General features: G+C 47.7%; 45 protein-coding genes and 1 pseudogene. 40 read left to right on the forward strand and 6 right to left on the reverse strand.

Annotated elements, in window-relative coordinates; all coding sequences use genetic code 11:
- The coding region (locus tag ACFVVF_RS22720) for an immunoglobulin-like domain-containing protein (protein ID WP_387814548.1) at positions 1-1,995 on the forward strand (1,995 nt) is incomplete at its 5' end.
- 326 nt (positions 1,996-2,321) lie between these two features.
- Entirely contained in the window at positions 2,322-3,149 is an 828-nt protein-coding gene (locus ACFVVF_RS22725; protein ID WP_387814550.1) for a hypothetical protein, read from the forward strand.
- Between the two features lie 164 nt (positions 3,150-3,313).
- On the opposite strand, the gene ACFVVF_RS22730 is transcribed toward ACFVVF_RS22725, so the two are convergent.
- Positions 3,314-4,225: a DsbA family oxidoreductase gene (locus ACFVVF_RS22730; protein WP_387814552.1), complete on the reverse strand. Its 912-nt coding sequence runs from the start codon at positions 4,223-4,225 to the stop codon at positions 3,314-3,316.
- 226 nt (positions 4,226-4,451) lie between these two features.
- On the opposite strand from ACFVVF_RS22730, the gene ACFVVF_RS22735 reads away from it, so the two are divergent.
- The 24 genes and pseudogenes from ACFVVF_RS22735 (at position 4,452) to ACFVVF_RS22850 (ending at position 33,647) form a co-directional block, all read left to right on the forward strand.
- Entirely contained in the window at positions 4,452-4,805 is a 354-nt protein-coding gene (locus ACFVVF_RS22735) for a winged helix-turn-helix transcriptional regulator (protein WP_387814553.1), read from the forward strand.
- A 37-nt stretch (positions 4,806-4,842) separates the two neighbouring features.
- On the forward strand, positions 4,843-5,391 hold the full coding sequence (locus ACFVVF_RS22740; protein ID WP_387814555.1) for a hypothetical protein: 549 nt from the start codon (positions 4,843-4,845) through the stop codon (positions 5,389-5,391).
- Between the two features lie 437 nt (positions 5,392-5,828).
- The gene (locus ACFVVF_RS22745) at positions 5,829-6,710 is read left to right on the forward strand and encodes a class I SAM-dependent methyltransferase (RefSeq protein ID WP_387814557.1); all 882 of its coding nucleotides are present in this window, start codon (positions 5,829-5,831) and stop codon (positions 6,708-6,710) included.
- Between the two features lie 104 nt (positions 6,711-6,814).
- Positions 6,815-7,354, forward strand: a complete 540-nt coding sequence (locus ACFVVF_RS22750; protein WP_387814559.1) for a GNAT family N-acetyltransferase — start codon at positions 6,815-6,817, stop codon at positions 7,352-7,354.
- A 623-nt stretch (positions 7,355-7,977) separates the two neighbouring features.
- Positions 7,978-8,535 (forward strand): phage tail protein, encoded by a 558-nt coding sequence (locus tag ACFVVF_RS22755; protein WP_387814561.1) that lies wholly within the window; start codon positions 7,978-7,980, stop codon positions 8,533-8,535.
- 24 nt (positions 8,536-8,559) lie between these two features.
- A complete protein-coding gene (locus tag ACFVVF_RS22760) occupies positions 8,560-9,060 on the forward strand; it encodes a phage tail protein (RefSeq protein WP_387814563.1) in 501 nt (166 codons plus the stop codon).
- A gap of 10 nt (positions 9,061-9,070) precedes the next feature.
- A pseudogene (locus ACFVVF_RS22765) lies at positions 9,071-9,244 on the forward strand (phage tail protein); the annotation flags it as partial.
- 12 nt (positions 9,245-9,256) lie between these two features.
- Positions 9,257-9,589, forward strand: a complete 333-nt coding sequence (locus tag ACFVVF_RS22770; RefSeq protein WP_387814767.1) for a phage tail protein — start codon at positions 9,257-9,259, stop codon at positions 9,587-9,589.
- Between the two features lie 81 nt (positions 9,590-9,670).
- A complete protein-coding gene (locus ACFVVF_RS22775; RefSeq protein ID WP_387814565.1) occupies positions 9,671-14,440 on the forward strand; it encodes an S-layer homology domain-containing protein in 4,770 nt (1,589 codons plus the stop codon).
- A 363-nt stretch (positions 14,441-14,803) separates the two neighbouring features.
- Positions 14,804-15,379, forward strand: a complete 576-nt coding sequence (locus ACFVVF_RS22780; RefSeq protein WP_387814567.1) for a GNAT family N-acetyltransferase — start codon at positions 14,804-14,806, stop codon at positions 15,377-15,379.
- Between the two features lie 175 nt (positions 15,380-15,554).
- Entirely contained in the window at positions 15,555-16,262 is a 708-nt protein-coding gene (locus tag ACFVVF_RS22785) for a DNA alkylation repair protein (RefSeq protein WP_387814569.1), read from the forward strand.
- Between the two features lie 338 nt (positions 16,263-16,600).
- Positions 16,601-17,884 (forward strand): ABC transporter substrate-binding protein, encoded by a 1,284-nt coding sequence (locus ACFVVF_RS22790; protein WP_387814571.1) that lies wholly within the window; start codon positions 16,601-16,603, stop codon positions 17,882-17,884.
- A 109-nt stretch (positions 17,885-17,993) separates the two neighbouring features.
- Positions 17,994-18,881 carry a carbohydrate ABC transporter permease gene (locus ACFVVF_RS22795; RefSeq protein WP_387814573.1) on the forward strand — a complete coding sequence of 296 codons (888 nt, stop codon included), beginning with the start codon at positions 17,994-17,996 and terminating at the stop codon, positions 18,879-18,881.
- A gap of 5 nt (positions 18,882-18,886) precedes the next feature.
- Entirely contained in the window at positions 18,887-19,711 is an 825-nt protein-coding gene (locus tag ACFVVF_RS22800) for a carbohydrate ABC transporter permease (RefSeq protein ID WP_387814764.1), read from the forward strand.
- 37 nt (positions 19,712-19,748) lie between these two features.
- Complete coding sequence (locus ACFVVF_RS22805; protein WP_387814575.1) at positions 19,749-21,566, forward strand: sensor histidine kinase; 1,818 nt, start codon at positions 19,749-19,751, stop codon at positions 21,564-21,566.
- Positions 21,567-21,568: 2 nt separating this feature from the next.
- Entirely contained in the window at positions 21,569-22,342 is a 774-nt protein-coding gene (locus ACFVVF_RS22810) for a response regulator transcription factor (protein WP_387814577.1), read from the forward strand.
- A gap of 11 nt (positions 22,343-22,353) precedes the next feature.
- Positions 22,354-24,135 (forward strand): glycoside hydrolase family 35 protein, encoded by a 1,782-nt coding sequence (locus ACFVVF_RS22815; RefSeq protein WP_387814579.1) that lies wholly within the window; start codon positions 22,354-22,356, stop codon positions 24,133-24,135.
- A 28-nt stretch (positions 24,136-24,163) separates the two neighbouring features.
- Positions 24,164-25,312: a Gfo/Idh/MocA family protein gene (locus tag ACFVVF_RS22820; RefSeq protein WP_387814581.1), complete on the forward strand. Its 1,149-nt coding sequence runs from the start codon at positions 24,164-24,166 to the stop codon at positions 25,310-25,312.
- Positions 25,313-25,329: 17 nt separating this feature from the next.
- The gene (locus ACFVVF_RS22825; protein WP_387814583.1) at positions 25,330-26,487 is read left to right on the forward strand and encodes a trans-sulfuration enzyme family protein; all 1,158 of its coding nucleotides are present in this window, start codon (positions 25,330-25,332) and stop codon (positions 26,485-26,487) included.
- 14 nt (positions 26,488-26,501) lie between these two features.
- Positions 26,502-28,184 (forward strand): DUF4091 domain-containing protein, encoded by a 1,683-nt coding sequence (locus tag ACFVVF_RS22830; protein ID WP_387814584.1) that lies wholly within the window; start codon positions 26,502-26,504, stop codon positions 28,182-28,184.
- A 179-nt stretch (positions 28,185-28,363) separates the two neighbouring features.
- The gene (locus ACFVVF_RS22835) at positions 28,364-29,377 is read left to right on the forward strand and encodes an aldo/keto reductase (protein ID WP_387814586.1); all 1,014 of its coding nucleotides are present in this window, start codon (positions 28,364-28,366) and stop codon (positions 29,375-29,377) included.
- A gap of 133 nt (positions 29,378-29,510) precedes the next feature.
- Positions 29,511-29,924: a MerR family transcriptional regulator gene (locus ACFVVF_RS22840; RefSeq protein ID WP_387814588.1), complete on the forward strand. Its 414-nt coding sequence runs from the start codon at positions 29,511-29,513 to the stop codon at positions 29,922-29,924.
- Positions 29,925-29,959: 35 nt separating this feature from the next.
- The gene (locus ACFVVF_RS22845; RefSeq protein ID WP_387814590.1) at positions 29,960-30,361 is read left to right on the forward strand and encodes an RDD family protein; all 402 of its coding nucleotides are present in this window, start codon (positions 29,960-29,962) and stop codon (positions 30,359-30,361) included.
- Positions 30,362-30,608: 247 nt separating this feature from the next.
- A complete protein-coding gene (locus tag ACFVVF_RS22850; RefSeq protein ID WP_387814592.1) occupies positions 30,609-33,647 on the forward strand; it encodes an ATP-binding protein in 3,039 nt (1,012 codons plus the stop codon).
- A gap of 53 nt (positions 33,648-33,700) precedes the next feature.
- Here ACFVVF_RS22850 and ACFVVF_RS22855 read toward each other — a convergent pair whose 3' ends face one another.
- Positions 33,701-34,189 carry a DedA family protein gene (locus ACFVVF_RS22855; protein WP_387814593.1) on the reverse strand — a complete coding sequence of 163 codons (489 nt, stop codon included), beginning with the start codon at positions 34,187-34,189 and terminating at the stop codon, positions 33,701-33,703.
- 269 nt (positions 34,190-34,458) lie between these two features.
- On the opposite strand from ACFVVF_RS22855, the gene ACFVVF_RS22860 reads away from it, so the two are divergent.
- The 4 genes from ACFVVF_RS22860 to ACFVVF_RS22875 all read left to right on the forward strand — a co-directional run bounded on the left by ACFVVF_RS22860 (position 34,459) and on the right by ACFVVF_RS22875 (position 37,284).
- Positions 34,459-35,010, forward strand: a complete 552-nt coding sequence (locus tag ACFVVF_RS22860) for a hypothetical protein (RefSeq protein ID WP_387814595.1) — start codon at positions 34,459-34,461, stop codon at positions 35,008-35,010.
- A gap of 164 nt (positions 35,011-35,174) precedes the next feature.
- Positions 35,175-35,681, forward strand: a complete 507-nt coding sequence (locus ACFVVF_RS22865) for a hypothetical protein (protein WP_387814597.1) — start codon at positions 35,175-35,177, stop codon at positions 35,679-35,681.
- A gap of 16 nt (positions 35,682-35,697) precedes the next feature.
- Positions 35,698-36,225, forward strand: a complete 528-nt coding sequence (locus ACFVVF_RS22870; protein WP_387814599.1) for a hypothetical protein — start codon at positions 35,698-35,700, stop codon at positions 36,223-36,225.
- Between the two features lie 120 nt (positions 36,226-36,345).
- Positions 36,346-37,284: a phosphotransferase gene (locus tag ACFVVF_RS22875; protein WP_387814601.1), complete on the forward strand. Its 939-nt coding sequence runs from the start codon at positions 36,346-36,348 to the stop codon at positions 37,282-37,284.
- Between the two features lie 21 nt (positions 37,285-37,305).
- Here the strand turns inward: ACFVVF_RS22875 and ACFVVF_RS22880 are convergent, their stop codons facing one another.
- Positions 37,306-38,043, reverse strand: coding sequence for a GNAT family N-acetyltransferase (locus tag ACFVVF_RS22880; RefSeq protein WP_387814603.1), 738 nt, complete (start codon positions 38,041-38,043; stop codon positions 37,306-37,308).
- A gap of 220 nt (positions 38,044-38,263) precedes the next feature.
- Here ACFVVF_RS22880 and ACFVVF_RS22885 point away from each other — a divergent pair, with 220 nt between their 5' ends.
- From ACFVVF_RS22885 to ACFVVF_RS22920, 8 genes are all read left to right on the forward strand, one after another.
- Positions 38,264-40,231, forward strand: a complete 1,968-nt coding sequence (locus tag ACFVVF_RS22885; protein WP_387814605.1) for a serine hydrolase — start codon at positions 38,264-38,266, stop codon at positions 40,229-40,231.
- A gap of 54 nt (positions 40,232-40,285) precedes the next feature.
- Entirely contained in the window at positions 40,286-40,960 is a 675-nt protein-coding gene (locus tag ACFVVF_RS22890; protein WP_387814607.1) for a response regulator transcription factor, read from the forward strand.
- Entirely contained in the window at positions 40,957-42,309 is a 1,353-nt protein-coding gene (locus ACFVVF_RS22895) for a HAMP domain-containing sensor histidine kinase (protein WP_387814609.1), read from the forward strand. Before ACFVVF_RS22890 ends, ACFVVF_RS22895 begins: the two co-directional genes overlap by 4 nt.
- A gap of 216 nt (positions 42,310-42,525) precedes the next feature.
- Complete coding sequence (locus tag ACFVVF_RS22900; protein ID WP_387814611.1) at positions 42,526-43,203, forward strand: response regulator transcription factor; 678 nt, start codon at positions 42,526-42,528, stop codon at positions 43,201-43,203.
- The gene (locus ACFVVF_RS22905; protein ID WP_387814613.1) at positions 43,200-44,951 is read left to right on the forward strand and encodes a sensor histidine kinase; all 1,752 of its coding nucleotides are present in this window, start codon (positions 43,200-43,202) and stop codon (positions 44,949-44,951) included. Before ACFVVF_RS22900 ends, ACFVVF_RS22905 begins: the two co-directional genes overlap by 4 nt.
- Complete coding sequence (locus ACFVVF_RS22910) at positions 44,944-45,483, forward strand: hypothetical protein (RefSeq protein ID WP_387814615.1); 540 nt, start codon at positions 44,944-44,946, stop codon at positions 45,481-45,483. Before ACFVVF_RS22905 ends, ACFVVF_RS22910 begins: the two co-directional genes overlap by 8 nt.
- Positions 45,484-45,946: 463 nt before the next feature.
- Positions 45,947-46,342 carry an iron chaperone gene (locus ACFVVF_RS22915; protein ID WP_387814616.1) on the forward strand — a complete coding sequence of 132 codons (396 nt, stop codon included), beginning with the start codon at positions 45,947-45,949 and terminating at the stop codon, positions 46,340-46,342.
- A 171-nt stretch (positions 46,343-46,513) separates the two neighbouring features.
- Entirely contained in the window at positions 46,514-49,582 is a 3,069-nt protein-coding gene (locus ACFVVF_RS22920) for a discoidin domain-containing protein (protein ID WP_387814618.1), read from the forward strand.
- Between the two features lie 66 nt (positions 49,583-49,648).
- Here the strand turns inward: ACFVVF_RS22920 and ACFVVF_RS22925 are convergent, their stop codons facing one another.
- Both ACFVVF_RS22925 and ACFVVF_RS22930 read right to left on the reverse strand, forming a co-directional pair.
- The gene (locus ACFVVF_RS22925; protein ID WP_387814620.1) at positions 49,649-53,587 is read right to left on the reverse strand and encodes a glycosyl hydrolase family 18 protein; all 3,939 of its coding nucleotides are present in this window, start codon (positions 53,585-53,587) and stop codon (positions 49,649-49,651) included.
- A gap of 297 nt (positions 53,588-53,884) precedes the next feature.
- A complete protein-coding gene (locus ACFVVF_RS22930) occupies positions 53,885-54,856 on the reverse strand; it encodes a LysR family transcriptional regulator (protein WP_387814622.1) in 972 nt (323 codons plus the stop codon).
- Between the two features lie 209 nt (positions 54,857-55,065).
- On the opposite strand from ACFVVF_RS22930, the gene ACFVVF_RS22935 reads away from it, so the two are divergent.
- Together ACFVVF_RS22935 and pyrE are read left to right on the forward strand one after the other, a co-directional pair.
- Positions 55,066-56,301, forward strand: coding sequence for an APC family permease (locus tag ACFVVF_RS22935; RefSeq protein WP_387814623.1), 1,236 nt, complete (start codon positions 55,066-55,068; stop codon positions 56,299-56,301).
- A 73-nt stretch (positions 56,302-56,374) separates the two neighbouring features.
- Positions 56,375-56,902 (forward strand): orotate phosphoribosyltransferase, encoded by a 528-nt coding sequence (gene pyrE / locus ACFVVF_RS22940; RefSeq protein ID WP_387814625.1) that lies wholly within the window; start codon positions 56,375-56,377, stop codon positions 56,900-56,902.
- 133 nt (positions 56,903-57,035) lie between these two features.
- On the opposite strand, the gene ACFVVF_RS22945 is transcribed toward pyrE, so the two are convergent.
- The gene (locus ACFVVF_RS22945) at positions 57,036-57,323 is read right to left on the reverse strand and encodes a hypothetical protein (RefSeq protein WP_387814627.1); all 288 of its coding nucleotides are present in this window, start codon (positions 57,321-57,323) and stop codon (positions 57,036-57,038) included.
- Positions 57,324-57,671 lie beyond the last annotated feature (348 nt).

The following is a 57,671-nucleotide window of genomic DNA, read 5'->3' on the forward strand; positions in this document are numbered from 1 at the left end:
AAGGTGATCCGTCCATCCTACACGGCGGGAGATAAAGACGTAACGCTGACGGCAACGATTACGAAAGGCGGCGTAACGGAAACAAAAACGTTCACAGTAAAGGTAAAAGCAAGTTTGCCGACCGACGCGGAGGCTGTAGCCGATGATAAGGCTGCGCTGGAAGTAAGCTTTGGGAGCGGCGACAGTGCAACGAACGTGACGAAGGACCTGACGTTGCCTGCGGCGGGAGCAAGCGGCACGACGATTACTTGGTCTTCCAGCGATGCGACTGTTATAGATGAAGACGGTAAGGTGATCCGTCCATCCTACACGGCGGGAGATAAAGACGTAACGCTGACGGCAACGATTACGAAAGGCGGCGTAACGGAAACAAAAACGTTCACGGTAAAGGTAAAAGCAAGTTTGCCGACCGACGCGGAGGCTGTAGCCGATGATAAGGCTGCGCTGGAAGTAAGCTTTGGGAGCGGCGACAGTGCAACGAACGTGACGAAGGACCTGACGTTGCCTGCGGCGGGAGCAAGCGGCACGACGATTACTTGGTCTTCCAGCGATTCGAATGTCATCGCTACTGACGGTAAGGTGACCCGTCCATCCTACACGGCGGGAGATAAAGACGTAACGCTGACGGCAACGATTACGAAAGGCGGCGTAACGGAAACAAAGACGTTCAGGATCACGGTGAAAGCACAAACGGCACCTGCCAATGGTAGCGGTAACGCTGGATCAACGCCAAGTCCAAACGTTGATACGGTTATCGTATTGGTGAACGGCAAACAGGAAAGCGCGGGAACGGCTACAACCGGCAAGCGGAACGATCAAACCGTTCTAACGATTACCATTGACCAGAAGAAACTAGGGGAGAAGCTGGCTTCCGAAGGCCAGGGCGCCGTCATTACGATTCCGGTCAACACGAAGTTTGATGTAGTCGTTGGCGAACTGAACGGCCAAATGGTCAAAAACATGGAAAATCAAAAGGTCATTTTTGAAATCAAAACAGATCATGCGACTTACAAGGTTCCTGCGCAGCAAATGAATATTAATGCGATATCCGAACAAATCGGAAAGTCGGTGGACCTGCAGGACATCAAGGTACAAGTTGTAATCGCCGCGCCAACCAACGACTCGGTGAAAGTGGTGGAGAATGCGGCAGCGAAAGGAACGTTCACGCTTGTCGTTCCGCCGGTTGAATTTACTATTAGAGCTGCGTATGGAGAAAAGACAATCAACGTATCAAAATTCGATGTTTATGTCGAGCGGACGATCGCTATTCCGGACGGTGTCGATCCGAAAAAGATTACAACAGGCGTAGTGGTTGATCCCGATGGCGCAGTACGCCATGTACCGACTAAGATCGTACTGATCGATGGCAAGTATTATGCTGTTATTAACAGCTTGACCAACAGTATGTATACTATCGTATGGCATCCTGTTGAATTTAATGATGTTGCTGGCCATTGGGCGCAAAATGCCGTGAATGACATGGGATCGCGGATGATTATCGAAGGAACCGGAGGCGGCCAGTTCAGTCCGAATCGACACATCACCCGCGCCGAGTTTACGGCGATTATCGTTCGGGCACTGGGGCTGAAGCTGGAGAACGGTTCAATGCCCTTCTCGGACGTGAAGACAACTGCCTGGTTTAGCAGCGCAATTCAGACAGCGTATGCCTACGGTCTGATCGGCGGAGATAACGACGGGACATTCCGCCCGAACGACAAGATCACGCGTGAACAAGCGATGGTGATACTTTCCAAAGCGATGAAGATTTCCGGACTGAAAAGCAAGCTGTCCGCTCAACCAGGAGATGCAATACTTCGGTTGTTTACAGATGCCTCAGAAGTATCCGCATGGGCGCAAAGCAGCGTCGCGGATAACATTCAGGCGGGCATTGTATCGGGAAAAAGCGCAACTCAGCTTGCACCGAAGGATTACATGACCAGGGCAGAGGTTGCAACCATTATTCAAAGACTTTTGCAGAAATCAGACCTGATATAACCTACTACGTTATATATTTGAATAGAATTTTCTAGTGACTTTTAACTGAAAAGCAGATGTTCAAGAGAGTGTCCTTAGCTGGGCACTCTCCCTTTTTGTGTAGATCGAGGTATATTAGGAGTTTTCGCATCGAATACTGTTGAATGGAATGCATGAGCAAGGGGTACCTCCTAGACACGAAAATGTGAAGATCCAAATTAATCTTACTGGCAATTGCAATTTGTTAGATGCAATTGGCGCCTTAGAGAGCTAGGTGAAAAAGGCAACTGTCCTCGGAAAAGTCTAGGGACAGTTGCCTTTAATTAAGATATAATGTAACTATATTAATGGAAATTAGAGGAAGAAGGAAGATTCGTTTGTCCTCTCCAAGAAGAGTGTTCTTAAACCTTTCTTATATTTTATTGGGTTTGTGGCTATTAATAGTTGTTTTATCTAAATCTTATATTTTATTCGCAGTATTGCTGTCTCTACCTGATCTCTTATTAACGGTTTGTTTAATGGGAATGGGGATTTATTTACTGTTTGCTGCAAGAGGATGGAAATGGGAAGAACGCATTGTATCGATTATATTAGTCTTACCTTTTATTTGGTTATTCATCTGGCCAGTAGTTCATGATGAAATACAACTGTATAGAACTGTACCGACGGATGAAATTGTAAAAAAATTTGTTAGGAACAAGCACGCAGGAAGTGCAGAAGTGTTAGATACGTCGTTACTAATGGCTGATTATGATTCTGGAAGCAAGAACTTAAAACTATTTTTTAAGGTTCAGCCGGATATTTTCGTTCCAGACGAAGAACGATTCCATGGTTCATTTAAGGATGATCCGGTTCGCTCGGCAAAAATTTTCATGAATGTGTTATTTATTAATTTGATTAAGCAACCGAAAGAGTTGACGGAAGTCACTAAAGTTCCAAAAACGATTGAAGAGCATGGATATTGGGGAGATACTTTAATCCTCAAAGCGAACTACGAAAAGAGTGGGGGGGAATATAAACTGATTCCTCCTTATCCCGACGTAAGCTTAGTTAGCACAAACGGTATGTGGTATTTGAAGTACACAGTGGAAGGAAAGGAAGGGGAAATATACATCGCAGATGTTCCAGGCGTGGATATTAATAACAAACTGATATCTAATCCCGAATCTCCCTAGTTTTCTTCTCCGAGATTCAAGAGAACGTCCTGTGCAGGGCGTTCTTTTTGTTTTGCGGGCAATGGAGTTATTAAAATTACCAGAAGCAAATCGAAGGCGAAGAGTGTAACTAAATAGTCATGGCGCAGGTCAAGAAATTCGATTGCTACGCCATAACTAGTCGTTTATTTTTTCTTAATATACATTTCACCTAGAATCTCATGCCTATTATATTGATCTAGGTTAAGGGACTGCTCAACGAATGAGGATACTGATTCTTTAGATAGATCATACATGGTTTCAATTTCTTTGGAAAAAAAGCACCACGAATTTTTGTCCATCCAGTTTTGTAAAGTTGGAATTTCGGCAGGAATAGGAGTGTCATCAAGGACTTTGCTTAAAGCCGACACATAGGCTTCGAGTTTCTGTGCACCTACTACTTTGAGTCCCGTGTTATCCTCATTGACAATAATAACTGTAGGGAATCCGGTTGCGCCGAAGTTTCTTGCCAAATCAAAATCTTTCTCCATCAGATCATAAGCTCTATCTTCGTTGGCCGTTTTAACAATACTTTCTCCATCTAATCCAATTTGATTGACAATATCGATCAGAACCTGATTATCACTAACGTTTTTGTTGAATGCAAATACAGCCTCTCTCGTTTGTCGGAGAAAATCATGAGCCTTCGCGGGAGTTTGGTCCTGAATGACATGAAACACTCTTGTTGCCGGGTATGAAGATTGGATAGGATTATCATGCCAGAGAGTACCATCGATTGGCATGCGCGAATGAATCCCAACCTCTCTCCAATGTTCAGCTACATCAGCTGGTTTTTGAATACCGTTAGATCGGTCTGAAAAACCATCCCAGCCGGGGAGCAGCCCGCCCAAAACCGTTTTGAATTTGAAATAGTGGCCATATTGTATGAGAAAACGATTAAGTACGGGTTCAAGTGCCCAACAATGTGAACATATTGGATCCGTAAAATAATATAGCGTAACTTTTGTATTTTGGTTGTTAAAGTTGATTAGTTCGTTTGATGTTTCCTCGTTGACACCACAAATACCTGTTTCAAGGTTACAATTCATGTTGTTCATTTACACATACCTGCCTTTCTTTAATGAATAAGAATCGCGGATACACACTGCTTATCTGATTGTTTTTAATGCTTTTGACCACTGATACTCTGCTGGTATATCAACAATTTCGAACGCAGCTGTTATGGCCGGCCATGTAGACAATTATATTTAATTGTTTTAGAATAACAAGTACTATTATTATTCTTTCTTAGTATTAAAAACGTACTAAAGGAGCTCGTTTACAGTGGAAAATAAAAAAAGTATTCAAGATATCTGCCCTGCTACTTTTGCATTTGATATAATCGGTAATAAATGGAATCTGCCTATATTATCTGTTTTATGCAAGAATGGATCTGTGCGATACAACGAGTTGAAAAGACTGTTACCAGGTATAACCGGGACAATGCTAACTAATTGTCTTAAAGAGCTTACTGCGAATGGAATTGTGCATAGGGAACAGTTCTTTGAGATACCGCCCAGGGTTGAATATTCATTAACCAATTCAGGTGAAGAGTTAAGTCCCATCATCGAATCCATTGTAGTTTGGGGAAGAAGAAATATGGAGACGCTGCGGGGAAATGATACTTTATTGAGCTAAAAGCTAAACTGATCAAGCGAAAGGAAGGGATCTACATATGAAAGAACAATCCGAACAGCTTATTGAAATGCTAGGTCATCCGTATAATCCCAAGAGTGTTCAAGGCCTGCTGCAGTCATTCGGCGTCAAAAGAATGCCAAAGCCAAACAGTTATTTCAACGACGATATCATCTGGTCTCCTAAATCATCGATACGTATAGATATTTACCGCCCGCCGAAAATAAATGATTTGACTGGACTCCAATATACAAATCAGGATGAATGGATTGTTGGTGCTGTACATTTTCTTGCTCCGGGGTCGGATGATCGAATTAAAGCTCCGTTTTCCGGATACCTACCCCAGGGAATTACAATGAGCTCAACACCAGATGAAGCGATAGAGGCTTATGATCAGCCACAATTAGATGAACAATGCGAGTGGCCCGGATTTTCCGGCCGAATCTTAGCCTGGCGCAAGCCGGGTATAAATATTGCAATTGTATACGAGGACAGTGAAACTAGCAGCAGGATGATAAGCTTCCAAGCTTGTTTAATTGGCTGTATAGGCGCTTGGCGAAACGATAATCCGGAGGTTTTTGCTCCTTAATTTCCGCTTCCCTTCACTTCTGTCGTTGACGTATGAGCGAGCATGTTGCTCACCTTGCTATTCTAGTCGAGTGGAAAACAGGTATTGTACCTGCCTCCACTCGATTTTTTTTCAATGAGGAAATGAAAGGTTTGATCGATCTTGGGGGCAATCAAGTTTTTGTTGGAAGAGGTTGTCCCGGTTGCGGAATCGCCTGACAAGGTAATCTTGCTTGATAGTACGGTCAGACAGGGGGGGATGAAAGCAATAAAAAAGCCGCCACGTTCGTGACGACTCTGTTTTTGACATAGTTAAAGCAAGGGATTGTTTTCCAAACCCTTACAATAGTAGTATAAACGATAGGAAAACATAAGTTTATATTTTTCCAGAAAAAAACAGCATCCTTACATGGGCTGAGGATGTGCAGCATATCAATTCCAGATAGGGAGTGCAGTGTTATGGGAGAATATTATTGGGACACGCAAATTGAATATCTGCGTAATTCCAGAGATTTATTTTACAATGATGATTATATTGAATTCTTAGTAAGAATGGTTTGGAAAATCGAAGCTCCTGTACATCTGATTGATTTTGGTTGCGGATACGGCTATTTAGGGCTGAAGCTGCTGCCGCTATTGCCAGAGGGTTCCACCTATACAGGAGTCGACTTGGGCGGTAAGCTGCTTGAGGAAGCGCGAGAACTATTCGCCAAGCTCCCTTACAAGACGGAATTTCTGCAAGGTGATATACAGGAGATTGAGCTGGAAAGAAAATATGATCTAGCTATTTGCCATGCCTTTTTGCTTCATGTGCCGAATCCAATGGAAATACTCAAGAAGATGAAAGACTGCGTCTTTGATACAGGAAAAGTGATAACGTTCGAGCCTCACTGGATAGCGAACGCATCAAACTTTTACTTGCACGGGCATGAGCAATCGGAGTTTTATCAGTTAGGATTCCTCCAGAAGCTCTATGAACAAGATGCCGCCCGGAGCGGAAAAGACGGTAACATAGGTATGAAGATTCCTGTATATCTGAGCCAATTAGGTTTGAACAATATCGAATGCAGAGTATCGGACAAAGTAAATTTCCTTCATCCTCATATGGAGGCCGATAGCCAAAACAAGCTGTATACCCGTTTAGTTGAGAGCGGTTATGCAACGGCTCCTGGTGAGGAGAGGGATGTTTTTATAAGGGGACTTATCGAACGCGGAGCTTCTCAAGAAGAAGCTGCGATCCAGTACGAGAATGAGCTTTTGCTGTCGAAGGCATTTCATATGGAATCGTACCTTACGTATGCTTCTAATATGAAGATTACTTTTGGGACTGTGGTTAGATAATTTTCGGTTATTCGGTATAATAACGTTAGAAGATTTAATCTTTATCACATTATGTTGAAGGCATTGCAAGTTAGTTTACCTTCACAAAAAAATGGAGATAGCCTATGAATACATTCAATAACATTACAACAGACCGGTTGATTATCCGAACGCTTGAGATGATAGACCGGGATGCTTTTTATAAGTATCGTTCGATGCCTGAGGTTTATAAATATCAATCGTGGAAACCCGAGAATATTGGCGACAGTGAGGCGTTTATTCTTGCGAATATGGCTGTTGTGCCAAATACAAGCGATACATGGCTTCAGCTTGCAGTTTGTCTGAAGGATGGTCAGCTTATCGGAGATATCGGCATTCATTTTATGGATGACGGTTTTCAGACAGAAATAGGCTACACCTTCGCTCCTGATTTTCAAGGCAAAGGGTATGCTTCTGAGGGGGTTAGGGCAGTCATCGATTACTTGTTTGCCGGTCTTGGAAAGCATCGAATTACAGGCTCAGTGGATCCCGACAATATGAAGTCGATAAGACTGCTTGAAAATCTCGGCTTTAGACAAGAAGCTCATTTTATTAAAAGCTATCGGATGAATGATCAATGGTATGATGATTGCGTTTATGCTGTTTTGGCAGACGAGTGGAAGTGAGTTTGTTATTAAGAGTAAATGGGGCTATTTGCCTCTGAGTGGCCAAAAGGGGATGCGAGCGATTCGCATCCTCTTTTTTTTATAGTTAGTGGTTTGAGACACAGATATGATTCGGAAAACATGCTGATTTTCATGCTATTGCATAATAAATACCTCGTTAAAATATTAAAAATACTCCTTTCTAGGTATAGAGTAATCCTTGAAATTGCTTTATTTTAGGGATTAAACTGTCGTTTTTAATTTGCAGACAACGGGAGGATTAGGCGAGGAAGATATGGATCAGTGGAGCAATATGGAGACTGCGTTGTATTCATCTATTTTTACTGTTTTTATGGGGTTGGTTTTTTATTTTAAATTGTGGTGGGAAGGTCCTGGTGTAAGCTGGAGGGTTACCAAATGGTTTTTTGGCATTTTGGTTATCGTCGTATTGATTGTTGGAATACTGGTTTACTTTTTGATCTGAGGGATTAAGCTCAATCTATACATGTTATAAATCCTATCTCTGAATTATGGGAATCGACAAATTAATTTCTATTTTATAGCAAAAAACACTAGACAAGTATGAGTGCTCGTGTGACAATTTCTAATATATACTAATTTTCTCGAAGGTTCGACGCGTTTCGATGTTAGCTTTTCAAACAAAGAATGATTTTGACCATGATGAAGGGGTTGAAGCTATGAGTGAACGCTACTTAGGAGAGATTCGGATATTCAGCGGCAGCTACGCGCCGGTGGGCTGGGCTTTCTGTGACGGATCCATTATACCGATCGCAGAAAACGAGGCTTTATATGTATTGCTCGGAACAACGTATGGCGGAGATGGTTTTTCAACATTTGCTTTACCTGATCTGAGGGGAAAGCTGCCGATTCACGCGAGTCAAAATTACCCTCTTGGATCCATAGGAGGCAGCGAATCCGTGACTATTACGACATCGCAATTGCCGGCACATACCCACTTGGTGGCGGCAAACGCAAATGCAAGCAATTCGGGTGCGCCTCAGAATCAGTTCTTTGGAATCAGCAATGAAGGCAAATCTTACACAACCGACAGTCCGAATGGTCAAATGTTGCCGACTTCGGTAGCTCCTGCCGGTGGCAGTCAGCCGCACGACAATATGATGCCATATCTCGTAACCAATTATATTATTGCCACTTCAGGCATATTTCCCTCGCAATCTTAATTACGCTATTTAGGAGGAATATCGATGTCTGCCGAACCTTTTATTGGAGAAATTCAGGCTTTCCCTTACGGCTTTGCGCCTAGAGGATGGGCTGCTTGCAATGGTCAAATAATGAATATCAGCACTAATACAGCATTGTTTGCGGTGATTGGCGTTACATATGGAGGAAACGGTACGACCAATTTCAGGCTACCTGATTTAAGGGAACGAGTGCCGATTAGTGAGACTTCCCAATATCCGGCCGGTCAGGCCGGAGGAGAACAAAGCCATACACTGACCACACAAGAAATACCCGCTCATAACCATGCCTTATTAGCAAACAGCGAGCCTGCAACTGTGAGCAAGCCTGCAGGAGCGGTTTGGGGAAGCTCTTCTTTCAATATGTATGCCAGCAGCTCTGACTCCGTAATGAGCCCGAATGCGCTTGGCGTTGCGGGAGGCAGTGCTCCGCATTCCAATTTGCAGCCTTTTTTGACACTCAATTACTGTATTGCCCTAAACGGGATATACCCTTCAAGAGGATAGGAGGCTAACGATGGATGCGTATATTGGTGAAATAAGGATTTTTGCTGGAAAGTATGCTCCTTATAATTGGATGCTTTGCCAAGGCCAAGTGCTGAATATTTCTAGATACCCCACTCTGTATTCGATAATTGGCGTCCAATACGGAGGAGATGGCAGGACGACTTTCGCCCTTCCTGATTTCAGAGGGAGAGCACCAATGTCATTTGGTCAAGGCCGCGGCTTATCTAATCGTTCAATCGGCGAATTAGGAGGCAGTTCTTCTGTCACGCTAATTAACAATGAAATACCGTCTCATACCCATGTTCCGGGCAGTCAAACCTCGCAAGGGACTGCTGCTCCGGCTAACGGCTTGTGGACGTCAACTGCTGGATTACGGGGCCCGTCTGCATATGCGACAACGGGAAATGTCCAGATGAATCCAGCGGCGGTTCAATTAACGGGAGGCAGCCAGCCTCACAATAATATGCAGCCTTATCTTCCAATGAATTTCATTATTTGCATTGATGGAGAATTCCCGCAGCGACAATAGCGGTTATACCCGTTCGCTTCACGACCTGATGCCGCGAGGAGCTCAGGTCTTTTATCTGTGCATATTTAAAGGGGGCAGTTCATGTTGAAGGGGAAAAAACGACTTCTGTTTCTAATTGTGGCATTGTTCGCCGGTTTGTTGTCGCCGGCTGCCGGCAATTCATTGCAAGCGGCTGGAGGAACAACCACTCAAGCAATTAGTACAGAAGCTGATTTGGTGTGGGACAGCGTGTTTGGTGTCTTTGACAATGATACGCAAGGCCGAATTTATGTAGGCACAGGCCCTGCTCATGAGATGTATACAGGCCGAGGTGCTGTACGCTTCAATCTAGGAACTGGTCCTCTTCCTGGCAGGCCGATTAAGTATGAGCTTCAGCTTTATGTGAATTTCAAGGAGGGAAACAATCTTAACAGCTCCTATTTAGACGTATTCGGTTCAACGGATGACAGCATGACTAATGCCGATGGGTCCTTTTTTCCTTCATCAACAACGACGGAATCTGTACGAAAAACAAATGCTGAGATTCCTCCAAGCGGCAACATGATCTTTGACGTTACGTCAATCGTTGAAAGTATTACGAGTGCGGGGGACCGGCAAGCTACATTTGTTATTAAAGGAAATGAAGCAATATTAGACGCACGCGTTTTTTTTGCTTCGAAAGAGCATGCCTCTCCCTCGTATCAGCCTAAACTAATTGTCACTTATGCGCTTAATAACCCGCCTACCGGCTCAATTACCATTAATAGCGGTGCGGCATATACGAATTCAAGCAATGTAACGTTGAATTTAACAGCATCCGATTCCGATGCAGGCGACGTGCTCCAGATGAAGTTCTCCAATGACAACACGACATGGTCTTCATGGGAAAATGTTGCTTCCAGCAAATCCTGGACTCTGGCGGGAGGAGACGGGCTTAAGACGGTCTACTATCAGCTTACGGATGGCACGGATATTGTCACTTACTTTGTTGGAATCATACTCGACACTGTTAAGCCAATTGTATCCGGGGTGACGGACGGAGGACTTTATAATACGAACAAGACGGTTACTTTCAATGAAGGAACGGCTACCTTAAACGGAAGTGCCTTCACATCCGGCACCGTAGTGAGCGCTGAAGGTGTCTATACGCTTATTGTGACGGATGCGGCAGGCAACGTAACTAACGTAACTTTTACGATCGACAAAACTCCGCCGACTGTAAATGGAGTTGTGAATGGACAAAGTTACAATACGGACCGGACGATCACGTATAGCGACGGAACGGCTACCTTAGACGGTTCTTCGTTCACAAGCGGTTCCACCGTTACTGCAGAAGGCACACATACACTAATCGTCACCGATGCAGCAGGTAACAGCAGAACGATCACATTTACGATCGACAAAACCGCTCCGGTCGTATCCGGCGTTACCCATAACGGACTTTATAACTCAAATAAAACCGTTACTTTCAACGAAGGGACGGCTACCTTAAACGGAAGTGCCTTCACATCCGGTACCATCGTAAGTGCTGAGGGTACTTATGTTCTTGTCGTAACGGATGCGGCAGGCAACGTAACTAACGTAACCTTTACCATCGATAAAACTCCGCCAACCGTGAATGGAGTTGTGAATGGACAAAGTTATAATACAGACCGGACGATCACGTATAGCGACGGAACGGCTGTTTTAGACGGAGCTCCATTCACGAGTGGTTCGGTCGTTACTGCGGAAGGTACACATACACTGACCGTCACCGATGCAGCAGGCAATGTCGCGACGATCGTATTTACGATCGACAAAACCGCTCCTATCGTATCCGGCGTTACGAATAATGGGCTCTATAACACAAATCAAACGGTTACCTTCAATGAAGGAACAGCAACCTTGAACGGAAATGCTTTTACTTCCGGAACCGTAGTGAGCGCTGATGGCGTTTACGTTCTTGTCGTGACGGATACGGCAGGCAACGTAACAAATGTAACCTTTACGATTGATAAAACTCCGCCAACTGTAAATGGAGTGGTGAATGGACTTAGCTATAATACGGACCGGACGATTACGTATAGTGACGGAACGGCTGCCTTAGACGGAGCTCCATTCACAAGCGGTTCGGTTGTGTCTGAGGAAGGGGAGCATACGCTGATCGTAACCGATGCAGCGGGCAACGTGACAACGATCGTATTTACGATCGACAAAACCGCTCCAATCGTATCTGGCGTTACGAATAATGGACGTTACAACACAGATCGAACGATTTCCTTTAATGAAGGGACAGCTGCGTTGAATGGAACCCCATTCACAAGCGGTTCCATCGTTTCTGCGGAAGATGATTACACGCTGGTCGTCACCGACGCGGCGGGCAACGTGACGACTCTTGCTTTTACCATTGATAAAACAGTCCCTTCAGTTACAGGGGTAACAGATGGTGTAAGTTACAACACAGACAGAACGATCGCCTTTAACAAAGGAACGGCAACCTTGAATGGGGCGCCGTTCACGAGCGGCTCGACTGTTTCGGCAGAAGATGATTACACGCTGGTTGTAACGGATACGGCAAGTAATGTCACAACTGTTAATTTCACCATCGATAAAACAAAGCCAGAGGTTACAGGTGTTGCGGATGGGGCGAGGTACAACACAGATCGCACAATTTCCTTTAATGAGGGAACGGCAACCTTGAATGGAGCGCCGTTCACAAGCGGTTCAGTTGCTTCAGCCGAAGATGATTATACACTTGTCGTAACCGATGCGGCAGGCAATGTGACAACGATCGATTTCACGATCAATAAAACGGCTCCCTCGGTTACAGGTGTAACAGACGGCGAGAGCTACAACACGGACCGAACAATCACTTTTAACAAAGGAACGGCTGTCTTAAATGGGGCGCCGTTCACAAGCGGCTCGACAGTTTCCGCAGAAGATGATTACACACTGGTCGTCACCGATACGGCGGGCAATGCTACAACCGTCAATTTCACGATCGATAAAACAAAGCCAGCCGTTACAGGTGTAGCGGACGGAGCGATATACAACTCCGACAAGACGATTATCTTTGATGAAGGGACGGCAACGTTGAATGGATCGCCATTCACAAGCGGTTCGACTGCTTCAGCAGAAGGTGATTACACGCTGGTCGTGACTGACGCTGCGGGCAACGTGATAACTCTTGCTTTTACCATCGATAAAACGGCTCCTGTAGTTAGTGGTGTGACTAATGGCTCCAGCTATAATACGGATCAAACGATCACGTTTAATGAAGGAACAGCAGCTTTGAACGGCAATCCATTCGTGAGCGGCACGGTTGTCAGTGCAGAAGATGATTATACGCTTGCTGTGACCGATGCAGCAGGCAATGTAACAACCGTTTCCTTCACGATCGATAAAACAGCTCCGGTCATTACCGGCCTGACTTCTGGAACAAGCAGCTATACGAGCCCGTTAACGATTGGATTTAACGAGGGTACGGCTACCCTGAACGGCCAGCCTTTCCTGTCTGGAACGAGAATCGCTTCTTCCGGTGACTATACGCTGGTCGTTACCGATGCGGCAGGCAATCAGTCGACCGCTGCATTTACTTTGAATATCCCGACTCCGCCAGTCCAACCGCCTGTGCAGCCGCCGGTGCAACCCGGAACTGGACTAGAGATAGAGATCAATGGCGTTAAGCTGAATGATCTGGGGAAAGGAACAGCAGCCGTAATTAACGGAAATAAAGTGACGACGGTAACCTTCGACGAGACGAAATTGTTGCGTTATCTGGATGCCTTGCCGAAAAACCCGTCTATTGTAATTCCGGTTTACAATAATTCTGATCGCGTTCTTCTGCTCTTGAACGGTCAGCTTATCAAAGTATTAAATGATAAAAATGCTGCCATTCAGATTAAAACGGAGCTTGCCTCCTATACACTTGCTGCAAATCGTATCGACTGGAGTCTTGTTGCGAAGGGCTTTGGTTCTGAGGATGCGCTCCGCAATATGGCGATCCATATTGAGATTGCCAAAGTTCCGGATAGCGAGCTTGCATCTGCTGCAATTAAATTAGGAATCGTGTCACCGGCAATTGATTTTAAGATAACGGCAACACATAGCAACAAAACGATTGAAATTAACAAGTTCATCCGCTATGTTGAGCGGGCAATCGCTATCCCGGACTCGGCAAATTTAGCAGGTAAGATACTAACGGGCGTTACGATTGCGAAGGATGGCAAAATTGTGCCCGTACCTACTGTAATCGTGAAGGAGAATGGCAAATCCTTTGCGGTCATCAGCAGTCTGACGAACAGCGTGTATGCGGTTATCGCGAACGAAAAAACGTTTGCTGATATTCAGAAGCATTGGGCAAAGCATGATATTGAGCAAGCAGCAGCTAAGCTGATCGTTCAAGGCGTATCCGAAACAAGCTTCCAGCCTAATAAGCAAATTACCCGAGCAGAATTCACAGCGATGCTGATCCGGGCTCTCGGCTTGCATGTGTTCGAACAGCCTGCGAGCTATACGGATGTCAAGAGCGGTAGCTGGTATTATGAGACGGTCTCTATTGCGGAAAGCTATGGACTGGTATCGGCAAGCAAAGGCGGCCTATATAATCCTAATGAGAAGCTGAGCCGGGAAGAGGCCATGGTGCTGCTGGCCAAAGCTATGAAGCTTGCCGGCATGGAGACAACGATCACGGAGAGTGAAGTGACCAAGCAGCTTCAAACATTCAAGGATGTTAAGTCGCTGGATGTATCCGCAAGAGAAGCAGCGGCGCTGAATATCAAGTATGGGATCATCGTTGGCAATCAAGGCCAGCTCAAACCGGATGATGTCATAACACGCGCGGAGACGACGGTTATTTTACAACGTTTCCTTGAAGCGGCGAAGCTAAGCTAGAACAAATTCATATGCACAGATGTGAAAGGTAATGGCTTGTTGGCCATTACCTTTTCTTTTTAAGCGCCTGCTCAGCATGCTCGCATGGCACGGAATGAGAAACAAAATGCAAAAGTGCAGGCTGATGAGAGCAAAAAGGCTCGAAACAGCCATTAAAATGCAAAAGTGCATTTGAAATCGCTGGATTTGATGTTTGGAAGGCTTTCTAGAGCGATCAAAATGCACTTTTGCATTTTTATTCGTTGTTGGCTTGAATGACTAGTGGGCAGAACGTATGAACAGGAGCCATCTTTTGTTTTAGTAAAAAGATGGATGACCTTTCTGCTAGCGGTACCTATAATAAGAAACAGGAGGCGATAAAGAATGAACATTGAAGCTGTTTTTGAACAGTTTCCGATTCTCCAATCGGAGGAAATCCTGCTGAAAAAGATTGAGGCTCGTCACCTTGACGAAGTATTCGAAATCTATGACAATGACACCGTATTTGAATTTTGCGGCATTATTCCGAAGCATAATAAAGATACAGTTAAAAATATGATCGGCCATTTCGAGAGAGACTATAATAAAAGATCCAGAGTGAAGTGGGGGATATTTGCAGCTGCAGAGCCTGATCGGCTGCTGGGCATTATTGAAGCAATGGACTTTAATCAGAAGGTAAGTGCCGTAACGGTGGGCTACTTTTTAGCGGAAACGCATTGGGGAAAGGGTATCGCTACGGAAGCGGTAAAGGTATTGCTCCCGTTTTTGTTCAATGATGTCAACATCAATAGAATTCAGGCTGAAGTGATGCCTGGCAACGCCGCTTCCAAGAAGGTATTGCTTAAGAATGGCTTCATTAAAGAAGGAACATTAAGGCAATCAGCTCTATGGGCAGGTAAAGGGGTTGTCGATTTAGAAATATACAGTATTCTTAAGGAAGACTATCTAGGGCGTGTCTGAAAACCCGTTCAGTGGCACCTTTCACCGCCTTTCCGCCCCCTGCTTCGTTCCGTTTGCTTGATGTACCCCCGGGTACGCCTTCACAAACGCGCCTTGCATGGAACGAAAATTCGGCAAAATTTGCTGCCCTCAGAGTTCTCAGACACACCCTAAGAGGATAAGGATGTGCTTAGTGATGGATTTAGAAATGGTCATGCAGGAGCTTGAAGCGCTGGGCAAGGAACGAACCAAAAAGATGTATGTGTCTAATGGCGCGCATGAGCCGCTTTTCGGCGTGGCTACGGGCCAAATGAAGCCCATCTTTAGAAAAACAAAAATAAACCAGCCGCTGGCGGAGCAGCTTTACGCGACAGGCAATTATGACGCGATGTATTTTGCCGGGATCATTGCGGACCCGAATGGAATGACGGCGGCTGATTATGACCGCTGGATCGATGGAGCTTATTTTTATATGATATCCGATTTTGTCGTTGCAGTTACACTGGCAGAAGCAGATATTGCACAAGATGTAGCGGATAAATGGATTGCAAGCGGCGAAGAGCTGAAAATGTCGGCGGGCTGGAGCTGCTATTGCTGGCTGCTAGGAAATCGGAAGGATGACGAATTTTCGGAAAGCAAGCTTGCGGGTATGCTTGAAATGGTGAAAAATACGATTCATGATGCACCTGAACGGACGAAATATGCGATGAACAATTTTGTGTATACGGTAGGGGTATCCTATGTGAAGCTTCATGATCAGGCGATGCAGACGGCGAAGGAAATAGGCCCGGTAGAGGTTGACCGGGATAAGAAGAAAAGCAGTTTCTTGATCGCTTCCGAACGTATTCAAAAAGCGGTTGATAAAGGGGCTATTGGCTTCAAGCGCAAACATGTACGATGCTAAATTCCCAAAAATACTAACCTGATTGGGGGTTAGTATTTTTTTGTTTTCATCGGGGCATGTATGTTTACAAAGGTTACGCACACGATATTTGAAAGAGCGTTCACTATCATAACACAAATTTATATGTCAACTTAATTAACATATAAATAACGCACAATTCACTCATTTTTAAGATTGGGAAAATGTAAACGAAACCAATCTCAGAAAATGGGACTGGAAATTCTGAAAAACAAAATATAGCCAATAAAAACAAAACAAGACCATTTGAACGTTATGTAATTTAACATAATATTGGGTTAGGCAACAAGGCCGAATTGAAATGGGGAGGAAATAAAGAGATGAAGAAAACAGCAAAGATAACGCTTGTATTATCGATGTGCATGATGTTGTTGGCCGCTTGCGGCGGCAAAGGAAATGATACTAACGCCACGCCAACTGCTTCTCCTGCTTCAAACGAAACCGCTTCCACAGACGGAGAACTGAAAGGCACGATTACTTGGGCTACGCACCGTACCGAGCTGGTAGACACGGACTTGAAGAGATACGTGGAAAAGTTCGAAGCGAAATATCCGGGTACGACGGTCAAAATCGAAGGTTTGAAGGATTACGAGCAAACGATTCGTGTACGGATGGCCGGCAATGAATTGCCTGACGTATTGTCCTTGGTAGAAACAACGAAGGCTGATCTGCCTACCTTCTATGAGCCATTGGACGATCTGGGCCTGAACGACAACATTTACTTCAAGGACTATAACTCCTATGAAGGCAAGCTGTACGGCATTACACAGCAAACGGCGATCAACGGCCTCGTATACAACAAGAAGGCTTTTGAGAAAGCGGGAATTACCGCACCGCCAAAAACATTGGATGAGCTGTTCGCCGTTGCAGAGAAGCTGAAGGCGGCAGGCATCGTTCCAATGGCGACAGCCTTCAAAGACGGCTGGACGCTGCAATACTGGACGGATCCGGCAGAATTCATTTACGGCAGCACGAGCCTGCGCAACGATAAGATTAATACAGACACACCATTCACAGTAGACGGCCCTTATGGACAAGGCTTGGGCATCCTTAAGCAGCTCTATGATAAAGGCTATCTGGAGAAGGACATCTACTCCGCAAGCTGGGATCAGACACAGAAAGACATTGCAACGGGCAAAACCGCGATGATGTACATCGGCAACTGGTTTTTCTCGAACCTGATTGCTGCAGGCTTGCCGTCGGAGGATATCGGCTTTGCTCCGCTTCCTTTTGACAACAGCGGACAATTTAAAGGCATGATGCGTAATGACTGGGCATATGCAGTGAGCGCTCAGAGCAAGAACAAGCCGCTTGCCAAAGCTTTCGTGAAATTCATGCTGGAAGAGTCCGGAGACGAAGCGGATCATATGATCATTTCCCCGCTGAAAGACAAGAAACAGGATCTTCCGCAGCTGACGGAGTTCATGAGCTACGAGCCAACGATGCTGGAAGCTCAATCGGTAGATACGAAAGTAACAACGGCTGAGAACAAAATGCAATTCAATGTGTTCAAATTTATTCAAGAATCCACGGTAGGCAATCTTCAAACCGTGTTTGATGACTACAACAAGAAGTGGAAAGCAGCCAAAGAAGCAACGAAATAAAGCAGCGTTACACTAATAGTCTTGCTATGACCGACAAAATGGATGGCTGGTCTCCCCGGATTATCCATTTTGTCGTCCTTATTTTTATCGGCAGGAGAGGGGAGAGACAATGATCAACAAGCTAAGCTACAGCAAACAAAAGGGCATCCTGATCATTTCGTTTCTATTTGTTCCGTTATTATTGCTTTGCTTATTTTCACTATATCCGGCAGTTTATCTCGTCTATTTAAGCTTCATGAACTGGGACGGATACAGCCCGGTCAAAACCTTTGCGGGTTTTGCCAACTACAAGGATGTGTTTGCCAACAAAGAGATCTGGCAGGCCTTCTCGCATAACTTCGTCTATTTGGGCTGGGGGCTTCTGCAAAACGCAGGCGGCCTGGTATTCGCACTGATGCTCAACTCCAAGCTTCGCGGCCGTAACGGCTATCGGGTGATGCTGTTTATGCCTTATATTATGAACGGCGTTGCCGTCGCTTATATGTTCAACTATGTGTTCAACTCGGAGTATGGCTCGCTGAATACGTTATTGCATAGTGTAGGACTTGATTCGCTAGCGATCAGCTGGTTTGGATCTCCCAAAATCGTCAACCATGTTCTAGGCTTCATTACGCTGTGGAAGTTCCTCGGACTTAATATGGTCATTTATTTAGCGGCTCTTCAATCGGTGCCTTCGGATATTATTGAAGCAGCCCGTATTGACGGCGCATCGCGGATGCAGACGATATTCCACGTCATTCTTCCGAATATGGTAAGAGTCATCGAACTGAATCTGTTCCTGACGATTATCGGTACGCTGGAAATCTTTGATCTGCCGTTCTTGTTAACGAAAGGCGGACCGCTGGGCGCAAGTGATACATTCCTGACGAAGACGGTCGAGATGGCGTTCAAATTCAATAATTTCGGCATGGCTTCCGCAATGAGCCTTACCTTGATCGCCGCCGTTATTGTCATTCTAAGCGTGCAAAGATTGGTTACCCGGAGGTGGTCAGATTGAATACGATGCGATTCCAGCCGCTATCATTCGTTAAGCATATTTTTATATGGATAGCCATTGCTGTGATCATTTTCCCGCCTTATGTTCTCGTAATGAATGCATTCAAGGACAAGCAGGAATTTACACAGACGAGCGTTTTCAAGCTGCCGAACAGCTTTTTGAATTTCGACAACTTCATTGATGTCCTGCAGCGGGCTCATCTGGATAAAGCGTATCTAAACACGATTACGATCATCGTTATCGCGGTTGTCGGCAATATTTTGCTCGGAACTATGGTCGCTTTCGTTCTAGGGCGTTTCGATTTCAAGTTGAAAAAAGCGGTCATGGGCGCTTATATCGCAGTGTCTTTTGTTCCGACGATTACGACTCAAGTTGCTACCTTTACGGTGATTAATAATCTGCATCTCTACAACACGATATGGGCGTCCATTGTGCTGCATTTCGGAACGAACGTTTTGCAGATATTCATCTACCTGCAGTTCATTCGCAACATTCCGAAGGAGCTGGACGAGGCGGCAATGATGGAAGGCGCATCGTTGTTCAAAATCTACCGGACGATCATCTTCCCGCTGCTGGCGCCGGCAACGGCGACTATCGCCATTATTAAGACGATCGATATTTACAATGATATGTTCATCCCTTACCTGTACATGCCGTCCCGGAGCTTGGTCGTAGTCTCTACGAGCTTGATGAACTTCTCTTCGGAGCGCAGCACGGAGTGGGAGCTGATGTCAGCGGCGATTCTGATGATTATGGTTCCGATCGTCATTCTTTATTTATTCTTCCAGAAGTACGTGTTTGCCGGAATTGTAAGCGGTGCTGTAAAATAGCTGTACTTGCAATCTCGGACAACTAGGGGGAACGGGCATGAGAAAAGGGATTAACGGAAGCGTATTCCAAAGGCTGGCTGAACGGTCGTGGATCATCTTCGCCAACCTGAATATGCAGCAGAAGCTGCTGATCGTTTTCCTGTTTCTTGTCTGTCTTCCTGTTGTGATGGTCAGCTATGCGTCATCTTATTATTATTCGCGGTCGATTAAGGACAATACGATCGCTTATGCGACGGAATCGACGACCAAAATGCTGCTGAAGCTTGATGATTATGTGACGGATCTTTACAATATGTCAGCTATGCCTCTCTACAATAAAGAGTTTCTGGAAATGCTGGCAGACCCCAACATCGAGCTTCAGAAAAGCAAATCGATCTATACCTATATCGAGAACTTGAACAAAATAAAGCCGGAGACGATGTCGGTATACGTATTCGACAATTACGGCCGGGTCTATTACAATATCAAATCCCTGTCTACCCGCAATAATCTGGACGAGATCAAAGGGGCATGGGCAGAGATTGCTGCGCGGGGCAGCGGCCGGCCTCAGCTTGTCAGTACAAAGGAAATTTCAACGTACAAAGACTCCTACTATGCGTTCTCTGTCATTAGGCAGTTGAAGCAGACAACGGATATGAGTCCCATCGGCTATATTGTGTTCGATACAAATATTACTGCGATTAACCGGCAGATGCAGGACTTCGATGCGGTTACGAAAGGGAAGACGATTCTCGTTGATGAGAGCAATATGGTTGTTTTCGATAGCGAGGGCAAGCTTGCCACTAAAAACCTGTCGAATGATGAATCCCTTCGGCTCGCTGCAGCGGACAGAGGCTCCTTCCCTATTGAGGTAGAAGGCAAATCTTATATTTGTACGTATGCGAAGTCTTCTCTGACCAATTGGAAAATGTTCGTCTATATTCCCGTTGAAGAAGCGACGCGTCAGGCAGCGGTAACGCGCAATATTACGCTCATTACGACGGGTGTGTTTGTTACGATTGCACTGCTGTTCGCAATCGCTATTTCTTATGCGCTTACCCGGCCGCTTATTAAGATTAAGACGCTGATGCAAGAAGTGCAGACGGGCAATCTGGAGGTCAGCTTCAACCAGAAATACCGGGATGAAGTCGGGATGCTTGGCAGACATTTCAACATTATGGTCAATCGGGTCAGGGAGCTGCTTGAAGAGGTTAGGTGGACGCAGAACCGTAAGAAGGAAGCTGAGTACGCGGCATTGCAGAGTCAGATCAACCCGCATTTTATCTATAACACACTAGAGACGATCCGGATGAAAGCGGAAATGAATGACGATGAGGAAGTCGCGGATATGACGTTTACGTTAGGGAAGCTGCTTCGTTACGGGGTTAATCATGAGGAACAGCGTGTAACGGTCGGCCAAGAGCTGGCCCATCTGAACAATTATATGCTGCTGCAAAATATGCGGTTTGCGAATAAATTTCAGCTCATCAATGAAATTCCTCAAGCGGATTATAGCATCCCTTGCATTAAGCTGATGTTCCAGCCGATTGTGGAGAACGCTGTTCATTACGCTTTTAAAAACAGGCTTGGTGAAGGTTTGATCCGTATCTCCATTGTGCATGAGGGCGAGGATGTTGTCTTTATCGTTGAAGACGACGGAAGCGGGATGGATGCCCAGCGGCTCAAGGCGATAAGAGAGCACATGGCGGGAACCCGTGAGCTTCCTTCGGGCAAGGGCATTGGGCTTCGCAACGTAAATGATCGCATTAAGCTGCAATACGGGGAATTGTATGGCCTGCATGTAGAGAGTGGAGAGAACAAGGGAACCCGGGTTACGATCAGGCTGCCAGACAAGCGGCTGCGGGAGGAGGGCTAGTTATGCTTAAGGTGATGGTGGTCGATGATGAGGAACATATCCGTCAAGGCATTGTGAAGATTCTATCCCGGTATCAAGGGGAGCTGGAAATAGCGGGCCAGCATGCGAATGGTCTTGAAGCGCTGTTTCAAATCTCAAGCATGGAAGCCGGCGATCTGGATCTGATTCTAACCGATATCGAGATGCCGATGATGAATGGGCTCGATTTCATTGCGCAAGCCAAAAGCAAGCTGCCCGATCTGTGTGTCATTATGCTTAGCGGCTACAATGACTTCGAATATGCCCGCCGGGCGATGCGAGCAGGAGCGACAGATTACTTGCTGAAGCCCATGGACAAAGTGGAAGTGTTCCGGTTGCTCGCCCAGTGCGAGGAGAAGAAGCTTGCCGCTCTCCAGCGTAATCAGACGAAAGAAGTTACGCTGCCAGCCGCAGCGGCCCCTGCAACTGAGAAGACGATCGTGGAACGCATTCGCAAGCTGCTTGGGAAAGAGTACGGCAGAGATATTGATCTGAAATATATATCCGGCGAGATCGGTCTGAGTTCAAGTTATATCAGCAAAGTGTTCAGCCGGGAGACGGGGGAGACGATTACCGATTGCCTGAATGGCATCCGGATTGCAAAAGCGAAGCAGTTTTTGCGGGATCATCCAAACCTGAAGGTTTATGAAATTGCCCATAGCGTCGGTTATGGCGACAAAATTTATTTTCAGAAGCTGTTTAAACGAATGGTTGGCGTAACTCCGCTGGAGTACCGCGGGGGTGCGCTGGAGAGTTAGGGGAGAGAAGGATGGCTTCTTTTGAAATTCAAGAAAACGGGTTTGTGTATGATGGCAAGCCTTTGCGTATCATTAGCGGCGCGATGCATTATTTCCGGATCGTTCCCGAATACTGGGAGGATCGGCTAAGAAAGCTGAAGGCATGCGGTTTTAACACGGTAGAGACCTACGTGGCATGGAATCTGCATGAGCCGAAGGAAGGTCAATTTCATTTCGAAGGGATCGCCGATCTCGAACGCTTCATACGTCTAGCGGATGAGCTGGGGCTGTTCGTTATCGTTCGCCCGAGTCCTTACATCTGTGCGGAATGGGAGTTTGGCGGACTTCCGTCCTGGCTGCTTGCCGATTCTAATATGAGATTGCGCTGCAGTCACCAGCCCTTTCTGGATAAAGTAGATGCTTACTATGATGTGCTTCTGCCGAAGCTGAAGCCGCTCTTGTGCACCTCCGGCGGTCCGATTATCGCGCTGCAGGTTGAGAACGAATATGGCAGCTACGGCAATGACAAGCGCTATTTGGAATATTTGCGGCAAGGAATGATTGACCGGGGGATGGATGTGCTGCTATTCACCTCAGACGGCTCAGAGGATTATATGCTGCAAGGGGGGACGCTTCCCGGCACGTTGGCTACACTGAATTTCGGCTCCAAGCCTGAGCAGGCATTCGAGAAGCTGCTGCAGGTTCAGCCGGACAAACCGCTTGTCTGTATGGAGTACTGGAATGGCTGGTTTGATCATTGGGGAGATGAGCATCATGTCCGGGGATACGATGATGTGAAGGATGTGCTGGACCGGATTTTGCGAATGGGCGCTTCCGTCAATTTTTATATGTTCCACGGGGGAACGAACTTTGGCTTCTACAACGGGGCCAACCATATTGATTTCTATGAACCGACGGTAACGAGCTACGATTACAATGCGCTATTGTCCGAGTCAGGGGATATTACCGACAAGTACTTGGCAATCCGCGAGGTTATCGCGCAATACACGGATCTCTCTGATGAGCCGTTGCCGCCGCCTTCGGTGAAGAAGGCTTATGGGGAAGTTCAGCTCACAGAACGCGCGCTGCTGTTCCCTTCCTTCGATCAGTTAAGCTCGCCGATTCAAAGCGTCTATCCGGAAACGATGGAGCGGCTTGGCCAGGACTACGGTTTTATCTGGTATGAGACCGATCTGTCCGGTCCGCAAACGAACTGCGAAATTATGCTGCAGGACGTGCATGACCGCGCACTCATTTATATCGATGGAATCTATCAGGGTGTAGTAGAGCGCTGGCGTGAGGGAGAAGCTATTACAGTGGATGTTCCGCCTTCTGGAGCAAAGCTGGGTATTCTTGTAGAGAACATGGGCCGGATTAATTACGGCGCACGGATGAGAGATGTGAAAGGGATCACCGAAGGCGTGAAGGCGGGAACCCGTCAATATAATCAATTTCTATTTAACTGGACGATTCGTTGCTTGCCCTTGGACGATCTTTCGGGTATTCGGTATGAGCAAACTTCGGCCGGATCAGGTGATGCATTGCTGGAAGCAGGCGGCTCGCCGGCATTTTACAAAGGGACGTTCCATGTGAATGAAGCAGCCGACACCTTTCTGAAGCTGGACGGCTGGGTTAAGGGATCAGTATTCGTCAATGGATTTAATCTGGGTCGTTATTGGGAGAAGGGGCCGCAGAAGACGCTGTATGTGCCAGGTCCGCTGCTGCGCGAAGGTGCTAATGAGATTGTAATCTTTGAATTGCAAGGAACGAAGAAACCAGTTGTCAGCCTGCAAGATTATCCGGAATTAGGTTAACCGTCCGAGGCAAGGGAGAGATACTTTTATGAAAATCGGAATTATCGGATACGGAACGCGGATGAATTATTTTCTCGATCGCCTTCTTGAGCTTGAGCGCGGAGTTGCTGTCGCGGCGGTTGCGGATATCGATCCGGAGAAAGCGAAAGCGCTGCTGCTGACCAAAGGAATCGAAGGAGATGCTGTTCGCTTCTATACGGATGCAGATGAGATGCTGGAGCGGGAGGCGCTGGACGGGGTTATGATTGGAACCCGCTGTACGCTTCACGCTGAGATGGCGGCAAAGGTTATGAAGCGTAATTTGCCGTTGTTTTTAGAAAAACCCGTTGGTGTCACAGCATCAGATTTGGCTCAGCTTCAGCAAGCGGAATTGGAATCCTCATCTCAGGTAGTCGTCTCATTCCCGCTAAGGAGCACGCCGCTCGCTCAATTGGCCAAAGAAATTATCGATTCAGGGCGGCTGGGCTCCATCGAGCATGTGCAGGCGGTCAATAACGTCCCTTACGGGAGCGTTTATTATCATAGCTGGTACAGAGACGAGACAGAAGCGCACGGATTGTTCCTGCAGAAGGCGACCCATGACCTTGATTGCATGAACTACTTGATTGGTCTTCGCCCGATTACGGTCGCGGCTATGGAGTCCAAACGAGTGTTCACAGGCGATAAGCCCGCGCAGCTTCGCTGCGGCGATTGCGGGGAGTTTCATACCTGTCCCGAAAGCCCGTACGTGCTGCAGAAGTTTAGCCAAGAAGAGGTTACAGGTGATCTGTGCGCCTTCGGCGTAGACACGGGCAACCATGATTCCGGTAGCGTACTTGTCCGATATGAGACCGGGATGCATGCTGTGTATTCGCAAAACTTCTACACTAGAAAATCTGCTGCCCTAAGGGGAGCCAGATTAATTGGATATAAGGGAACGCTGGAATTCGACTGGTACCAGGATGAAGTGAAGGTTCATATGCATCATACGCCAAGGGTGGATCGCTATAAGCTGGAGGCAGCCAAGCTGCCGCACTTTGGGGGCGATGCAGCTCTGGCGTTGAATTTCATCGGTGTGATTCAGGGCACAGAGAAGTCGCGCACGACTCTATCTACAGGGATCTCCAGTGCGCTCATGTGCTTGAAGGCGGAAGCGGCAGCGAAGTCCGATAGCTATCAGACTATAGATCTGACATAAGGAAGGGGTCATGCCAAGTGGGTGAACGACGGATACAGCATTCGCTTGTGACACATGATGAGCACGATGACAGGCATTACGGAGCGGTTCATGTCCCTGTCTATGACAGCAGTCTTTTTACGTTCCCTTCCGTTGCCAAGATGGATCGTGCAGATGAGGAAGGCAGCTACACGTATTCCCGTGGCAACAACCCTACGGTTAATGAATTAGAGCGCAAGCTGGCCCTGCTGGAAGGCGGGGAGCGGGCGAGATGCTTCGCTACAGGGATGGGGGCGATATCGGCGGCCGTTCTTTCGGTGGTACGTGCCGGGGACCATATCGTATGCGTGAATCAAGTCTATGGGCCTGCAAAGAGATTGATGGGTGAATATTTGCACCGTTATGGAGTGGAGACCGATTTTGTCGACGGCTCGGATCTGATGGCTATTGAGGCGGCTATTCGTCCGAATACGAAGCTGCTCTACTTGGAAAGTCCTTCGAGCCTCCTGTTCGAGCTGCAAAATCTTAAGGCTTGTGCACAATTGGCTCGCAGACAGGGTATTCGGACCATCATCGACAATACGTGGGCTACTCCATGCTATCAGAATCCGTTAAAATACGGCATTGATATGGTCGTCCATTCGCTTACCAAATATGCAGGCGGCCATAGCGATGCGATGGGCGGTGCCGTCATAGGCAGCGAACCTTTAATCGGAGAGCTGGACCGCAACGAACTGGTGCTGCTCGGAGCAGTTATGCAGCCGCAGGTTGCTGCTTTGGTCATAAGGGGACTAAGAACGCTGCCGCTGCGGATGGAGCGGCATCAGAGCGGAGCAATGGCTGTAGCGGCTTATTTGGCTTCACTGCCTTTTCTAGATCGCGTTCGTTATCCGGGACTTCCTTCTCATCCGCAGCATCAGCTGGCGGAGGAGCAAATGTCCGGTTATGGCGGCCTCCTCTCCTTCGAGGCAGGCTTAGACCGAGAGAAGCTTATGCGATTTATTGATCAGCTAACCTATTTCCGAATCGGCTTTAGCTGGGGCGGTTATGAGAGCCTCGTATCGCTGCAGGAAAGAATGGCTGATCCTCCCGGACGCAATATTCCTGTAGTCAGATTATATATCGGGTTAGAAGCCCCCGAAGATTTAATACAAGATTTAGCGGCAGCGTTTCAAAGCGCCGGATTTCATAATTAAAGGGAGCGAAGCGAATGGCTTCTGAACATAATCTGTTCGAATTCCAATGTCTGAGTTCATTGGCGAAGGTGTTCCCCGATGAAGAGCTGCAGGAGCCGCGCTGCGGGGAAGGAACTGCCTTGCTGGGCGAAGTCTATTCCTTTCAAGTAGCTTACCGCAGTTTGAAGCCCTCCAGACCGTTCCCTGTAGGGGTGAGGGTAACTTCTCCCGAACTTGGCGGGCTTATAGCGTTGCGCAGAGTGGGCTTGGCACCATCGGAGCTTCCGGGATATGCCGATGCGGATGAGCATGTGCTGCGAATGAGTCCGGGGTTATATCCGGACCCCTTGTATCCGCTTGAACCGGATAATAGCGTTCAGGTGTTTCCGAATCAATGGCGCTCGCTATGGATCGAAATTACACTGAATACAAAGGTGAGGCCAGGGGGGCATTCCATCGACATTCAGTTTATCAATCAAGATGGCGAAGCTGTTGGAAGCGAGAGCTTCAGCTTGCATGTTATTCCTGTTGTCTTGCCGGAGCAGGAGCTTATTCATACGGAATGGTTTTATGCCGATTGCCTTGCGGTTCAATACGGAACGGAAGTGTTCAGTGAGCCGCATTGGCAATTGATGGAGTCTTATGTGGCTTCGGCTTCCCGTCACGGAGTGAACATGCTGTTGACCCCCTTGTTCACCCCGCCTCTCGATACGAAGATCGGAGGAGAGCGGCTGACCGTGCAGCTTGTCGATGTGAGCCGTGCGAACGGGACTTATTCGTTCGGCTTCGATCGGCTAGAGCGATGGATCGAGATGTGCGACAGGAACGGCATTCGCTATATTGAATTCTCGCACCTGTTCACGCAATGGGGCGCCAAGCATGCTCCAAAAATTATCGTGTCGGAGGACGGCAGCGAGACGCCTTTATTCGGCTGGCACACGGATGCGACGGGAGAGGAATACGGGCAGTTTCTGGACGCGTTCCTGCCTGCGTTAATTGCGTTTATTCATTCACACGGGCTTGAGCAGCGTTGCTTCTTCCATGTATCGGACGAGCCTACTGAGGAGCATCTGGAGTCATACCGTTCGGCTAGCGAGAAGGTACGCAAACATACCGAAGGCTTCCCGGTCATTGATGCGTTGTCGAATTTCGAATTTTATGAGAAGGGGATGGTCAGCCACCCGATTCCCTCCAACGATCATATTGAGGCTTTCCTGGACGCCGGAGTTTCTGAATTATGGACTTATTATTGCTGCGTGCAATATAAGGAAGTAGCCAACCGCTTCTTCCATATGCCTTCTGCTAGAAACCGGATACTGGGTGCCCAATTGTATAAATTCGATATGAAGGGCTTCCTGCATTGGGGCTTTAATTTTTGGAATTCGCAATACTCGCTCAGAGCAGTTAACCCTTACGAGGTAACGGATGCGGATGGGGCTTTCCCTTCGGGAGATGCATTCCTTGTATACCCGGGCGCAAGCGGGCCGGTCGAATCCATCCGGTTAAAAGTTATGTTCGAGGCTTTGCAGGATTTGCGTGCGCTGAAGCTGCTTGAAGAGCTCGCCGGGAAAGAAGAAACGCTGCGGATGCTGGAAGAAGGACTGGATGCAGCGTTAACCTTTAAGACTTATCCGAGGCAGGCACAATGGCTGCTCGCCAAGCGAGAGCAAATTAACAAGGCGATTTATGAGAAAACAATCACTCGGGCAACTGGTTAGCTACACAAATAAGCATCGGCTCGCAGCTGTGTCTCAGTCCGCGGGCGCGGTGCTTTCTTGCGTTTTTTGAACGGTATTTTGTTTAGGCGGGCCTATCTCGAAATCACCTGCTTGACGTGGAGTCAACTCCACGTATTAGGCTATGGAAGCAAGGACAACTGATAAGGGAGGCAGCAACAATGAAATATCGGATTCTAGGATCGACAGGCATATCGGTTAGCGAGATTACGCTTGGGGCAATGATGCTGGGCGCTATGGGGAATACTGATCATGACGATTCGATACGAATCATTCATAAAGCGTTAGATGAAGGCATCAACTTTATCGACACAGCCGACGTTTACTCCATGGGCGAATCGGAGGAAATCGTTGGTAAGGCACTTAAGGGCCGCCGGGAGCAAGTCATTCTTGCTACGAAATTCGGGTTGCCAATGGGGACAGACCGGAATCAGCAAGGTGGATCCGCGCGATGGGTGAAGCGTGCCGTAGAGGATAGTCTGCGCCGGTTGAACACGGATTACATTGATTTGTACCAGATTCATCGCCCGGATTATAATACAGATATCAGTGAGACGCTGTCAGCTCTGTCTGATTTAATCCATGAGGGCAAGGTAAGGGCAATCGGTTCATCGACATTCCCTGCGGAGGCGATCGTTGATGCCCAGTGGGCAGCGCAGCAGGGAGGCCATCACCGGTTTCTGACGGAGCAGCCGATGTATTCGATCTTTACGAGAAAGCTGGAAGGCGCCGTACTGCCAACTGCACAGCGTTACGGGATGGGCGTGCTCACCTACAGTCCGCTGAACGGCGGATGGCTGTCCGGCCGTACCGATCCTCATGCAAGCCACAGGGCTGCTGGCAGACCGTCGATGTATGACACGACCAATCCCGCTCTGCAGCCTAAAGTAGATGCGCTTAGAAAAATTGCTGCACTCGCAGAAGAAGCGGGCATTTCACTGCCGCATCTGGCACTTGCCTTTGTTCGCTCGCATCCGGCTGTTACCTCGGTCATCATCGGCCCCCGCAAGATGGAGCAGTTGGAAAGTCTGTTGAGCGGAGCAGATCTTGAACTGAGTGAAGATATACTTGACCGCATTGATGAGATTGTCCCTCCGGGTACGGACATCAATCCGGCCGACAACTATAATGCCGATCATCCGGCGATAGCAAATAAGCGGCTTCGCCGCAGATAATGGCAAGCTAAACAGTAAGAGCTTTAAGATGAGCGTGCTGTACCTCCATTGCGAATGAGTTTAACAGTGGGGTGCAGCTCTTTTGACGATTTGGAGATAAAATATAAAATAGAGGACGGAGAGGTCGTGAAAGATGCCAAACATCGGAATCGCTGAAGTTTCTAAAAAATCGGGACTCAGCTATGACACCATACGATACTATGAGAAAATCGGATTGATTCCGCGGGTAATCCGCAAGGAGAACGGCCAGTTAGAGTTCGATGAGCATATTTTCGACCGGCTCTTTTTTATTAACAGCCTGAAGCGTACGGGCATGCCTCTTAAGGAAATCCAGCGTTATATGAATTCGGTAAAGGTGCAGGATACAGACAGCTGTTACGCGATTCTCAAAGAGCATAAATGTAATATCGAGCTGCAGGTGGCCGAAATTAACGAAACGCTGAAAGTGATAAATTTTAAACTGGACAATTTCGAGCGCTTGAAAAACTCTAAACAGACAGCTGCAATTGCACATGCCAGCGATACCGGTCAGGATGCTATACATTGATTAAGGGCTCGGGGAGAAGTGATGGAGGGTTAAATTTGTTTAGAAGATTAGCAGCTATTTTAATAGATAGTATTATCATACTTTTGCCTGTAACCCCGATCTTTATATATTTTGTAGTTATACATAATCACATGGATGATTTGTTGGGGATGAATGACATACTTCGGATCCTAATTTTTATTAGTCCTATAATTATCTATCAGATATTATGTGAATTGCTGTTCAAGCGTTCCTTTGGAAAAATGATCATGGGATTACGTATAGTAAGTTTAGACGGCGGGGAAATAAAGCTTTGGCAAATGCTATTGAGGAATGTGATGAGGATTTTGGATCATGGTTTGTTCCCTGGCATTTTTCTGATTTTAATAACGAAAAAGAGACAAAGATTAGGTGATCTACTAGCTGGAACCGTCGTCGTATCAGATGACAATAAATAGCAAATACAATGCCGCAGAGTCTATGCCCTGGGGCTTTTTCATTTTGCCAGATGGACAAGAAGGCTAATCATACAACGACATGAATCCGATAACTTAAGGTAGAGTTGTATTTCCATATATTTATAGTTTTTGATGGAGAAAGTAGAGCTAAGGAGTCCATACATTGTCCAGTAACCTTAATAGAATGGAAAAAGGGAGAATCTTTTTCATAGTAAGTCTGTTTGTGATGGTCCTGATCGGGGCACGAATGGTTTGGATTTACGCGTTTCAAGCGACGGATCAATTGCCAGCTGTGAACGGGCAGCTGAATTTGCGGCACTGGGATGCGTCTAAAGGAGGAACGGTCAGACTGGACGGGGAATGGACGTTTTATCCTCATGCTTGGCTGATCGGGAAAGAACATGATTCGAAATCAGTGGCGGAAGCATCCTCCGAAACCGCGATTATTCATGTGCCAGGGGAGTGGAACAACTCCATACAACCGGAGAATCCGACTCCCTATGGCTTTGGTACATACCGTCTGCAAATTCTGGTTGACCCCGCCAAGGATATAACATACAGCATTCGGGTTCCAAGTGTTCGCAGCTCATCAGAGCTTTATGTAAATGGACGTCTGCTAAATCAGATGGGGAAGCCTGCTTCTAATAAGGATGCTTATAAAGCATGGAATATACCGTTTACGGCTTCTTTTACGGCAAATGATCGTGGAGTAATTGATGTGATCATCCAGGCTGCCAACTATGAGGACCCGCGAGGGAGCGGCATTATCCGGTCTATAAAGTTCGGCACAGAGCCAGCGGTTGCCAAGGAGACACAGTTGTCCGTATTAATGCAGGAACTGGTTGCTATGGTGTTCCTCATGCATGGTGTTTATGCGCTTATTTTATTTCTGGTAGGAACCCGGGACCGGAGATTGTTGTACTTCTCTCTGCTGGTCGTTAGTGCGATGCTCATGACGCTGCTGGGCAGTGATGAGAAGATTCTGCATTATTGGATTCCGCTTAATTATGATTGGGGCTTTAAGCTTGTTCATCTATTAATGATTACCGGGGCTTTCGCTTTGCTTCAAAGTGTCATGCACCAGTTGCCTAAACGTTTGAGAAAAGCGTATCCGCTTTGTATCGTGTTGTTCATAGCAGCGATATTATGGGCGGTATTGATGCCGGTTCACTATGTCGTCATGCTGCAGTCCTTGTATGTGTCAGCCTTTGCTGCTGCGGTTCTGGTTACCCTTGTGTCCATGATTCTCACCTCCGTTAGGGAAATTAAAGGCAATCTCCTCTTGCTTCTGGCGCTTTTGGCGTTCACGAGCAACTTTGTATGGTGGGTATTTTTTCTCGTGACTGGCATTAAGGTGGCTTATTATCCGTTCGATTTGATCGTGTCGACAACCTGTTTGTCGTCCGTCTGGTTCAGGCACTATTTCTTGGTACACTCGGAGACTCGAAAGCTTGCCGCAAAGCTTCAAGAAACGGACAAAGTGAAGGACCGGTTTCTGGCCAACACTTCTCATGAACTGAGAAATCCGCTTCACGGCATAATCAACATTTCACAAGCTGTTCTGGAAAGGGAGCAGCACTCGCTGCAGGACAAAAGCATCAAAGATTTAGGTACCGTCCTATCTGTGGGGCGACGGATGTCGATCGTGTTAAATGATCTTCTGGATGTGATGCGGCTCAAAGAAAGCACGCCACGGCTGCAACTGCGAAGCTTCTCGATTCATACGATTGCAGACGGCGTAATTGAGATGCTTCAATATATGACGGAAGGCAAGCAGGTTCGGCTAGTGAATCAAATTCCGGAACAGTTCCCGCAAGTCTATGCCGATGAGAATCGGGTTATCCAAATTGTATTTAATTTGCTGCATAATGCAATTAAGTACACGAATGAAGGCGAAGTATCGGTTCGCAGTCACGTCAGGCATGGAAGGGCTCACATTACCGTTGCCGATACAGGCATTGGCATGAACGAGGGCATGATCAGACGGGTATTTGATCCATACGAGCAAGTTCACTCCGATAAGACGATGATTGAAGGCGGATTTGGGCTGGGACTAAGCATAAGCAAGCAGCTTGTTGAGCTGCATGGCGGTTCAATGAAGGTGCGTTCTGTTCCCGGCGAAGGCTCGGAATTCTCTTTTACTTTAGAGGTATCCAGGCAGACTGCAGGCGAGCCGGTAAATTCCGGAGATGTCTCCGCAGCTATAGCGGAGTTAGCCGCAGCCAATGCCCCTGCAGCAGCTTCAACTCCGCAAGATGCAGACCACGAGCAGCATGCTCTATATGGCGATAGGCCGAGAATAATCGTTGTCGATGATGATCCGCTTAATCTGAAAGTCATAGAAGCGATTCTGTCGGGCGAACGCTACGATATCATGCCAGTAACGAGCGGTAAGCAGGTATTAGCTCTGCTGGATGCGAAAGAATGGGATTTAGTCATTTCGGACGTCATGATGCCGCAAATGTCAGGCCATGAGCTGGCACGTGCCATACGCAAACGTTTTTCAATAACGGAGCTGCCGATTCTTTTCCTGACGGCAAGGAGTCAGGCGGAGGATATTGCAAATGCTTTTCTGGCGGGCGGGAATGATTATGTGACGAAGCCGGTTGAGGCGCTGGAATTGAGATCCCGGGTGAAGGCCCTGACCGAAATACGGCAATCGGTACGTGAGAGGCTGCGAATGGAGGCGGCATGGCTTCAAGCGCAAATTCAGCCGCATTTCCTGTTCAATACATTGAATGCGGTAGCGGCGCTAAGCGAGATTGATACGGAGCGGATGCGCGATCTGATCGAAGCGTTCAGCAGCCATTTGAGAGATAAATTTAAGCTTGAGCATATGGACGAGCTTGCTCCGATAGAGGATGAATTGAGCATTGTCCGTTCCTATTTATACATTGAAAAGGAGAGATTTGAGGAGAAGCTGAATGTAACCTGGGAAATTGATGAGATTGAGGGGCTAAAAATTCCGATGCTTACGATCCAGCCGCTTGTTGAGAATGCAATTAGACACGGTATTATGAAGCGATCGCGTGGAGGCCATATTCATATCCGTGTGCGAGACTGCGATACCTATGCGGAAATTGCAGTCACCGATGACGGTGCAGGTATGGATGAACAAACGCTGCGGCACTTACTCGTCAAACAATCCGATCCAGCCTCAGGTATCGGCCTGTTGAATACGGATCTGCGATTAAAGCGGCAGTACGGCAGAGGGCTTCAAATTACAAGCAAGTCGGGTCAGGGGACGTCGGTTTCTTTTATAGCGGTTAAAGGTGATGGCATATAGGGGAAAAAGGCGGGCTGCTCACATTTTGTTATGAGCAGCCCTTTTCAACTTTTTTAAAAAACAGCCCGGTGACCGAAATACCCCACACTAATAAAGATGCAGCACCAGATGAAAGCGCCTATCGCTGCAATCACTACATAATGACGGAATTTGATGCCGATTACCCCTGCCATGTAGCAGGTCAAATGCCGAACGCCTGGGATATAGTAGCCGAATACGATGGTCCAAGGCCCGTATTTCTTAAACCACTTTTCCACCTTCTCTAATCTCTGGGGTGTCAGTCGAATCCACTTCCCATATTTCAGCAATAAAGGCTTGCCCACTTTATTTCCTAAGAAGAAGGAGAATAACATCCCTGTCATCGTTCCTAGAAATGCTACCACTATGGAATCACAAAGGCTCAACACGTGGGTTGATGAAAGATAGCCAATTAGAATCATCAACATTTCATCGGGAACTGGGAGTCCAATAATTCCTAAAGTGAGTAAGCCGTAAATCGCGTAGTAGCCGTACTGTGCGATAATTAATTCTAGATTGTCCATGCCTTGCCTCCGTTGCATTAGCGACTATGTATGGTGCGGAAAGTGAATCCTTTTGCAGATATCTTATAGTATAAAGTATTTTGTTAATATTGGCATTACGGCTAGTTTAAATCCAGTTTAATTTTAACGTTTTTTTTATTCCATACATTTAAAAAGCTTTTGCTCGGATATGTGGTGAATCAGAATTTTCTTATTTGTCTTCAAAATCCCTTCAGATAATCCGATAAATGTTAATGAATTGAAATTGAGATAAAAGGGAGAATCTTACTTTGAGTAAACGCAGTAAAAATTTAGTTTTGATTGGATTGGCTGTTGTAATGTTGTTGGTTTTTTCCGGGTGTGCTAGCAAGAAAACAGATGAAGAAAAACTTGCTGACGCTATTCAAGAAGCGCTTAAAGACTCCACTAAGAATGATAATGCCTCAAAAAAACCTGACACGCTGGAGTCCCATTTAAAAGAAATCAGCCATTTTCTTACTTCGGATATTTGGAACGATGGTTTTGTAAATATTAGCTGGTTTATCGGAAGCGGGACAAATAGCACAGGTGATAAAATGGATATTGATTTTACAATTGAACGCCTGGGCAAAGCGATGGAGAAAAAAGCCGAATATGATACTTATATTCAGGGATTGGATGCGAGTAACGATGGTCTAAAGCAAGTATGGACCAAGCTCTCGAATGAAATCGATGTTCTCTATAACAAGCTTAAGGAAAAGACTCCTGTAGCTGAAGATTCGAGTTACGAATTTGATACTGGATTGTTTGAGCAGTATAGAGATGCATTTAAGAAAGATATAGAAGCCTTGACGTCTAACTAGTTATATGAACTCCCGCAGCAGGGAGTAATGTGACATGCAAACCACCGCTTACACGAAGTACTGTAGGCGGTGGTTTGTTTTAGAATGGAACGTTAAATAACAGATTGAAGAATATTCCAAAACATTTAAGATAGACATAGTGTTATTAATGTGGAGGGACATTGATGAAAAGCAATTTCAATAATGACTCAAAGCGACATCGTGTGATATCCAATTTTAAAATTGAGAAACTGGTTATCACTTGTTTTGTTATTAGTGTAATGGTGTCTATATGTATCAGTGCATTCCTTGCTTTAAGTGAGGAAAGTGAATTAGTACTATCTTTTATATTTTATTTATTGTATTCATTTCCTACGGTCTTTCTGTTAGGTGGGCCCTCTTCATTCCTCATAGAACATAAACTTAGAATACCGCTGATGTTTAAACGAAATAGGATACTAAAATATATTTATAAATTATTTCTGTACATGCTAGCGGGTTCTATAGGTATAAATATATTTTGGACATTCATAACTCTTCAAATACCGAGCTTTACAACACTGAAAGAGTTTTTTCTTTTAAATGATCTAGGTATCGTTGGCGGGTTAATATACTATCATTTCTTATTGTTGCTCCAAGTCATTGGCGGCGTTATTGAAAAGAAAAATGGCGTAAAGAAATTAATGCGTTAATACAGGGGGAACATAATTGAAGCAATTTTTAAAAACCTCTTTAATAGTCATTCTTGTTCTGATTGCTTGTATTTCCGCTCCTTGGCTCCTGTTATATCTAGGTCTTTCAGCGGGAGAGGACCCGCCAAAACCAGCATATTCTTATGGAGAGTTCCCTTTTTACTTGGAGTACGAAATCAATGGTCAAAGAATAATTGTAGATGATAAAGTCATAGTTAAGTATGCTGGGATTGGTCTTAGCGAAGGTACGGGCAAATATATAAAGTGGAAGCAAACCCTGGGGAGCGGGAATAAGGAAGTTATATTATTTGAGGACGGAGAGTCAGAGACATTGATTTTTACAATTAGAGATAGAGACTATCACTTAGAGGAGAATGAAGAGGGAAATAAGTATGATTCACGTCCTGATGTCTATAGAAAAGCGAGAAAAGAAAACATGAGATCTGTTGAAGTCATGACGGAGAGAGAATTATTGAAATACTATAAGATAAAATTGATAAAATTCGAATATGGTGAGCCTTTGAAAAAAAGACTTGCGGAATAGACGAACACAAATGTCTTCAAGGGTTGATTAGGTCAGAAAAATAAAATAGTAAACTTTATATGTTTCGCGGCGCTTAATACATCGTATTTGTTGGGAATTTAATATGTTCGGAGGGAAACTATGAATGCTCAAAATAATGAATTATCCGATTTAATACAAGCAACGGTAAAGAAATTCATCTCTGCATCGGCTGCTGTCTTGGAGATTGAGAGCGCTCCGCTGCATCTCGGCTTCCAAGCGGTTGATCTATCCCGGCATCAAGTGATGCTCGAAGATGAAGGAACAAGGAGAAGCGTCTCATTGATTACCAAGATGGCGCGGCGTACGGAACGTCTCGCCCTTCACCGGTTGTTTTCGCAGTCAGCCAACGTTCCCTTCAGCCATACGAATGATATGGACTCCGAGCATCGGAAGCTTCTATGTATTCAGAATGTGGACGAGCACACAGACTATCAGAACTTGAATATCGAATGGCTTCAAAAGAAAGAAGCGGCCGCTTTAGCCTATATCCATCAGTCGAATCTAGGGTATAAGGAACAGCTGTCATGGCTTCCAGCGGCAACTCGTGATCATGCTGAACAAATGCTGCATACACGGTGGAGACCGTCTTGGGAAAAGACCATACAAAACGAAGCCTTCATCGAAGCATTCGGCGCCTATATTCCAGAGGTTGAAGCAATTGCTGCCCATGTAACTGCTGATCTTGAAGCTGTCCTGAACGACGAGAGCTCGCATACGTTAATACATAATGACCTTAATCCCGGAAATGTTCTTGTACATAATAATGATGACGTATACTTCATCGATTGGGAGGAAGCCAGATACGGCTCCCTTTATCTCGATGTTCCGTTAAGGCTGGATTTAGACCAGGCAAGAGACTATCTTGAAGTGTTGTCTTCGTATGGAGTAGAGCTTCCAAGCGCTAAATTCGAGTCACAGTATAGAATTTCAGCACGCTATCTCGGTCTCCGTTTTATGGCATGGAACCTGGGAGCGTGGACTGACGATGTAAGAGCCAAAGAAGGATTAATCAAGTATTTGAAAATGGCGACTTCATAAGCCGCTCACCTTCATCTTCACCTATACCTTAACCCGGTACCAATACCGGTACATTTCGGCATATCCGATTTTCGAATACAGCCGCAGGGCAGGCTCATTGTTTGCAATGACTTGCAAATGACTGTAGACTGCCCCTTTTTCTTTACCCCACTTCAACAGATGCAGAATCATCTGCTCGCCAAAACCCCGGTTGCGAAACTGCGCGTCCGTTATAATATCGAATAACCCGATATAATCGCGCTCAATAACGCCAAGTCCGCATGCGACAACCTGCCCCTCATGATATAACGATATGAATCCCTTAGTCGTATTTATGTTGGACAGCATCCTCTCCATTACGCTCTTGTAGCTTTGAGAAGTTTGGCTAAGCCTGAAAAAATGGTCGAGCCATTCTGCGGTCAACGTTTCATCGATCCGGACTTGATGCTGATCAGGCGCTTTAACCCCATCCAGCCTAACGGCCTTAACGATTGAATGATCAAACGTCTTATATCCCTTTTCCTCCAGCGCTTGATCCAAGTGTACGGGATGGACAAAGGGCGAGATTCTGTAAATCGCCGGAAGAGAATGGGCCGCATACATTTGCTCGCATTGCTCGATTTTTTCCTCCAGCTCAAAGGTAGAATAATGAATAGGGTTAATGGAGTTGGCCCGTTTCGTGTAGCCATGGGCAAAGCGCAGCACCCAGCCGTCATAGAGCAAAGTGGACAGGGGCTGCCAGTTGTTCAGACATAATTCTTCAATCGTTTTACCGTCCATCGCAAAGTCTCCTTATGAGCATTTTGAATAATAATACTTTATAATGAATAAATATACAATCCTTGTGTACAGATGTTTACCACCCCATTCCTCAACAATATTCAATTTTTTCGCGAAAACAGTGCATAATTCATTCTGCGTTCACATGTTTGTGATAAGCTCTCCCTTGTAAGTAAGGAGTTCAATATTCACAAAATATACTGAATGCTGGAGGCTTATCATGTCATCACCGATGAGGAAAATGTATGCTAAAACAATTTTGCTGGCGCTGCTAATCACAGTGCTGGGCACGAGCTTGCTAGGAAGTCAGACGCCAGCGTCTGCTGCAGAACAAACTGCAACAACGGCAATAACGTCGGAGCTGGAGGGCGCGGCTGACATTAACGACAGCACGAAGCTGGCTGCTTTCATTGACGGCATTATGAATGTGCAAATGGAAAACTATAAAATACCCGGAGCGGTCATCGCGATCGTTAAAGACGGCAAAACGGTACTTGCAAAAGGTTATGGGCATGCCGATATTGAAAAAGGTACACCGATTGATCCAAAGACCAGCCTGTTTCGCATCGCTTCAACAACGAAGCTGTTTACTTGGACGGCTGTCATGCAGCTGGTTGAGCAAGGCAAGATTGATCTCGATGCCGACATTAACTCCTATCTGAAATCGATGAAAGTCCCTGACACGTATTCGCAGCCGATTACGATGCGCCATCTGATGACGCATACAGCAGGCTTTGAAGAAGGCGGCGTCGGCTACCAGATTACGACTGATCCGGCCAAGCTGCCGGGCTCGATTTCGGAGACGCTGACCAAGCATAGGCTGGCACGGGTAAACCCTCCGGGCGAGATGATGTCCTATTCCAACTATGGTACGGCACTTGCCGGACTTATCGTCGAAGAAGTGAGCGGAATGTCTTATAATGACTATATACAGAAAAATATTTTCGACACGCTCGATATGAAATACGCTTCCGTCCAGGAGCCTGTTCCGGCTGCACTTAAGCCGCATGAGGTAATCGGCTATGCAAGAGACGGCGGCAGCTACATCACTCAGCCTCCTACGTTCGAAGGCGGCTTCCGCCCCGCGGGCTCGGGTTCCGTATCGGCACTCGATATGACTCATTTCATGATTGCCCATCTTCAGAACGGACGTTATGGAGACAAGCAAATCCTAAAGCCGGAAACGGCTGAGCTGATGCATTCGCCTGCTTTTGTGTTCCATAAGGGCATGCCGGCGATGGACCTTGGTTTCTATGAGCTGAAAATAAATGGGCTGCGCATCATTTCGCACGGCGGTGCTGATCCGTTGTTCACGACGGAATTGCACCTCATTCCTGAGAAGCAATTTGGTATTTTCTTATCCTATAGCGGGGGCGAAGGGTCGCTTGCTGCAATGGGCTTGACGAAAGCGCTGCTGGACCGTTACTATCCGGCTCCGGAAGTGAACCTGCCTCCTGCAAGCTCGACAACGGATGAGTCCCTGCAAAAGTACGCGGGCTCGTACCAATTCGTACGCCGCAATCATACGGCAATTGATAAGTTCTACAGCTTTTTGGCGAAAATGAGCATTGGCGTATCCGGCAACAGGTTGACGATCGGCAGCGGGGCCGAGCAGCAAACCTACGCTCCGATAGGCGATGATTTGTTTCAAAGTGAGGAAGGCAATCTAATCGCTTTCCGTACAGATGAATCCGGGAAAGTTACGCATTTATTTATCGATTTCCTGTCATCCGAGCCGCTGGAGCGGGCACCGCTGATCAATCAGACGAAGCTCTGGTTCCCATTACTGGGCTTGTCGCTAGCTCTGTTCGTCACCGTATTGCTAAGCTCCATCTATCGCCGCCGCGATATCAAAGCGATGCCGGTTATGCAAAAGTGGGCAGTCCGCCTGTCAGCTATTACTGCCGGCTGGGCAATCGCAACAAGTCTCGGAACATTTGTCATCGTATTGAACATGGGGCTTATAGATCGGCTGAGCCGTATTACGTCTTCATTAAATATCTTTTTGTTCATGCCGATCATACTCGTCGTATTAACAGTGGTGCTTCTTGCGTTTAGTGTATTGGCATGGAAGAACAGCTACTGGACGTTGCTTAAACGTGTGCATTATACATTGATTGCGCTGGCTGCGGTCGCAATGTGCGCGTTCTTCTATTACTGGAATCTGTTAGGCTGGCAGTTTGGATAAATCAACAAGCCTCCACTCAGGAGGAATTTAACTCATAGTGGAGGCGTAATTCCGATGGCAAAAATTCTGATCGCGGATGATGATGCGCGGATTCGCGAGCTGATCGCTTTATTTTTACGAAATGAAGGCTATGAGCTGGTGGAGGCGAAGGACGGTGCGGAAGCGCTGGCGATTGTGGAGAACGACGGGGTGGATATGGTCATTCTCGACATTATGATGCCCCATCTGGACGGCTGGGAGCTGTGCCGGGAAATCCGGAGCATCGATTCCAACATTCCGCTTCTGATGGTCACGGCCAAAGGGGAATCCGCGCATAAGGTAAAAGGCTTCCAGCTTGGAACGGACGACTATTTAACGAAGCCGTTTGATCCGATGGAGCTGGTGATGCGGGTGAAGGCGCTGCTCAAGCGCTACCAGATCGTCTCGTCCCAGACCGTGCAGCTTGGCGGAATCGTGCTGAATCGTCTCAACTATCAGGTGATCCGCGGGGAAGAGACGTTTACGCTGCCGCTCAAGGAATTTGAATTGCTGTTCAAGCTGGCGAACCATCCCGGGCAGATTTTTACGCGGGAGCAGCTCATTACCCACATTTGGGGCAAAAATTACGAGGGCGACGACCGGACCGTCGATGTCCATATTAAGCGGCTGCGGGAGAGGTTCGCGGGCGATACGCATCATTTTCAGATTGAGACGGCCCGCAGCTTGGGCTACAGGCTCGTTATTGCATGATCAAAACGTTGTACGTCCGCATCGTTTTCACCTTTCTGGCCGTTATTTTATTCAGTCTGCTGACCTCTTTTCTTGCGGGAATGTTTCTATTTCAGAAGGAAATCAACCATGCCGGTCAGAACGACATGCTCGCCGCCGGCAGGGAGATGATTGAGCTGTACGAGCAGACAAAGCCTGCTGATCGCGGCCGGTTCATCGCAAGAATGGCCAAGGTGTCCGCTTACCGGATTCATTTGTATGACATGTCCGGCAAAGTGACGATCTATGGTCCTAGCCATTCCGAGAATGCCGTCATTACGCAGGAGGCTATCGATCAGGTGCTGCAAGGGAAGGTCTACCGCTCCCCAGTGGAACAGGGGCTGACGTTTGTTGGCCTCCCATTCCCGTTCGACGGGGAACAGCATGCCATGTTTATGCAATTTACCTCGCAGAATGAGAATGTATTCAACCGGATGATGCTGCTCATCTTGCTGTTAGGACTGTTGATTGGCAGTCTATGCATCATCATCGCGGCACGTTATTTGGTGAAGCCGCTCCAGACGCTGACGCAAGCGACGAAGCGGCTCGCCAAGGGCGACTTCGATGTCGAGATCAAGACGAAACGGGCGGACGAGGTTGGCGTCTTGACGCAGGGCTTCAACGAGATGGCAAGCGAGCTGAAGCAGCTGGAGCAGATGCGGCAGGACTTCGTCTCCAACGTCTCTCATGAGATTCAAACGCCGCTGACGTCGATTACCGGCTTTGCGATGGCGATGAAGAACAGCAGCCTTGTGGCGGAGAGCGACCGGAATTATTATTTGGACATCATAATTTCCGAGAGCGGACGGCTGTCCCGGCTTAGCGACAACTTGCTGAAGCTGGCTTCGCTGGACTCGGAGCATCATCCGTTCGAAGCGGTGACGTACAACCTTGTGGAGCAGATCAAGCAGGTTGTCGTTACCTGTGAGCCGCAATGGTCGGCCAAGAGCATCCGGGTCGATCTGGATATGGAGGATTCGGTCAAAATAACGGCGGATCGCGATCAGCTCAACCAGGTATGGATGAACTTGCTCGGCAACGGCATCAAGTTCACGCCAGAAGGCGGACATATCGATATTGAAATTAAGCGGTTTGAGAATGAGATTTTCTTCTCCATCTCGGATACGGGAATCGGGGTTCCGCCGGAGCAGCTTGAAATGGTATTCGAGCGGTTCTATAAGACCGATCCTGCAAGAAACCGGAGTGTTGGCGGCAACGGACTTGGCCTGGCCATTGCGAAGAAAATTATCGCGCTGCATCATGGCAGCATCGAAATGAAAAGCCGGGTTGGCGAAGGTACAATAGTCGAGGTGCGGCTGCCGGTCCGGTAGAAAGCAGCAGGAAGCTCAAGCGTGGAATAGGCGCTTGGGCTTTTTTTTGTTTCTTGTGCATAAGGAATACACACGAAGGACACAGGAGAACTTTATACTAAGTCTTGTTCCTGCGGGCGGAGCGATTGCTGAATTTCGAACCTGTTGTGGTAACATGAAGGAAATATCGGCGGGTGCCGAACCTATGACAGGCTGGATGCGGGGTGTGTGGCTGTAATGCGAAAAATATTGCTGGTTGAAGACGATACGCTGATGCGTGAATTTATAACCGATTATTTCCGGAAGGAACAATGGGAAGTATATGAAGCTGAGAATGGAAAAATCGCACTGGAGCTGTTCGAGCAAGTATCTGTCGACCTTATCGTTCTCGATATTATGATGCCCGAAATGGATGGCTGGTCGGTATGCCGGCGCATTCGCGAGAAATCGGCGGTGCCGATCATTATGATCACTGCCAGAGCGGAGGATGACGACCAAGTGATGGGCTTCGAACTGGGGGCCGACGAGTATGTGACCAAGCCGCTAAGTCCGCGGGTTTTGGTTGCTCGAGCCACCGCTTTGATGAAAAGGACGGAAGGGACGATTGGCCGTGACGGCGAACGCCTCGTTTATGGCGAGCTATCTGTAAACAGAGCGGCGCATACGGTCTCGGTTGCCGGTACTGCGATTCTTTTGTCCCCTAAAGAATATGATTTGCTTCTATTCCTCATTAAGCATTACGGAAGAGTGCTGTCCCGTGAGCATATATTGGATGCAGTATGGGGCTATGAATATTTGGGAGATCTGCGCACAGTAGACACTCATATCAAAAAATTACGAGCCAAGCTTGGCGATGAAGGACGCTATATTGTTACCGTCATTCGATCCGGCTATAAGTTTGAGATGGACGCATGAGAAGGCAAGGGGTCGTTCTCAAATTATTCGTTGTCACTTCGGTCTTAATTTTAATCGTATTTTCATTGGTCATGCTGGCGGAGGGGGTCTTTTTCGAACGGTTCTACCGCTCCTCCAAAATCCACGGGCTAGAGCGGAATATGAATCATTTTGCGGAGCAGTTCAAGCTGGCTGATGCGGATAAACAGCGGGTTTCGCGTCAGCTTGGGACGTTTATGAATCAGAATGATGCCAGCACCGCGATTTTGAACAGCCGTTTCGAACGGATGGTGATTGCTCCCTATTATTTGGTGCTGCAGGCAGAAGGCAAGACGATCACGGTTCAGCTTCCAACGGATGGCATGACGATCGAGGATATTCCCCGCGGTATTCAAACGGGCGATCACTTGGTTGTGGACGGGATATTCATGGATGAGGCGGACACCATTATGCATCCCGTAACGATAAGCCGGGAAAGCACGGCGCTGGGACAAGGGCTGGTGCGTGTAGAGGGCCGGGTAACGGAGTTTATACTGCCTGAGAAACGCAGCTATAATCCAATGTATCAGGATGGTCTAATTGATGACGCCCTTCGGGAATGGCAGCCGGCAGCGGAAGCGAACCGTACTCTTTTGCACAAAAACGGGTTCGTGCAAGCAGAGTGGAGAGACAACTGGAGCGGCGTTCAATATGTGGTCTTAATAAAAGCTTTAACGGAGGACGGAAGCCGTTATTTATTTGTCATGGCCTCGCTGCAGCCGGTGGGGGAAGCTGTAGCGATTCTGAAGCAATATTTTATCTATCTCGCGCCGATTATTTTGCTGCTTGTCGTCTTGCTGTCCTTCATCTATTCGCGGATCGTGTCTCGTCCGTTAGTCAGCTTAAGCCGTTCGGCAGCGCGGCTTGCCCAGCTGGATTTCACCGTACAGCCTGAAATTCATTCTAGGGATGAGTTCGGCGAGCTGTCGCGGCATATGGTCGAGCTGTCCCGGAATCTGGATACAGCTTTAAAGGAGCTGACTCAGGCTAATCTGCAATTGCAGGCTGATGTAGAGGAGAAGCAGAGGTCCGAGCAGCTTCGAAAGGAGCTGGTCGCTAACATTTCCCATGAACTGAAGACCCCGCTTGGTATTGTAAAAGGGTTCGCGGAAGGTCTTCAAGACGGAGTGGCGGGCGATAAAAAAGACCGTTACCTGGCTCTAATCGTCAATGAAACGGACCGGATGAACGCCTTGATTATGGATATGCTGGAGCTTTCCAAATACGAGGTGAAGGCCGTCCGGCTGCAGCCCCGGGATTTTTCTTTGAGTGTGCTGATTAAGGGAGCGGCAGAATCCTTCTCCGGGCAGCTCGAGAGCAAGCAGCTTCGGATTCTCATAGACGCTGAAGATGGGGATGAGCTGCTCGTAACGGCCGATCCAGTACGGATTGAACAGGTTGTGTCGAACTTATTGAGCAATGCGATTCGCCATGCGTCGGAGAACAGCATCATTACCGTTACGATGGAGCGGACTTCAGCCGGGGCGATAAACACAGTTATCGCCAATGCAGGTCCGCCTATAGCAGAGGAAGATTTAGAGCGAATTTGGGAGCAATTTTACCGGGCGGAGCGTTCTCGTGACCGCAAATCCGGCGGAACCGGGTTAGGGCTGGCGATCGTCAAACATATTATGGAGCTTCACGAAAGCCATTTTGGTGTAATGAATACCAAAGAAGGCGTAGCCTTTTACTTCACACTAGAAGAAAGCAGAGGAGAACATCATGATTAAACCGAAATATCTATTTGCAGTCACAGCGCTTGCCGCACTATTGGTTATTAGCGCATGCGGCGCCAAAGACCAGTCCGGAACGTTTGACACTCCGGACACGACGCAGAACCAGACTCAGACGGAAAAACCAGATACGAATACAAATACGGGTACGGATGCACCTACAGATAAGCCGGATAAAGGGGATAGCGGAGCGGAGGAAGGCGATCAGGAGATTCTGATCATAATCGACCAGACGCCGAGGCCGAGCGAGGGAAACAGCTTTGATTTTTCCGTCAACAAACGTCCCGAAGGCTATGCACTGTCCGAAATGCAATGGGTGTCTGATAAGAGTACGGTGAAAAATACGATTGCCGAAGCAATTGAGCATGGCGGCAGCGGCGAAGACGGCTTTTACATTAGCGGCAACGGGCAATTCATGGGCTTTTTCTATCCCGATGAAATGAAGGGCGAGGAAGGTCAAGCGACCTTTATTTTCAAAAATGAGCAGGGCAAAGAGCTGACGTGGAAAAAGAAAATTACTTTGAACTAAAGGTTAGGTAAGCGGAGCAGCTGGGTTCGGTTGGTAAGGCTGTCGAGGTGATCTCGACAGCTTTCTTTCATTATTTGTACCTCTAATCGAACTGGCTTGGCAGGTTGTATCATCCCCATCCCTATCCTCTCCGCACGCGCATCTACCATAGCTAAAACGAATCAAAATGTAAAACTACATTTTGTTACCCGCTTTATTGACCATTTATCGCATCAAAATGCAAAAGTGCATTTTGATTTGCCCAAAAGGACACATTTGAGCAAAATTGAGCGATTTCAAATGTACTTTTACATTTTGAACGCTGTTTTGGGCCGTTTTACGCAAATCAGCATGCACTTTTACATTTTGTTTGTTGGTTGGTGTAGGGAGGGCCAGCCCCGCCCAACTTGCCATTCGCCCAACACTCGAATACAGTTTATAATTAACGTAAACATACCATTACGAATCACGAAGGGAGCTCATTATGGAATCAAAAAAATTCGAATCCACCGACGAATATATCGCCCAATTCTCGCCGGAGGTGCAAGCGATTCTTCAGCAGGTTAGACAGACCATCGAGGAAACTGCGCCTGAAGCGACAGAGAAGATCAGCTATGCGATGCCGACTTTTGTGCTGCACGGGAATTTGGTTCATTTTGCGGCTTTCAAGCATCATATCGGATTTTACCCGGGGGCAAGCGGGATTGCAGCGTTCCAAGAGCAGCTGTCCGCCTACAAAGGAGCAAAAGGCTCCGTGCAGTTCCCGATAGACAAGCCTATGCCGCTGGAGCTTATTCGTGAGATCGTTAAATACAGAGTAGCGGATAATATCGAACGGGCAGCCAGTAAAGCCGCTAACAAAAAGAAAAGCGCAAAGTAGCATCGCCAAGCCATCAGTCAGTCATTCAGTTGGTCAGCCAGCCAGCGTGCAAAAAATTGAACGCAGGTTAGACAATTTTTTGAATTGTTTGGAAAGGTGTCACCATGCAAGATTAGATGAGGAGATATTTAACAGTATCTCCAATCTATTGTTGCAGGAGGGAATTAAGGAATGATGCAGGAATCAAGAAAAATGATTCAAGCCATGCTCGTCTTTGTACTCGTACTAGCAGGCTTGGTGCCTTCGGCGGCTCCAGCCGCGGCATCGGCAGTCACAATCTCTCAGTCAGGCACAATTGTAAGCGCTACCAATGGATTTTTGACTCTCAATTATGATTTGGCAAATGGCAAAGGCAATTTCTCGGCAGGAAGTACGGTCATTTTGTCGGACTTTTATTCCGATTACAGTGTGGCGGGAAACAGCACCCGAATCAGCTCGGCTGATCCGGCGACGCGAACCGCGAGCTGGGCGGCGACAGGGAACGACGGCTATGGTGCGAACGGCCAGCGGCTGACGATTACGAATCAGCTGAACTCCGGTTCGACAATCATTCTTCGGATTTCGATGTACGAGGACAAGTCCTATATTTTAACGGATATGACCGTAAACAACGGGACAAGCCAAAACATCGACTTCCTGGAGCCCATTGCCGCTAACAATCTGAATATCGGAGCGGGCTCGGACAAGCGGATTTATACGACGCCATATACGAACAACTATGATTTTGGCGTAGCTCCGGTTAATGATTTCGGCAAAAGCCAAAACGGCTACGACCGGCCTTACGGCGCAGGCGAAACATGGGCACCTTTCAACGGGACAAGCTATTGGGTTGCCTCGGTGTTCGATAATACGAATAAACATGGCGTAGTTGCAGGAGCTGCGACGACGTTCAATTGGAAAAGCATGCAGTATTTGCGCCAAGCCGCAACGGCCAACGGTCCGTTGACCGGATTTTCCATCTATAATGCGGGCGGGCAGCAAAGCGGCACCTCAGTAAGCTCAGACAAGTTTTTCCTCGGATACTTTGATGACTATCAGCAAGGTCTGGAGACGTTTGGCCGCACCTATGCCATCGCAGAGCCTAAGCTGGAATGGAATGACGATGTGCCAATTGGCTTCAACACTTGGTACGCCTACTATGCTTACCCGACAGCCGATGCAATGTTCCCGATGACGGATTATTTCGAGGAGCATTTGAAGCCGCTTGGCTACAACTACATGAATCTGGATTGCTGCTACCAAGGGGTTGAGAACAAGACCGATCTGGAGAATCTCGATGATTTCGTCGCCTATGTGCATGGAAAAGGGATGAAGGCCGGGACTTACTCTGCGCCATTCGCTATCTTTGATGATTTGACAGCTACTGTTCCTACAACGTCCTATACGTTTGGGGAAATTGCGCTCAAGGATGCCAGCGGCAACCCGATAAAATCCTACATCAACACGTACATCGTTGATGCGACCCATCCGGGCGGACAAGCTTATATCGCCTGGATTATGGACACGTATCATGTGAAGCCCGGCTTTGACTATGTGAAGCTCGATTTTATCGATCTGGGCATGTATGACGGCAAATTTTACGACACGACGAAAAACGGCATGCAAGCCTACCGGATCGGCATGCAGATTATGCGTGATGCGCTACTCGCCGCTCCTCAAGACATTTACATCAATGAATCGATAGCACCGCTGCTGCCTGCCGGTTATGCCCATGGCAGAAGAACAGGCGTGGATACGACAATTGGCCTTGAATCCTATCCGGGCATTGAGCGCCAAGCATTTAATGCTGCCGCCTCTTGGTGGACGAATGACACGTTGTACGCGTACAACGATGTCGATATGATTTTTCCAGAGAGTGTCATTAACGGCTTTGATAAAATCACTCTAAATGAAGGCACGCTTCTCTCGACGGCAATCGCGCTTGGGGGAGGACATTGGCTGATCGGTGACAACGTTCCGTTTATTTCCGAGGACCGGATGGCGATACTGCGCAACGCAGGCCTGCTTGATCTGGTCAAAAAAGGCAACGCAGCCAAGCCTGTGAAAATGTCGAATTTCTATCACAAGCTGGAGCATTCTCCTATCGCAATCTATTTGACGGACACTAACGGCGACCGTATCGTCGGCCTGTCCAACTGGGATATGAACAATTCTGCGCCAGTCTCGCTGTCATTTACTGATCTTGGATTAAACGCCAGCACGAACTACACATTGACTGAGATCTACAGCAGTACGAAAATCGGGCAATATACAGGAAGCTACTCTCGCACATTGAAGCCTGGCGAGTCTATCATCGTGCGTATCTCCGAGCAGCCTTCGTCGCTGCCGACGGCGCCGGTCAATCTTGCACTGGGTAAATCGGCAACAGCATCTTCTACCTGGTCCAGCGGATATGATGCAGCCAAGGCTATTGACGGCTCGGTCAGCACGCGCTGGAGCGGGGCGAGCGGTACGGCAAATGATCAATGGCTGGAGGTTAATCTGGGTGCCGCAACGAACGTAAACCGGGTTGCCGTCAGCGAATACGGCTCCGGTAACCAAAGCTTCCAGATCGATACGTATACGCTGCAGTATTGGAACGGCTCCGCTTACGTCAACTTGACGAAAGGCTTTACGATCGGCGACCGCCGCGTATTCGATTTCCCGACCGTAAACACTTCAAAAATCAGACTGTACATCAACAAAGCCCGTTTCATCCCATCGATCCAAGAGATCGAAATCTATAACGTACCTGGCAATACCGGATACCGGATCGATCAGGACAACAGCGGTTCCTCGTATTCGACCTATTCGGATATTCGCGACGTCATTCAGCGGATGCAGACTTTTACGATAACGCAATCCGAGCTGCCGAAAATGGACGTCTACTTGTATGAGAGCTACGTCAATAAGGTTCCGGAGGACAATTACTATTTGGATATTGTTGAATTGGACGCCAGCCACAATCCAGTGAAGAAGCTGTTCAGCGCCGCGCTGCAGCCTAACAACATCCCGGGAGCGGCTACGCCTTATGCCATCTATCCGCGCCTGACAGGTCTGGATACGAGTAAGAAGTATGGCTTGATTTTGCGCTCGCCGGGTTCGCTTGAGGACGGCTCTACGAACAACAAATACGGCTTTGCCTACAGCGACAGCAACACGTATGCCGGCGGCTTCGAGCGGCTGTCGACAGACGGCGGCTTGACCTGGACGACGGAAAACGCAGGCAACCGTGATCTGATCTTTACGATTTACAAATAACAGGCAGTGTGAAAAGAGGAGCAGCCGGCGGCTGCTCCTCTTTTGGTTATACCAGTCTAATCATCCTTATCCTTTATCCAGCTTATGCGTTTCCAGTACACGGATGACGATGACAGCCGCTTCAGCCCGGGTCAGGCTGGAGAGCGGATCGAACTTCGTACCGGATTTGCCGATCATGAGCCCTTGCTTGACGACAAGCGCCGCCGCGGATTTTGCGTAAGACGCAATGCTTCCGGCATCTGTAAATCCGGCGAGTACGGCTTCATCTGCTTTGGCGTCTACCTTCAGATAAGCCAGCACATTGGCAAGCAGAACGGCGATATTCTGGCGGCTAATGCTTGCATCTGGGTCAAATTGAGTGGCTGATTTGCCTTGAACGAGACCTAGCTGCTTCGCTGCGGCAATATCGCCTGCGTATGGAGAATCCGCAGCAACATCCTCATAAGGAGCGGCTCCATATACCGGTAATATGCCAAGTCCCTTCACAATCATCGACGTAAACTCGGCACGGGTAATGCTCTTGTTCACTCCGAATGCTTCGGCAGTAATTCCGTCAAGCAGCAGCTTGGCTGCGGCACGGTTAACGGCTTTCTTCGCCCATTCAGCTGTAACGTCGCTGTATGCGATATCCGATTGAACGATCGTATAAATGCTGTTGCCGTTGCGGAGGAGTTCAGCAGCGTAAGTACCGTCGCTGTTCTTCGTAAAGCGTGTCGGTACCGGACGGAATTCATTGGAATCCGGCAGGTAGACGACGCCGGTTGCTTTGGCTGGGTTCAGGCTTCCGCTAATTGTGAACAAGCGGCTGAGGGAATGTGAGCCCAATGCCGTTACCTCTTCGAACTGTCCGTTAGCGGCTTTCTTTAAAATTTGGAAATCAAGCGCTGGCACGAGCAGCTTCAAGCCTTCCGTCTCGGCCAGCTTCTGAATTGCTTCGGCAGTCTTGGCAGCAGGAGATGCGATAACGATGCGAATGTCTGCATCGAGATGAATCGCGTGCACCGGAATGGAGTAGGTGACACCATTCAGAATGATCGAGAGCTTCGCGTCTTCTCCTTTTGCGGCTATGGCTGTAATCACTTCTTTAGGTATTGTAATCTCGGCCTGTTTGCTGGCTGCAGAGATTATGAAAGATGAAGTATCGGCTGCTCCGATAGCTTTCACCGCGGCATCCTTCTTAATCTGAAGAATCCAGATATCTCCGGATTTGCTGATTTCAGCCTCCAGCTCGTTTTTGCCCGCGGCAGCGGCAGGAGGAGCGGATGAACCTGAGGAGCTGCTGTAGCCGGAAGTGCGCACAGTCAGCGGAGTGCTGAACGGCGATACCTCTGTAATTTGTCCATCAGTTTCCGCAATAGCCAGTACTGTAAAAGTATACTCCGTGTTTGGTGACAATTCGGTCAAAATGCCTTGCGTATCATCTGTTGTGACAAGGAAACGGTTATTGACATAGAACTCGTATGCAGTTGCCCCTTCAACTTCATTCCATTTCACTTCAATTGAGCTCGTACCGCTGCTCACCTTAACTAATTGCTGGGGTGCAGCAAGCGCATTCGGATTGACGATGCCGGTAATCGGCAAGTCCTTAACGAGCTGTGTCGTCAGCGTCCGATTCTCGTCATTGCTGATTTCCCAGCTCATGACGCCGCCCAAATTGAGCGTTTTGACAAGGGATGCCGCGTACATCATCGATGTTTCATCATTGTAAGTGATGAACGTGCCTGTCTCTTCGTTGAATAGATAAGGAACTTTCGCGTCTTCGTTCCAATAACGGACGTATCCGTTTTTACCAATAAAGCTGTTCTCCAAATCATCGAAATCATAAAAACCGTTTTCCCACTTGCCTACCGGAATTCCCGTACAAGTCTGGTACTCTCCAGGTTCAGGACAGCCTTCCCAGCCTTTTCCGTAATAAGGCACGCCAAGCAGCAGCTTATGAGGCGGAACGCCGCCGTTCAGATGGCCAAGAGCGCCGCCTCTGACGTTGTTGCGTTCAGCAGATGCTTTCGGATGCGTCTCATCATAGTAGAGCGGAGCGTTGTGGTGGGCTAGAAGCTCCCAGTTGCCGCTGTAATCGTAAGCCATAATATTAACGAAATCGAGGTATTGCACCGAGTTTGCCAGATCGGCATTCGGTATGAAGGAATCGGCTTGCTGGGAAGCGATCGTCAGCAAATAATATTTGCCGTCCTCCGAGCCTGCCGCGTCCAGAGCCTCCCGGACGGTTTTCATCAAAGCGGTAAAATTGACGTTGTCTTCAGGGCGGTGGCTATTGCCATCCTCGCCGCCTTCAACCGGATACTCCCAGTCGATGTCGACGCCGTCCAGATCATAAGCCCGCAGGAACTTCACGACAGAGCCGGAGAACGAGAGGCGTGTCTCCTCCGTTGCGGCCATATCCGAGAAGTAATTGGAGAAGGACCAGCCGCCTACGGACACGAGCATTTTCAGATGTGGATTGGAATCCTTAAGGGCAGAGAAGGTTTGGAAATTGGTTAAGTCGATCGACTGGTCTCCAACGACCATCTCACCATCGTGGACATATCGATCCTGCAGCGGCACTTTGTCAGTCTGACATTCTACGCCGTTCGAGCCTGCTTTCTTCCAGCAAAGGTCGGCAAATGCATAGTTAATGTGCGTCACCTTGGACAAATCAATATCGGTTGGTTTGAAATTGCGGGCATAGCCTGACCAGGCGGTGTAATACGTTACGTTGTTATAGCTGCTTCCCGGCACTGTTGTTACGGAGCCGCTTAGCGGCGATTCCCACAGGCTGTTTTTCGCTTTGGCCGTGAACGTATAGCTTTGTCCTGCGGTCAGGCCGTTTACGGTATAGCGGTTTGAATTGCTGCTGCCAATAAGAACGCCATCCTGATAAATATCATAGCTGCTGGCTCCCGGTGTTGGTGCCCAGCCAAGTGCTGCTGTGGTTGTATTTGTCGTCACGACTTGCAAATCACGTGGAGCATCCAGCTGTCCCCAAGTGAGGGTTACGGCATTGCTCTTCTCCGAGGCTTTGACCCCGTCGTCATTTGCCAGCTGTGCTCCGACCAAGAACGTCAGCGTCACGCCGCTACTGATCTCTTCAGGCGTCAAGTTGTACGTCAGACGGTTGGAGCCGTCCCAGATGCCGCCTTTATAGCCGCCGTTGATCCAATATTCATAGCCGTTGGCTGTCGGGCTGCCCTCCCAGCCCAGCGTAACGCTTGATTCCGTGAGGCTGATGACCTTCAGGTTTTGCGGCGGCATGAGCGGCAGCGGTTCATACTCGGACAGATCCTCTGTCGTCGTGAAGGTGACGACGTTGCTCTTGAGCTCCGGTGTCAACTGCGCCCATTGAATGCCGTCGGGACCGATTAAGAAGGAGTAGGTCGTCTCCGGGTTTAAGCCGCCTACAGTTGCTAATTGTGTGTTTCCGTAAAATTTATAGTTGCCGTTCGTATCCCAAATCCAGTAGTCGTCGATACCCGTTGCGTTCACCCATTTCAGCTTGACACTGTTGTGTGTGACGCTGACAACCTCCAGATTCGTTGCTCCGGCTGTCGGGCCAGGCGTTACGACCACTTCTCCATCCTTAGTTGTAAATTCAATAATGTTGCTCTTATGAATGACTTCAGGAAGCGGGCGTTCGTACCAAGTGATATAAAATTTGTACGTAGTATTAGGGGTTAGCCCGGTTAGCACTTTCTCACCGCTATTCCCCCATGTGAAGTAGCTTTCGCCGGTGTCGCTTTTCAGCCAAATATCAATATCATTCTTGTCAGGGTCCAGATCCCATTTGATCGTAGCGCTAGTTGTTGTGACAGAATCGGCAACAACGCTCAGGTTTTGCGGTGCTTCAGGGTCTTGTACTTCTGCCTGTCCGCCGCCGCTCGGTTCTTCGCTTTGCTCCTCGGGAGCTGATTCTTCTGCATACGAGACCGTTGCGCTCAGCAGCGGGCTAAAGGCCAGCGCGAGCACGAGAAATGCGATCAATAACGGCTTCATATTCTTGTTGCGAGACATCCAATACATTCAATCACCTCTTCTTATAAAATGTAGGGCTAGTCACGCTCCCCTCTATCATGGGTGGAAGTGATAGGGAACGGAAGGTGAAATTCATACGATAAATGGGATAAAATTTTACAAAAATGTAATATTGTCGATATGCGTTGTCGCATCCTTAGAGGATGTGACGGGTAGGCTCGAATGGCGTAACAGAGAGGCCTGGCGGGGCATGACGAACAGGGCGAGCCAATGCTGGCAGCGCCCTGTTCAAGTATTATTTTCAACCCAGGTTATCCGTTAGTTATGTGTTGTTGACTATTCTTGCTGGCGAAGGGATTGTTCCTCCCGCCTTACTTTCTCTGTAAATACGATCGCGTTCTCAATCGATTCCTTCAGCTGCTCAATGAATATTTCCGTTTCCGGGGTAAGCGATCTGTTTTTCAGCTTGATCCAGCCGAGCCGCATTTTATCGCCATAGTCCTCTAACGGAATGGACATAATGCGTCCATCCATAAATTCCTCCACAAGCAGACCGCTTCCCGTCGAGACGACGTCGGTATTGCACACGATATTAACGGCAGTAGCCCGGTCATTGACGACGATCGTCCGATTGGGTTTTCTGGCCGGGATCACATTGAATTCCTCGGAAAAATCGATCGATTCCCCCTGTTTATGCTCAAACGCCATATAGATATAGTCGTTCAAATCCTCCGCCTTCAACGAATCTCTTCCCGCCAAAGGATGCCCCTTCCTCACATAGACACAGGGCTGAATTTTGCGCAGCAGATGGAACTCAATATTTCGTGTACCGAGAAAACGTTTGATAATCTTCTCCGTCAAGTTGGAAGTGAAGATGACCCCGATATCCGAGACAGAAGCCGACACATCTTCAATGACCTTGTCCATGCTCGTCTCCCGGATCGTAAAGCTGAACCGCGGGTTATCGATTTGGTTCACCAGCCGGACGAAGGCATCTACTGCGAACGGGTAGCGCTGGGTCGATACGGAAAACTGAGCTTCCGGCTCTACCTGATTCGAAGTGTACAGGCTCTCGATATAGGATTTGCGCTCCAGCAGCGAATTGGCATAGCTCAGAAATTGCCTGCCTTCCGGCGTCAATTCCACCCCTTGATTGCTGCGGGTAAAAATCGAGATATTGAGCTCGGCCTCGAGCTCTTTCAGTGCGCTGCTGATGCTGGATTGCGAGACGAACAGCGCAGCGGCCGCTTTATTAATCGAACGGCAGCGGGCGATTTCCGCTACATATTTCATTTGCTGAAAGGTCATGCTCGTTCCTCCTATTAATAGCTCTTATTATTGTATCGCAATGCGGAAAAAGAGCCAATTCGTTATCGGTTGAATCGATAGCAAACGGCAGTTTTTATGTTTTAACACATCGTATTTTGTCACGGTATACTTTAGAGATGGAATGAACGAGAAACGGATCAGCATGTTCATGAGTGGAATATGGTCACGGACAGGGAGAGTCATGCAGGATGAAACAGAACAAAATGGGGCCGATCGCGCTCAGCGGTTTAATTATCGGGCCGATACTCGGCTCCGGTATTTTAATTCTTCCGCCCATCGTGTACGGTATCGCGAAGGATTGGGCGGTTTTGGCGTGGCTGGCGATTATTTTGATCAGCTTTGTAGTCGCGTTTATTTTTGGGTATATCAGCATTCAGTTTCCGGGCGACGGCGGAGCGACGAATGCGGTTGAGCATGTATTTGGTCCGTATGCCAAACGGCTGGCAGCTTTTTACCTCATTATAGGAGTGACGTTCGGCGCATCAGCGGTGCTGCTGACGGCAGGGGAATATATGGCGAAGCTTGGGGGCATGTCCCCTCTGACGGTAAGTTTCATTCTGCTGCCGGTCTGTATCGCGTTATTGCTGGCGAGGGTTCATTTTCTGGGGAAAGTCGCTTTCGTCATGTCGATTGTGGCAGCCGCTGTGCTGTTTCTGGGCGGGGCCAAAAGCTTGCTGGATTACCCCGAGCCGCTTGCCATCACAAGCAGCTTTGATCCTTCGGCCTTTGGCTATGCGCTGCTGATTCTATTCTGGGCGATCTTCGGCTGGGAGATTATCGGGAATTACAGCGGTGATGTGAGGGAGCCGAAAAAAACGATCCGCAGAGCGATCTGGATCAGCATCGCGGCAATTTCCGCAGTCGATCTCGTCGTTGCCGCAGCGATTCAGCGAACGGCTGCTAGCTCAATTGGCGAAGGGGACCTTACGATTACGGCTATTATCCATTCGCTGTTTGGAGGGCTGAGTCCGCTCATTATGGCGCTGCTTGCCTTGTTTCTATGCGGTTCTACTTATTTTCTATATGCGGGAGGCATTGCTAGACTGATTGCTTCCTTGTCGGCGGAGAAGGTGCTTCCGGCTTTTCTGGGCAAGCGGTCGCAACATAATGTTCCGGTAGTTGGAGTTCTAGTTATATTTGTGCTGAATGTGGCGGTGCTGCTGGCAGTTCGCGCCGGATGGTTCGACCTGGAAGAGCTGGTCGCTTTCGCAAACAGCTTTCTGACGATTAACGCATTAATCGGTATTGTTGCGGGAATTGTGCTGATTCCGAGTAAGTTTATAAAAATTAGCGGGAGCATACTTGCTTTATTTTTTGTCGGGATGCTGTTTTTCCACTCTTCACCGCTGTCTTTGGTACTGATCGGCGTTTTGGCTGTCTATTATTTGTATAGACATTTTTCTGCTAGGGTTAGACTTACTTGAGTTCTTTTGGTATCGTGGATAAAGATGGAATTATTGGTGATTATGATCCGCACTGCGAAGGGAGCTTTCAGGTATGGAGAAGATGGAACTGGCAGAACAGATTTACAACGCCTCGCATCTGACGGGCACATTCCGTTTACGGTCAGGCAAGCAATCCGATCAATATTTTGACAAGTATTTATTCGAGTCCGATCCTAAGCTGCTCGCGGCAATTGCCGAAAAGCTTGCCCCGTTGGTCCCGCCGGGTACGGAGGTGTTGGCCGGACTTGAGATGGGCGGCATTCCGGTAGCGACTGCGCTGTCTTTAAAAACAGGCATACCAGCCGCGTTCGTACGGAAGAAGGCGAAGGAATACGGGACATGCAAGCTGGCTGAAGGAATTGAGATTGCCGGCAAAAACGTCTGTATCATCGAGGACGTCGTAACGACCGGCGGCCAAATTTTGCTTAGTGCGGAAGATTTGAAGCAGCATGGGGCGAATGTTCACGCAGTAGTTAGCGTCATTGAGAGAGAGGCGGCAGGCCGGGACAATCTGGAGCAGGCGGGCCTCGCCTTCTATTCCCTGTTTACGATGGACGAGCTGCTGGCAGCTGCGAAATAGATTTTGATAGAGACGAGTCGCCTTGAGGCGGCTCTTTTTTTTGTGGCTTGTTGCCGAGGCTTGTATGACGAGCAATGAGATTAGCTGATTCGATGAACGCTCTATTAATTGAAACGAGATGCGAGACGCCGTGTTATCGCGTTTTCTCTGCTTCTTTGTTTAATAGACGGAGCTCATGGCGAAGCGACTCCAGCTCATTGTCGACATGGGTGATGAATTTGAGCAGCGTAATGCCGAGCAGCGTGAAGACCAGCCCGCTTACTGGGAACACGACTCGCTTAACCGTTATTTTCATAAAAACATAGTCGGAGGTTTCCGACGAAAAGGTTTTCGGCATGTATTGCCACAACCCGTAGATCATAAGCAGGACGCCTATCGCGAGAATGAATACTGACAAATATTTAATTGGTTTGAAGTTCATGGTGTGCGTCAACCTCCAGTTCGTTGAAACTCGTAACTCATACGTATAGGAGCTATGGAAAGTTGCGGAAGGCGCTGAGTTCATACGAAGCGGTAAAGCGGTGCTGGGCATAAAAACGGCAACGGCAGGTAGTAGAAAAACTGGGTACTAGGTAGGCTAGAGGAGTAGGCTAGAGGAGTAAGGTGAACGTAGCGGTAAGAGATACACTTGGAGGTAATGGGAGTTAGGAGTACAAGGAAGACAGGTGGAAGACGCTAAAGAAACTAAGGAGCGCAACAGTGACACTATAGACAAGTAAAATTGTTAGTCGACGTGTCAAAAAGCGAATCAAAATGCAAATGTGCATTT

The sequence above is a fragment of the Paenibacillus sp. NPDC058174 genome (assembly GCF_042883865.1).
Classification (GTDB): Bacteria; Bacillota; Bacilli; order Paenibacillales; family Paenibacillaceae; genus Pristimantibacillus.

Coding starts and splice junctions, on each gene's coding strand:
- ACFVVF_RS22775 (WP_387814565.1), top strand. CDS start 9,671: ATGTTGAAGGGGAAAAAACGACTTCTGTTTCTAATTGTGGCATTGTTC.
- pyrE (WP_387814625.1), top strand. CDS start 56,375: ATGGAGAAGATGGAACTGGCAGAACAGATTTACAACGCCTCGCATCTG.
- ACFVVF_RS22920 (WP_387814618.1), top strand. CDS start 46,514: ATGATGCAGGAATCAAGAAAAATGATTCAAGCCATGCTCGTCTTTGTA.
- ACFVVF_RS22915 (WP_387814616.1), top strand. CDS start 45,947: ATGGAATCAAAAAAATTCGAATCCACCGACGAATATATCGCCCAATTC.
- ACFVVF_RS22835 (WP_387814586.1), top strand. CDS start 28,364: ATGAAATATCGGATTCTAGGATCGACAGGCATATCGGTTAGCGAGATT.
- ACFVVF_RS22750 (WP_387814559.1), top strand. CDS start 6,815: ATGAATACATTCAATAACATTACAACAGACCGGTTGATTATCCGAACG.
- ACFVVF_RS22820 (WP_387814581.1), top strand. CDS start 24,164: ATGAAAATCGGAATTATCGGATACGGAACGCGGATGAATTATTTTCTC.
- ACFVVF_RS22945 (WP_387814627.1), bottom strand. CDS start 57,323: ATGAACTTCAAACCAATTAAATATTTGTCAGTATTCATTCTCGCGATA.
- ACFVVF_RS22780 (WP_387814567.1), top strand. CDS start 14,804: ATGAACATTGAAGCTGTTTTTGAACAGTTTCCGATTCTCCAATCGGAG.
- ACFVVF_RS22925 (WP_387814620.1), bottom strand. CDS start 53,587: ATGTCTCGCAACAAGAATATGAAGCCGTTATTGATCGCATTTCTCGTG.
- ACFVVF_RS22830 (WP_387814584.1), top strand. CDS start 26,502: ATGGCTTCTGAACATAATCTGTTCGAATTCCAATGTCTGAGTTCATTG.
- ACFVVF_RS22800 (WP_387814764.1), top strand. CDS start 18,887: ATGCGATTCCAGCCGCTATCATTCGTTAAGCATATTTTTATATGGATA.
- ACFVVF_RS22865 (WP_387814597.1), top strand. CDS start 35,175: ATGAAAAGCAATTTCAATAATGACTCAAAGCGACATCGTGTGATATCC.
- ACFVVF_RS22855 (WP_387814593.1), bottom strand. CDS start 34,189: ATGGACAATCTAGAATTAATTATCGCACAGTACGGCTACTACGCGATT.
- ACFVVF_RS22900 (WP_387814611.1), top strand. CDS start 42,526: ATGCGAAAAATATTGCTGGTTGAAGACGATACGCTGATGCGTGAATTT.
- ACFVVF_RS22875 (WP_387814601.1), top strand. CDS start 36,346: ATGAATGCTCAAAATAATGAATTATCCGATTTAATACAAGCAACGGTA.
- ACFVVF_RS22770 (WP_387814767.1), top strand. CDS start 9,257: ATGTCATTTGGTCAAGGCCGCGGCTTATCTAATCGTTCAATCGGCGAA.
- ACFVVF_RS22760 (WP_387814563.1), top strand. CDS start 8,560: ATGTCTGCCGAACCTTTTATTGGAGAAATTCAGGCTTTCCCTTACGGC.
- ACFVVF_RS22755 (WP_387814561.1), top strand. CDS start 7,978: ATGTTAGCTTTTCAAACAAAGAATGATTTTGACCATGATGAAGGGGTT.
- ACFVVF_RS22805 (WP_387814575.1), top strand. CDS start 19,749: ATGAGAAAAGGGATTAACGGAAGCGTATTCCAAAGGCTGGCTGAACGG.
- ACFVVF_RS22745 (WP_387814557.1), top strand. CDS start 5,829: ATGGGAGAATATTATTGGGACACGCAAATTGAATATCTGCGTAATTCC.
- ACFVVF_RS22905 (WP_387814613.1), top strand. CDS start 43,200: ATGAGAAGGCAAGGGGTCGTTCTCAAATTATTCGTTGTCACTTCGGTC.
- ACFVVF_RS22815 (WP_387814579.1), top strand. CDS start 22,354: ATGGCTTCTTTTGAAATTCAAGAAAACGGGTTTGTGTATGATGGCAAG.
- ACFVVF_RS22885 (WP_387814605.1), top strand. CDS start 38,264: ATGTCATCACCGATGAGGAAAATGTATGCTAAAACAATTTTGCTGGCG.
- ACFVVF_RS22910 (WP_387814615.1), top strand. CDS start 44,944: ATGATTAAACCGAAATATCTATTTGCAGTCACAGCGCTTGCCGCACTA.
- ACFVVF_RS22840 (WP_387814588.1), top strand. CDS start 29,511: ATGCCAAACATCGGAATCGCTGAAGTTTCTAAAAAATCGGGACTCAGC.
- ACFVVF_RS22810 (WP_387814577.1), top strand. CDS start 21,569: ATGCTTAAGGTGATGGTGGTCGATGATGAGGAACATATCCGTCAAGGC.
- ACFVVF_RS22730 (WP_387814552.1), bottom strand. CDS start 4,225: ATGAACAACATGAATTGTAACCTTGAAACAGGTATTTGTGGTGTCAAC.
- ACFVVF_RS22850 (WP_387814592.1), top strand. CDS start 30,609: ATGGTTTGGATTTACGCGTTTCAAGCGACGGATCAATTGCCAGCTGTG.
- ACFVVF_RS22890 (WP_387814607.1), top strand. CDS start 40,286: ATGGCAAAAATTCTGATCGCGGATGATGATGCGCGGATTCGCGAGCTG.
- ACFVVF_RS22935 (WP_387814623.1), top strand. CDS start 55,066: ATGAAACAGAACAAAATGGGGCCGATCGCGCTCAGCGGTTTAATTATC.
- ACFVVF_RS22895 (WP_387814609.1), top strand. CDS start 40,957: ATGATCAAAACGTTGTACGTCCGCATCGTTTTCACCTTTCTGGCCGTT.
- ACFVVF_RS22790 (WP_387814571.1), top strand. CDS start 16,601: ATGAAGAAAACAGCAAAGATAACGCTTGTATTATCGATGTGCATGATG.
- ACFVVF_RS22740 (WP_387814555.1), top strand. CDS start 4,843: ATGAAAGAACAATCCGAACAGCTTATTGAAATGCTAGGTCATCCGTAT.
- ACFVVF_RS22930 (WP_387814622.1), bottom strand. CDS start 54,856: ATGACCTTTCAGCAAATGAAATATGTAGCGGAAATCGCCCGCTGCCGT.
- ACFVVF_RS22880 (WP_387814603.1), bottom strand. CDS start 38,043: ATGGACGGTAAAACGATTGAAGAATTATGTCTGAACAACTGGCAGCCC.
- ACFVVF_RS22795 (WP_387814573.1), top strand. CDS start 17,994: ATGATCAACAAGCTAAGCTACAGCAAACAAAAGGGCATCCTGATCATT.
- ACFVVF_RS22785 (WP_387814569.1), top strand. CDS start 15,555: ATGGATTTAGAAATGGTCATGCAGGAGCTTGAAGCGCTGGGCAAGGAA.
- ACFVVF_RS22725 (WP_387814550.1), top strand. CDS start 2,322: ATGGAAATTAGAGGAAGAAGGAAGATTCGTTTGTCCTCTCCAAGAAGA.